General features: G+C 73.7%; 38 protein-coding genes and 2 pseudogenes. 16 read left to right on the top strand and 24 right to left on the bottom strand.

Annotation, left to right across the window (positions count from 1 at the left end):
* The first annotated feature begins 216 nt into the window (after positions 1–216).
* From ACFT41_RS22635 to ACFT41_RS22605, 7 genes and pseudogenes are all read left to right on the top strand, one after another.
* Positions 217–690, top strand: coding sequence for a BlaI/MecI/CopY family transcriptional regulator (locus ACFT41_RS22635; protein WP_377588579.1), 474 nt, complete (start codon positions 217–219; stop codon positions 688–690).
* A gap of 10 nt (positions 691–700) precedes the next feature.
* Positions 701–1,606: a M56 family metallopeptidase gene (locus ACFT41_RS22630; RefSeq protein ID WP_377588578.1), complete on the top strand. Its 906-nt coding sequence runs from the start codon at positions 701–703 to the stop codon at positions 1,604–1,606.
* Between the two features lie 22 nt (positions 1,607–1,628).
* On the top strand, positions 1,629–1,775 hold the full coding sequence (locus ACFT41_RS22625) for a hypothetical protein (RefSeq protein ID WP_377588577.1): 147 nt from the start codon (positions 1,629–1,631) through the stop codon (positions 1,773–1,775).
* Positions 1,772–3,535 carry a thiol reductant ABC exporter subunit CydD gene (gene cydD, locus ACFT41_RS22620; RefSeq protein WP_377588576.1) on the top strand — a complete coding sequence of 588 codons (1,764 nt, stop codon included), beginning with the start codon at positions 1,772–1,774 and terminating at the stop codon, positions 3,533–3,535. The genes ACFT41_RS22625 and cydD overlap by 4 nt, the downstream gene beginning before the upstream one ends.
* Positions 3,532–5,409 (top strand): thiol reductant ABC exporter subunit CydC, encoded by a 1,878-nt coding sequence (gene cydC, locus ACFT41_RS22615; protein WP_377588575.1) that lies wholly within the window; start codon positions 3,532–3,534, stop codon positions 5,407–5,409. The genes cydD and cydC overlap by 4 nt, the downstream gene beginning before the upstream one ends.
* Before the next feature lie 1,084 nt (positions 5,410–6,493).
* A pseudogene (locus tag ACFT41_RS22610) lies at positions 6,494–6,997 on the top strand (DNA primase); the annotation flags it as partial.
* A 64-nt stretch (positions 6,998–7,061) separates the two neighbouring features.
* Positions 7,062–9,572 carry a transposase gene (locus tag ACFT41_RS22605; RefSeq protein ID WP_377588574.1) on the top strand — a complete coding sequence of 837 codons (2,511 nt, stop codon included), beginning with the start codon at positions 7,062–7,064 and terminating at the stop codon, positions 9,570–9,572.
* A 201-nt stretch (positions 9,573–9,773) separates the two neighbouring features.
* On the opposite strand, the gene ACFT41_RS22600 is transcribed toward ACFT41_RS22605, so the two are convergent.
* From ACFT41_RS22600 to ACFT41_RS22585, 4 genes are all read right to left on the bottom strand, one after another.
* Positions 9,774–10,367 (bottom strand): ATP/GTP-binding protein, encoded by a 594-nt coding sequence (locus ACFT41_RS22600; protein ID WP_007074526.1) that lies wholly within the window; start codon positions 10,365–10,367, stop codon positions 9,774–9,776.
* A gap of 1 nt (position 10,368) precedes the next feature.
* Positions 10,369–10,743 carry a DUF742 domain-containing protein gene (locus ACFT41_RS22595; protein WP_007074525.1) on the bottom strand — a complete coding sequence of 125 codons (375 nt, stop codon included), beginning with the start codon at positions 10,741–10,743 and terminating at the stop codon, positions 10,369–10,371.
* A 100-nt stretch (positions 10,744–10,843) separates the two neighbouring features.
* Positions 10,844–11,248: a roadblock/LC7 domain-containing protein gene (locus tag ACFT41_RS22590; RefSeq protein ID WP_013283992.1), complete on the bottom strand. Its 405-nt coding sequence runs from the start codon at positions 11,246–11,248 to the stop codon at positions 10,844–10,846.
* Positions 11,245–14,760, bottom strand: a complete 3,516-nt coding sequence (locus ACFT41_RS22585) for a nitrate- and nitrite sensing domain-containing protein (RefSeq protein WP_377588573.1) — start codon at positions 14,758–14,760, stop codon at positions 11,245–11,247. Before ACFT41_RS22585 ends, ACFT41_RS22590 begins: the two co-directional genes overlap by 4 nt.
* A 460-nt stretch (positions 14,761–15,220) precedes the next feature.
* Between ACFT41_RS22585 and ACFT41_RS22580 the strand changes: the two genes are divergently transcribed.
* Positions 15,221–15,559 carry a hypothetical protein gene (locus tag ACFT41_RS22580; protein ID WP_377588572.1) on the top strand — a complete coding sequence of 113 codons (339 nt, stop codon included), beginning with the start codon at positions 15,221–15,223 and terminating at the stop codon, positions 15,557–15,559.
* Here ACFT41_RS22580 and ACFT41_RS22575 read toward each other — a convergent pair whose 3' ends face one another.
* Positions 15,560–16,636, bottom strand: a complete 1,077-nt coding sequence (locus tag ACFT41_RS22575) for an adenosine deaminase (RefSeq protein ID WP_377588571.1) — start codon at positions 16,634–16,636, stop codon at positions 15,560–15,562.
* A gap of 63 nt (positions 16,637–16,699) precedes the next feature.
* Between ACFT41_RS22575 and ACFT41_RS22570 the strand changes: the two genes are divergently transcribed.
* Complete coding sequence (locus ACFT41_RS22570; protein WP_377588580.1) at positions 16,700–17,788, top strand: putative RNA methyltransferase; 1,089 nt, start codon at positions 16,700–16,702, stop codon at positions 17,786–17,788.
* Between the two features lie 15 nt (positions 17,789–17,803).
* Here the strand turns inward: ACFT41_RS22570 and ACFT41_RS22565 are convergent, their stop codons facing one another.
* The 9 genes from ACFT41_RS22565 to ACFT41_RS22525 all read right to left on the bottom strand — a co-directional run bounded on the left by ACFT41_RS22565 (position 17,804) and on the right by ACFT41_RS22525 (position 27,770).
* The gene (locus tag ACFT41_RS22565) at positions 17,804–18,484 is read right to left on the bottom strand and encodes a DUF4272 domain-containing protein (RefSeq protein ID WP_377588570.1); all 681 of its coding nucleotides are present in this window, start codon (positions 18,482–18,484) and stop codon (positions 17,804–17,806) included.
* A 132-nt stretch (positions 18,485–18,616) separates the two neighbouring features.
* Positions 18,617–19,897: a thymidine phosphorylase gene (locus ACFT41_RS22560; protein WP_377588569.1), complete on the bottom strand. Its 1,281-nt coding sequence runs from the start codon at positions 19,895–19,897 to the stop codon at positions 18,617–18,619.
* 6 nt (positions 19,898–19,903) lie between these two features.
* Positions 19,904–20,611, bottom strand: a complete 708-nt coding sequence (locus ACFT41_RS22555) for a cytidine deaminase (RefSeq protein WP_377588568.1) — start codon at positions 20,609–20,611, stop codon at positions 19,904–19,906.
* Between the two features lie 66 nt (positions 20,612–20,677).
* Positions 20,678–21,958 (bottom strand): ABC transporter permease, encoded by a 1,281-nt coding sequence (locus tag ACFT41_RS22550; RefSeq protein WP_377588567.1) that lies wholly within the window; start codon positions 21,956–21,958, stop codon positions 20,678–20,680.
* A 3-nt stretch (positions 21,959–21,961) separates the two neighbouring features.
* Positions 21,962–23,293, bottom strand: coding sequence for an ABC transporter permease (locus tag ACFT41_RS22545; RefSeq protein WP_377588566.1), 1,332 nt, complete (start codon positions 23,291–23,293; stop codon positions 21,962–21,964).
* The gene (locus tag ACFT41_RS22540; protein ID WP_377613968.1) at positions 23,290–24,804 is read right to left on the bottom strand and encodes an ABC transporter ATP-binding protein; all 1,515 of its coding nucleotides are present in this window, start codon (positions 24,802–24,804) and stop codon (positions 23,290–23,292) included. Before ACFT41_RS22540 ends, ACFT41_RS22545 begins: the two co-directional genes overlap by 4 nt.
* 259 nt (positions 24,805–25,063) lie before the next feature.
* Positions 25,064–26,134, bottom strand: a complete 1,071-nt coding sequence (locus tag ACFT41_RS22535; RefSeq protein WP_377588765.1) for a BMP family protein — start codon at positions 26,132–26,134, stop codon at positions 25,064–25,066.
* A gap of 275 nt (positions 26,135–26,409) precedes the next feature.
* Complete coding sequence (locus tag ACFT41_RS22530; RefSeq protein ID WP_377588764.1) at positions 26,410–26,751, bottom strand: hypothetical protein; 342 nt, start codon at positions 26,749–26,751, stop codon at positions 26,410–26,412.
* A 56-nt stretch (positions 26,752–26,807) separates the two neighbouring features.
* Positions 26,808–27,770 (bottom strand): hypothetical protein, encoded by a 963-nt coding sequence (locus tag ACFT41_RS22525; RefSeq protein ID WP_377588763.1) that lies wholly within the window; start codon positions 27,768–27,770, stop codon positions 26,808–26,810.
* Positions 27,771–27,868: 98 nt separating this feature from the next.
* Between ACFT41_RS22525 and ACFT41_RS22520 the strand changes: the two genes are divergently transcribed.
* Positions 27,869–28,474 carry a TetR/AcrR family transcriptional regulator gene (locus tag ACFT41_RS22520; RefSeq protein WP_377588762.1) on the top strand — a complete coding sequence of 202 codons (606 nt, stop codon included), beginning with the start codon at positions 27,869–27,871 and terminating at the stop codon, positions 28,472–28,474.
* Between the two features lie 473 nt (positions 28,475–28,947).
* Here ACFT41_RS22520 and ACFT41_RS22515 read toward each other — a convergent pair whose 3' ends face one another.
* The 4 genes from ACFT41_RS22515 to ACFT41_RS22500 are packed head-to-tail and all read right to left on the bottom strand — an operon-like array spanning position 28,948 to position 34,575.
* Positions 28,948–30,759: a glycoside hydrolase family 13 protein gene (locus ACFT41_RS22515; protein ID WP_377588761.1), complete on the bottom strand. Its 1,812-nt coding sequence runs from the start codon at positions 30,757–30,759 to the stop codon at positions 28,948–28,950.
* A 23-nt stretch (positions 30,760–30,782) separates the two neighbouring features.
* The gene (locus tag ACFT41_RS22510; RefSeq protein WP_377588760.1) at positions 30,783–31,685 is read right to left on the bottom strand and encodes a sugar ABC transporter permease; all 903 of its coding nucleotides are present in this window, start codon (positions 31,683–31,685) and stop codon (positions 30,783–30,785) included.
* Positions 31,682–33,319 carry an ABC transporter permease subunit gene (locus ACFT41_RS22505; protein WP_377588759.1) on the bottom strand — a complete coding sequence of 546 codons (1,638 nt, stop codon included), beginning with the start codon at positions 33,317–33,319 and terminating at the stop codon, positions 31,682–31,684. Before ACFT41_RS22505 ends, ACFT41_RS22510 begins: the two co-directional genes overlap by 4 nt.
* Complete coding sequence (locus tag ACFT41_RS22500) at positions 33,319–34,575, bottom strand: extracellular solute-binding protein (protein WP_377588758.1); 1,257 nt, start codon at positions 34,573–34,575, stop codon at positions 33,319–33,321. Before ACFT41_RS22500 ends, ACFT41_RS22505 begins: the two co-directional genes overlap by 1 nt.
* A 199-nt stretch (positions 34,576–34,774) precedes the next feature.
* On the opposite strand from ACFT41_RS22500, the gene ACFT41_RS22495 reads away from it, so the two are divergent.
* From ACFT41_RS22495 to ACFT41_RS22480, 4 genes are all read left to right on the top strand, one after another.
* The gene (locus ACFT41_RS22495) at positions 34,775–35,860 is read left to right on the top strand and encodes a LacI family DNA-binding transcriptional regulator (protein ID WP_377588757.1); all 1,086 of its coding nucleotides are present in this window, start codon (positions 34,775–34,777) and stop codon (positions 35,858–35,860) included.
* Positions 35,861–35,963: 103 nt separating this feature from the next.
* Positions 35,964–37,601: a glycoside hydrolase family 13 protein gene (locus ACFT41_RS22490; protein WP_377588756.1), complete on the top strand. Its 1,638-nt coding sequence runs from the start codon at positions 35,964–35,966 to the stop codon at positions 37,599–37,601.
* Positions 37,602–37,874: 273 nt separating this feature from the next.
* A complete protein-coding gene (locus ACFT41_RS22485; RefSeq protein ID WP_377588755.1) occupies positions 37,875–38,951 on the top strand; it encodes an alkene reductase in 1,077 nt (358 codons plus the stop codon).
* 68 nt (positions 38,952–39,019) lie between these two features.
* Positions 39,020–39,340, top strand: a complete 321-nt coding sequence (locus ACFT41_RS22480) for a DMT family transporter (RefSeq protein ID WP_377588754.1) — start codon at positions 39,020–39,022, stop codon at positions 39,338–39,340.
* 46 nt (positions 39,341–39,386) lie between these two features.
* On the opposite strand, the gene ACFT41_RS22475 is transcribed toward ACFT41_RS22480, so the two are convergent.
* The 5 genes from ACFT41_RS22475 to ACFT41_RS22455 form a co-directional block, all read right to left on the bottom strand.
* The gene (locus tag ACFT41_RS22475) at positions 39,387–39,821 is read right to left on the bottom strand and encodes a hypothetical protein (protein WP_377588753.1); all 435 of its coding nucleotides are present in this window, start codon (positions 39,819–39,821) and stop codon (positions 39,387–39,389) included.
* Positions 39,822–39,892: 71 nt separating this feature from the next.
* Positions 39,893–40,816: a YhjD/YihY/BrkB family envelope integrity protein gene (locus ACFT41_RS22470; RefSeq protein WP_377588752.1), complete on the bottom strand. Its 924-nt coding sequence runs from the start codon at positions 40,814–40,816 to the stop codon at positions 39,893–39,895.
* 48 nt (positions 40,817–40,864) lie between these two features.
* The gene (locus tag ACFT41_RS22465) at positions 40,865–41,443 is read right to left on the bottom strand and encodes a 2'-5' RNA ligase family protein (protein WP_377588751.1); all 579 of its coding nucleotides are present in this window, start codon (positions 41,441–41,443) and stop codon (positions 40,865–40,867) included.
* 37 nt (positions 41,444–41,480) lie between these two features.
* Entirely contained in the window at positions 41,481–42,506 is a 1,026-nt protein-coding gene (gene trpS, locus ACFT41_RS22460; protein WP_377588750.1) for a tryptophan--tRNA ligase, read from the bottom strand.
* A gap of 33 nt (positions 42,507–42,539) precedes the next feature.
* Positions 42,540–43,565 (bottom strand): hemolysin family protein, encoded by a 1,026-nt coding sequence (locus tag ACFT41_RS22455; RefSeq protein WP_377588749.1) that lies wholly within the window; start codon positions 43,563–43,565, stop codon positions 42,540–42,542.
* Positions 43,566–43,758: 193 nt separating this feature from the next.
* On the opposite strand from ACFT41_RS22455, the gene galE reads away from it, so the two are divergent.
* Together galE and galK are read left to right on the top strand one after the other, a co-directional pair.
* Positions 43,759–44,742, top strand: a complete 984-nt coding sequence (gene galE / locus ACFT41_RS22450; RefSeq protein WP_377588748.1) for a UDP-glucose 4-epimerase GalE — start codon at positions 43,759–43,761, stop codon at positions 44,740–44,742.
* Entirely contained in the window at positions 44,739–45,959 is a 1,221-nt protein-coding gene (gene galK, locus ACFT41_RS22445) for a galactokinase (protein ID WP_377588747.1), read from the top strand. The genes galE and galK overlap by 4 nt, the downstream gene beginning before the upstream one ends.
* Before the next feature lie 132 nt (positions 45,960–46,091).
* On the opposite strand, the pseudogene ACFT41_RS22440 reads toward galK, so the two are convergent.
* A pseudogene (locus tag ACFT41_RS22440) lies at positions 46,092–46,433 on the bottom strand (sulfate adenylyltransferase); the annotation flags it as partial.

The raw sequence follows: 46,433 nt of genomic DNA, 5'->3' as shown, positions 1-46,433 counted from the left end.
AAAGGCACAAAGCCAGTCAGGGTTAGAGTCACATCTACTGCCACCAGGCATCAGCCCATCACCTTCCGGGCCGACACGGCTAGCCTCACAGTCAGGCTTGATCCCTGCGTGGGCGGGCTCCCCCCCGAAAACCTGTTCCGGTTGAGGTCCGCGTGAGGGGTCAGCTCACGTGTCCCGCCGCTGGGAGGGGTCTACTACGGGGGGTAGGATTGCTCCGTGACTCGGTTGGGTGATCTTGAGCGGGCGGTGATGGACGTGCTGTGGGACACCGTCCCGGGCACGTCGGACGGGGTGACCGTGCGCGAGGTCGCCGAGGCCCTCGATGGCCGCGAGCTGGCGTACACGACGGTGATGACCGTGCTGGACCGGCTCGCCGGCAAGGGCATGGTGCGCCGCCAGCGGGAGGGGCGGGCCTGGCGCTACCAGGCCGCGGCCAGCCGCGAGGCGCACATCGCCCAGCTCATGCTCGACGCGCTGGACCTCGGCGGCAGCCGGGACGCCGCGCTGGTGCGCTTCGCCCGGTCGGTGACCGGCACCGAGGCCGAGGTGCTGCGCGCCGCCCTAGGGGCCGAGGCGGGCGCCCCGCTGACCGAGCGCACCGGGGCGGGCCCGCTGACCGACCGGGTCGAGGGGCCGCGTGCCGACCGGGCCGGGCAGCCGGCCCTCGCCGACGAGGCGACGGACCGGTAGGGCCGGCGTCATGGCGTACGCCGTGCACTTCGCCGCGACGGTCCTGGCCTGCTACCTGACCGCCCAGGTCCTGGCCGCGTCGACCTGGACGTGGCGGGCCCCCCGGGTCGCGATCGTCTGCTGGCAGGCGGTCGGGCTGGCGCTCGGGCTCTCCGCGATGGGCCTGCCGATGGCGCTCGGCGTGGCCCCGTACGACCGGCCGACCGGGAGCGCGCTGCTCGCCCTGGCCGCCGACCTGGCCCACGGCACCCTGCCGGCCGGGCTCGGCGCCGTCCACCTCGGCCTCGTCGGGGTCGGGTTCGGCATCGGGGCGGTGCTGCTCGCCACGACGGTGCGCAGCGTGCACGCGACCGTCCGGGCCCAGCGGCGGCACCGGGACCTGCTCGCCCTGGTGGCCCGGCGGGATCCGGAGGTGCCGGGGGCGCTGGTGCTGGACCATCCGGGCGCGGCAGCATACTGCCTGCCGGGCGTGAAGCCCCGGGTGGTGGTCAGCGCCGGGGCCCTCAGCATGCTCGACCGGGCCGAGTTGGCGGCGGTGCTGACCCACGAGCGGGCGCACGCGCAGGAGCGCCACGACCTGGTACTGCTGCCGTTCACCGCGCTGTGCCGGGCGCTGCCCTGGTTCCGTTGGGTGCGCGACGCGCACGAGCGGGTCGCCCTGCTGGTCGAGATGCGCGCCGACGACAAGGCCCGCGAGCTGCACGCCGAGGCTCCCCTGGCGGGGGCGCTGCGCCGGTTCGCGGCGGCCGGCGACCGGATCGCCCCGGCCGGCACCCTCGGCCTCGGCGACCGGGACCTGGACGTACGGGTCCAGCGACTGCTGGTCGCCGACCGGCCGCCCCGGCTGCTCGGGGCCGCCGCGCTGGCGGTGGCGGCCACCCTCGTCGCGCTGCCGGTCTCCCTGTTCCTGAGCTGACCGGCCTGCGGATCCCTGAGACATGGCCGACGTGGCGGCCGGCGGGCCGCTCCTGGCGCTGCCGGGTTGCCTGGTGCTGCCGCTCCTGCCGGCCCTACTAGGCTTCCAGGCGATGTGCTGGTGGGTGTTCCGGGGACGGACCGACGGCAGGGCACCGGTGAACCGGTGAACCGCCGTCCCTTCGACCCGCGTCTGCTGCGCCGGGTCCCCGCGGCCCGGCGCGACCTCGCCGTGCTCGCGGTCCTCGGCGGGCTCACGGCGCTGCTGGTCGTGGGGCAGGCCACCGCGCTGGCCACGGTGCTGGCCGCCGCGCTCGACGGGCGGCTGGCCCGGCCGGCGCTCGCCGGGTTCCTGGGCGCCGTGGCGGTGCGGGCAGTGGTCGCCTGGGCGCAGGGCACGGTGGCGGCGCGGGCCGCCGCGACGGTCAAGGCGGCGCTGCGGGCCGACTTGCTCGCCGCCGTCGGCCGGCACGGGCCGGGCTGGGTCGCCGGGCAGCGGGCCGGGCAGCTCGCCACCCTGGCCGGGCGCGGGCTGGACGCCCTGGACGCCTACTTCACCGGCTACCTGCCGCAGCTCGTGCTCAGCGTCACCGTCCCGGTGGCCGTGCTGGCCCGGATCACCTTCGCCGACTGGGGCTCCGCCGTCATCATCGCGCTGACCCTGCCGCTGATCCCGGTCTTCGGTGCGCTGCTCGGCTGGCAGGCGCAGGCCACCACCGAGCGGCAGTGGCGGCGGCTGTCGACGCTGGGCGGGCACTTCCTCGACATGGTCGCCGGGCTGCCCACGCTGCGCGCGTTCGGCCGGGCCCGGGGCCAGGTCGAGGCGGTCCGCCGGATGGCCGACGGGCACCGCGCCGCGACGATGCGGACGCTGCGGATCGCGTTCCTGTCCGCGCTGGTGCTGGAGCTGGTCGCCACGCTGTCGGTGGCGCTGGTGGCGGTGCCGGTGGGCATCCGGCTGCTCGGCGGCGGGCTGACCCTGTCCACCGCGCTGCTGGTGCTGTTGCTCACCCCGGAGGCATACCTTCCCCTGCGGGCTGCCGGCAGTCGGTTCCACGCCAGCATGGAGGGGCTGACCGCGCTGGACGAGGCGCTGACGCTCTCCGCGGCCGACCCGACGGCCGCCGCCGGTCCCACGGCCGAGGGGGCACGGCCCGTCCCCGACGGGCGCGGCGAGATCCGGTTCGAGGGCGTGACCGTCGCGTACGAGCGCACCGTGGCGCTGCGGGACGTCACGCTGACGATCCGGCCCGGCGAGCGGATCGCGATCGTCGGGCCGAGCGGCGCGGGCAAGAGCACCCTGCTCAACCTGCTGCTCGGCTTCGTCGCCCCGACGGCCGGCCGGGTCACCGTGGACGGCGTCGACCTGGCTGGCGCGGACCGGGACGGCTGGCGGCGACAGGTCGCCTGGGTGCCGCAGCGGGCCCACCTCTTCGCCGCCGCGCTGGCCGACAACATCCGGCTCGGCGCCCCCGGCACGCCCGACGCCGCGCTCACCGACGCGGTCACCGCCGCCGCGCTGGACGAGGTGGTCGCCGCCCTGCCCGACGGGCTCGACACCGTGCTCGGCGAGCGCGGGCACGGCCTGTCCAGCGGCCAGCGGCAGCGGGTCGCGCTGGCCCGGGCGTTCCTGCGGGACGCGCCGGTGGTCCTGTTGGACGAGCCGACCGCGCGGCTGGACACCGCAAGCGAGGCCGGGGTGCTGGCCGCCACCCGTCGACTCGTGGCCGGGCGGACCGCCCTGCTGGTGGCCCACCGTCCGGCGCTGCTCGCCGACGCCGACCGGATCCTGCGGGTCGAAGGCGGCCGGGTCACCGAGCTGACCCCCGGCCCGGCGGCACCCGGCCCGGCGGCGGCTGCCGCCCCGGCCGCTCCCAGCCCCGGCGCGGGAGTGGCTGCCGCGCCGGCCGGAGAGGAAGCGGCCCCATGAGCACCGGCCCCACCGACGACGCCGTCGCCAACCCGCTGCCGGCCGACGCGACCCCGACCACCGGCGGGAGCACCCGGCCCGCAGGTGGGGGCGTCCGGGCCGCCGAGCGGGCCGTGCTGCGGCTGGCCCGGCCGTACCTGGGCCGGCTGGTCGGCGCGGGGCTACTCGCCGCCGCCACCGAGTTCGCCGGGCTGGCCCTGATGGCCACCGCCACCTGGCTGCTGATGAGCGCCGCCGGTCGGCCGCCGCTGGACCGGCTCACCGTGGCGATCGTCGCGGTGCGGGCGCTGGCGATCAGCCGGGGCGTGTTCCGCTACACCGAGCGCCTCGCCGGCCACGACGCCGTGCTGCGGATGATCACCGACGTCCGGGCCGGGGTCTTCGCCGCCCTGGCCGCCCGGCGCGACGCCGCCCGGCAGCGCACCGGGGACGCGCTGAGCCGGCTCGTGTCCGACGTGGAGGCCGTACAGGACCTGCTGCTGCGGGTACTCGTCCCCGGGGCCGCCGCCGCTGCGGTCAGCGTGCTGGCCGTGGCCGGGGCCGCCGTCGTCTCGCTCCCCGCCGCCGGGGTGCTGGCCCTTGGCCTGCTCGTCACCGGGGTGGCCCTGCCCCTCGCGGCCACCGCGCTGACCCGGCACGCCGCCGACCAGGTGGCCCCGCTGCGCGGCGCGCTCGCCACGGACGCCGTGGACCTCACCCACGGCGCGGCCGACCTGGCCGCGTTCGGCGCCACCGGGTACGCCCTGGACGCCGCCGCCGACCGGGCCAGCCGGCTGGCCCGGCTGGAACGGCGGCTCGCCGCGACCGGCTTCGCCGTGGACGCCGCCGGGGTTCTGGTCGCCGGGGCGACCGCTGGCGCGGTGGTGGTCGCCGCGCTGCGCGGCGGCGTCGGCGGAGTGCTGGTCGGGGTGCTGGCGGTGGGTTCCCTGGCTGCCGTCGAGGTGGCGCTCGCGCTGGTCGGTGCCGCCCGGCAGCGCACCCAGCTGCGGGCCGGGCTGGTCCGGGTGGCCGCCCTGCTGACCGCCCCGGGGGTCGACGCGCCCGCCGCCGTCGGGGCCGCCCCGGTCGCCGGGGCCGTGGCCGTCGGCGCCGCCGTCGGCTCGGCTTCGCCCGACGTGCGCTTCGACGAGGCCACCGTGCGGTACCGGGCCGGTGCCGCCCCGGCCCTCGACCGGTTCACCCTGGATCTGCCGGCCGGCCGCCGGATCGCCGTGGTCGGGCCGAGCGGCGCCGGCAAGAGCACCCTCGCCGCCGTCCTCACCGGCACGGTGCGCCCCGAGGAGGGCCGGGTCACCCTCGACGGGGCCGACCTGTCGGCGTACCCGGTCGAGGAGCTGCCACGGGCGGTCGGCGGCCTGCTCGCCGAGGCGTACGTCTTCCACGCCACGGTCCGGGAGAACCTGCTGCTCGGCCGACCCACCGCCGACGAGGCGGAGCTGACCGCCGCGACCCGGGCGGCCGGCCTGCTGGACTGGGTGCACGCCCAGCCGGCCGGCTGGGACACCGTGGTCGGCGAGGAGGGCGGTCAGCTCTCCGGCGGCCAGCGGCAGCGCCTCGCGCTGGCCCGCGCGCTGCTCGCCGCGCCCGGGGTGCTGGTGCTCGACGAGCCGACCGAGGGGCTCGACCCGGTCGCCGCCGACGCGGTGCTCGCCTCGGCGCTGGCGGCGACCCCCGCCGGGCACTCGGTGCTGCTGATCAGCCACCGGCTCAGCGGGCTCGCGGGCCTCGACGAGATCGTGGTGCTCGACGCCGGCCGGGTGGCTCAGCGCGGCCGGCACGACGAGCTGGTGGCCGCGCCGGGCTGGTACCGGGACCAGTGGCTGCTCCAGGAGGCGGCCGAGCGCGGATACCTGGCCCTGGCGCCCCGCCCCTGAGCCAGCTCCGGGATTCCTTCGGACCCGCCGCCCCACCGCCGCGTTCGTCCTCGGCGTGGCCCGTACGCCTGGTCCGTCGGGCTGTCCGCCCGGGCGGCCCGGTCCTGGCTGCTCGCGAACCGACCGGCCGGCCCTGGGACGCCCGCATGCCCGCATGCCGCGCGCGTCGTCGTGACGCAACGCAACCGGGGCGCCCGGCACCGCCACGCCCACTCCAACCCTTTGCTCTGCATCCGCATGCAACGCTTGACGTAGAGTGACCAAGCGCTGGACCACCCGCCCCGCCCGATTCCGCAGATGCACAGCCCAGCCGAGTGTTGCGCGGATGGGTGCAGAGCAAAGGGGTCGCGGGCCATCATGGGCAGGCCAGAGAATCGCTACGCCGAGTAAGGCGATCACCCTCGGCCAACAACCCCCGCCATCATCACCGAAAGTGATCGGGGCACGGCGGGGTCCAGATGCGGGCAGCGAGCGAGGTCAGGCCGGCAGGCCGCCACCGGGGTGCGGGCACCGGCCGCCCGGAGTCGCCCACTAGGGTATGTGCCCAGAGTCACTCGGCGGCCGGAGACGCCGCCGGGTGGGCAGCCCGAAGCACACGGAGGTCAGCGTGGCCCGCCAGTCGCCCCAACGGCCCGACGCCGACGAGCCCGAGCTCGACGAGACCGACGGCACCGCCGAAGAGGTCGTAGAGGTCGAGGAGGACGCCGGGCGCCCGTCGGCGCGCGACGCCGACCGCGCGCTCTGGGACGAGCTGCGGATCGACCCGGTCGAGATCGCCCTGCCCGCCGGCACCGGCTTCACGCTGCGGGCGTACCGGCCGGCGCGGGAGCTGACCCCGACCGACATCGCCGAGCGCGATCAGGACGATCCGTTCCTGGCCCGCAGGCAGGCGGTCGAGGCCGACCCCGAGGACGACGACGAGGTCGTCATCCTCGACGAGGAACTGGCCGCCGAGTTCGCCAAGGCCGACGCGGAGGAGGCGAAGGAGGCGGACGGGAAGTCCCGCCCCCACAAGTCGACCGACGACGCCGCCGACACCGACGCCGACGAACCGGAGGAGCCGGACTCCGACGACGCCGAGGACGAGGACGAGGCGGGCGACGAGGAGGTTCCGGTCTTCCTCAGCCACCGGGGCAAGTTGCTGCTGTTCAAGACGCCGGAGTCTCTCGTCAGCTTCGTCAGGTCCGGCGCACCCAATGACATGTCTCAACTGGACAGCTGGAATGAACTGTCCGAACGGGTGGAACCGGCCGACATCGTCCCGCTCGACGAGGACACCTACGAGCTCGACCTGGTCGTGGAGAACCTGCGGGGCGGGCACGACACCTGGGACTCGACCCTGCTGATCGAAGCCGGCGAGGTCGCCCGGGACGTGGCGTACGGGCTGCGGCTTCCCGCGGTGCTGGACATGCTCTCCGCCGGCTCCAGCCTCGACGACCTGGACGAGGCGCTGCGCGCCACCGCCAACGGCGGGATCGGGGGCTTCCTCGGTCGACGGCGGCTGAAGAAGATCGGCGCGCAGACGGCGAGCCTCGGGTGGCGCACCATTGTCGGCAAGATCTCTGCGGTCGTGGACTGGCGCGACTGACCCGTTCCAGGGAGCATCAGTCTCTGGCAGAGAAAGACCTCAGTCCCGGGAGGAGGACGACGCCGTGGCGCTCGTGCGCGTGTACTGCGGTCTGGCCTCGGCGGATCCGGCCGACCGACCGGCCTCGGCCGGTTCGACGCTGACGTCCGCTGTGGTCGACGACGCAGGTCGGCTGCTCCATGTCTGCGAGATCGGCGACGGCCCGGCCGGCTACGCCCAGCTGGTCGCGCTTCTCGTGGAGCGGTCGGGCGGGCCGAGCGGGGCCGCGATCGCCGCCGACAGCGACGACCACACGGTCACCTCGCTGCTGAGTGCCGCCGGGCGTCCGCTGGCCATCGCGGACGACGACTCGGTCGACGACTTCGCCGAGCGGTTCGCCGACGACGACTCGCTGGAGGAGATGCAGTCCCCGCCGGTCGAGCGGCGGGCGGTCGGGCTGGCCCGGGCCCTCCAGGCCGGCGCGTTGTCAGCCGTCACCCTCCCGGCGCCCCGGGACCTCGCCGGCTACAAGCAGGTCCTCGCGGCGCACGCCGCGCTCGCCAGCGGCCGGCACTCCGCCGCCGTGGCGCTGCGCGAGGTGCTGCGCGAGCTCTACCCGGCCGCCCTGCGCGCATACCCGGACCCAGCCGAGCCGGTCGCCCTGGCCGTGCTGGACGCCCTGCCCGAGCCCGGCATGCTGGGCGGGACGATTGCCCGGGGCCGAGAGGTGTCGGTAGCGGCGGACGCCATCGCCGCCCACCTCGCGGCCGACGGGGTGGCCAACGAGGGCAAGATCAACGATGCGGTGACCGCGCTGCGGGTCGCCATCGCCGAGACCCCCCGCCGCGCGGCGGTCAGTCGGGCGCTCACCTCCGCCGTGGCGGAGACCGTCCGCCAGGCGGTGGCCTCGGTGCGGGCGTGCGACGCGGGCTGCGAGGCACTGGTCAGTGCGCTCGATGCCCGGGTCACCACCCCCGCTCCGGCGTCGGGCCGCCGGGCTGCCGCACGCCGGGACGAGCCGATCGCCGAGCTTCCCGGCGCCGGCCTGCGCGGGCTGCGGACCGCCGAACCCGAGCCGGTCGCCGGAAGGCGCAGCCGTCCCGAGCCGCTCCCTGGCGGCGGCCTGCCCGCCCAGCCCCGCCCACTCGGCCCGCCGCCGATCGCGCCGGAGCCCGTCGCCCCGCCGCCGGTCGCCCCGCGCCCGATCGCCCCGGCCGCCTCGGCCACCCCGCCCGTCTCCGGCCAGCCATCACCCGAGCTGCGCCGCCTGACTGACGCACCGTCGCCCGAGCCGCGCCGCCTGACGGACGGACCGCCCGCGTCCTCACCCGAGCCGCGCCGCCTGGTGGACGGTCCGACCAACCGGCCGGTCTCCGCGCCGCCGCCTCCGCCGCCGGGGATCACCCCCATCGCGCCGAGCCAGCGCGAGCGCGGGTCCGTGCCTCCGGCCGAGGCCGGTGAGCCGTTCCGGCCCACGCTGACCACGGCCGCGATCCAGAACGCGCGGGCGGAGCGGCAGCGCACCATCATCCCGCCCCGTCCCAAGACGACGGGCGAGTCCACGCCGCCGCCCACCGGCGGCTTCAGCGCCACCGACCTGAGCGTCCCGGTGCCGGCCCCGCGCCCCGGCCAGGAGTCCGCTCCCCCCGGTTCCCGGGCGAACTGGCCGCTGGTCAACAACCCCGAGGACCCCGCCGACAGCTCCCCGAACAACCCGGTCGTGCGCCCCTTCGAGGAGCGGGCGAAGCGGCAGGTCGACGCGCCGACCGAGGTGGTCCCGGCGACCGAGGGCCGGGTCACCCCGCCGTGGCTCGCCGACGACCTGCCCCAGGAGCCGCCGATGCTGCGGCTGGTCGAGCCGCCACCGCTGGCCGACCGGGCGCTGCGGGAGGGGTCGAGCCCGGCCGCAGACCCGCGCCTGGAGCCCCCGCCGCTGCGGTTGGTCGACCGCAGCGAGGCGGCCCGCGCCGACCGTCCCGCCCCGGAGCACCGCCCCGAGCGGCCCGCCATGGAGCACCGCCCCGAGCGGCCCGCCATGGAGCACCGGTCCCCACTCGGACAGCGGGTCCCGATGGAGCACCGGCCCGCCATGGAGCAGCGGCCGGCCCCGCCCCAGCCGGCGCGGTCCGCGCCGATGGAGCGGCGTACCCCGCCGATGGCCGACGAGGGGGACGGCGACCTGCTGATCTTCGCCGCCGCCAAGTCGGCCTGGTTCGTCGGGCACGCCGACGAGGCCGAGCTGGACTGGTCGAGCACCGCCGACACCGGGTGGCAGGCCGCCGAGCAGGCCGCACGCCCGGCGGTGGGTGCCGAGACCAAGGCCGGGCTGCCCAAGCGGGTGCCGCAGGCCAACCTGGTTCCCGGCTCGCCCCTGCGGGAGGAACGTCCCCTGCGGATAGTCCGCGACGCGGCCAGCCTCGCCGAGAACACCACCGGCTACTTCCGGGGCTGGCGTCGCGGGCAGGAGATCGGCGGCTTCGCCGTCGGCGGTCGACCGGGCCGTGAGGCGGCCGGTGGCTGGGACTTCACGCGGGACACCGGCGACCGCGACGACGACCGGGAATACGAGTACCGGTCCGCCGGCTACCGCTCCTGACCGCCCTGCCGGGGTGGCGGCACCGCCGCCCCGGCTCTTCCTTCGTTGCAGCCGCCGGAGCGTTCCGGCATGCGCGCGCAGCGGCGCCGCCCGCCCGACCCGACGGACGACGCCGACGGCTACCGATCGCTGGTCGGCCCCGGACAGCCGGACGCGCCCGACGACCCGGCGGAGTGCCGATCGTCGGGCGCGCGTCGTCGATCAGGCCGGCGCGACCGCGCGCGAGCGACGCATCGTTAGCACATACTCGACCAGCGAGATCAGCACATGCTTCGTCGACTCCCGGTTACGGGCGTCGCAGGCCACCACCGGCACGTCGTGCGAGATCGCGAGCGCGTCCCGAACGTCCTGCGGGTCGTGGTACTGCATCCCGTCGAAGCAGTTGATGGCCACCAGGTACGGCAGCCGTCGGTGCTCGAAGAAGTCGATGGCCGCGAAGCAGTCGGCCAGCCGGCGGGTGTCGACCAGGACCACAGCGCCGATGGCGCCCCGGACCAGCTCGTCCCACATGAACCAGAACCGGGTCTGGCCGGGGGTGCCGAACAGATACAGGATCAGGTCCCGGTCGATCGAGATACGGCCGAAGTCCATCGCCACCGTGGTCGTCGTCTTGCCCGGCACCTGCCGGGTGTCGTCGACGCCCACGCCGGCGGAGGTCATGATCGCCTCGGTGGTCAGCGGCGTGATCTCCGAGACCGAGCCGACCAGCGTCGTCTTGCCGACGCCGAAACCACCGGCGATAACGATCTTCGCCGACGTCACGCGCCCGCTCGGGACGGGCGGGCGGTGCGACATGTCAGAGCCTGCGAAGTCCACTCAGCACCCTCTCCAGCAGTTCAGTGCCCACCGCGTCGTCGGAGTCGTCCAAAATGGTCGGCTCGTGGACCGCGACCAGGCCGTCCGTCGCCATGTCGGCGATGAGCACCCTAGCCACGCCGAGCGGGAGCTGCATCCGCGCCGCGATCTCGGCAAGCGACTGCACGCGTCCGTCACACAGCGCGGCGATGTACTGGTGCTCTCGGCCCTGGCCGCCATTGGAACTGGCAGCGGCCCGACCACGCACCGTCGTCTCGACGAGCGCCTCCAACGCGATGTCCAGCCGGGGGCGGGTACGACCGCGGGTCACGGCGTACGGACGGACCAACGCTCCGGTCGGTTCGTCACGATCCATGTCGCCGCTCACCTCCTTCGTCCCCGACACCGGCTGGACCCGGTGGAACCCGTCGCTTCTGTCCTTGCCGTCCCGCCTGACCCACCGGCCAGCGCGCGGGTCAGCCCATCATGCCCACAGCCGTACGCGGCTGCGGGGTCAACGCGTCGCCCACCCGGTCGACCAGAAGGGCCATCTCGTATCCGACCTGCCCGACGTCGCAGCTGCGGGCGGCGAGCACGGCGAAGGACGAGCCGTCCGAGATGGACATCAGGAACAGGAAGCCGTTGTCCATCTCGACCACCGTCTGCAGCACCGCGCCGCCCTCGAAGCAGCGAGCCGCCCCCTGCGTCAGGCTGACCAGGCCGGACGCGATCGCGGCGAGCTGGTCGGCCCGGTCACGCGGAAGGTCTCGTGACGACGCGAGGAGCAGGCCGTCCGCGGAGACGGCGACCGCGTGCGCGACACCGGGCACCCGGTCGGCGAAGTTGGCGAGCAGCCAACCGAGATCCTGCGTAGTTGTCATCCTTGTTGCTCCTTCTGCCCGCTCCCGGCCACCGGGCCTGAGCCAGACTGCGAGGATTGCTGCCCACCCGGAGCTGCCTCCGGGTTGGTCGGGTTGCCGTCGGGCTGGGTGCGCCCACGCTGCACGCCTCGATGGTATGCCGAGAGCAGACCGCGGACGCCCTCCGGCGTTCGGCGCTGGACCGACGTGGTGGGCTTCTCCACCCCGCCGGGCACGAGCTGGGCCATCGGCACCCGCTTCGGCAGGCCCTTTCGGGTGGTCTCCGCCACCGGGACCTCGGTGGCCGCCGAGGCGGCCCGCCAGCCGTCGTCCGCAGCCGTCTGCCAGGCGTTACCCTGCGACGTGGGCCGCCGGCCGGCGAAGCCATCGGCGGGACCCGGGCGGCCGCCGCCGTTGGTCGGCGATCCGTTGTCGCGCGGCACTCCTCCGGCCATCGGGGTGTCTGCCATCGGTGCGTTACCTGTCGTCCGGGGTGCTGGTGTCTGGACGGCCCGGCCGGTGGCGTCGACCGCGGAGAACTGCTGGGTCACGGCGCCGTTCGCCGAGCTTGCGGTGCCGTTGGTCGCTGCGGGCTGGGTGGGTCCCGCCGTCTCCTCCGGACCCGAACGGCGGGTGCGGAACCAGGCCGACTCGAGCTCCCGGAAGATCGGCAGCTCCATCGTCTCGTCCGCGTACCGCTGCTGTCGGTTCTGCGCCTGTGGGGGCGTCGGCCGTACGGTCGGCGCAGAGGCCGGCTGGACGGCCGGCACGCTCGGCACCTCGGTGCGCGGCACCCGGGGCAGCTCCGTGGTCATGTCCAGGGCGGCGGCGAGGCGCTCCGGCACCGGCGGGGTGGCCGGCTCCGGGGCGGCCACCGGCGGCCAGGCCGGCGGCGCAACTGGCGCCTGGGCCGACGGGACCGGCCGGCTGGGCAGCGGCTGCGCCGAGTACGGCTGACCGGAGACGGGTGTACCGGCCGGCTGACCGGAGACCGGGGCGGCCGAGACGGGCTGACCCGACACCGGGAAGGCGGAGACGGGCGGTGCCGAGACCGGCGGAATCGGGGGCGCGGAGACCGGCGGCACCGGCGGCGCGGAGACCGGCGGCGGGGTCCAGCCCCGGGCCTCCGGGCTGCTCGGCAGCTGCCGGGGGATGGCCGGTTGCTGGCCGCTGCTGGCGGGGTCGCCGTCGCCGGCAGCCCGCCGTTGCGGCAGCGGGTCGATCTGCTGGCCGTTCGAGGGGCGGGGGGCGGGGGCACCGCCCGCGGCACCACCGGCACCGGTCAGGTCCGACCAGGCCGGCATCGAGCGTGTGGGACCGGTCGACGCGGGCGTGCCGTGGCCGTTGCGCGAGGCCGGGTCGAAGGACCGGCCGCCCAGGGTGACCTGATTGCCCGAGTGCCCCGGCCGCTGGTGGGGCGCGGGCGCCGCAGGGCCGTTGCCGAAGGCCGCGAATGCACCCAGGGTCGGGGTGGCCCCGCCCGACTGCGCGCCGGTGAGCTGCGCGGGCGGGGCCGGCAGCGCGCCGGGCTGCTGCACCCGGCCGGAGAGCGCACGGGGCACCAGTACGGTGGTGGGCAGGGTCACGTCGGCGACGGTGCCCCGGTCGGTCCCGGGGCGCAACTCGACCTTGACCCCGTGCCGGGAGGCCAGCCGGGCGACCACGACCAGACCCATCATCCGGGAGACGGCCACGTCCACCTGCGGCGGCGTGGCGAGACGCTCGTTGAGCTCGTGGAGCTGCTCGACGCTGATGCCGATGCCCCGGTCCTCGACGTAGAGGCTGGCACGGTCGCCGACCCGGCGGGCCTCCACCATCACCTGGGAGTCGGGCGGCGAGAAGGCGGTCGCGTTGTCGAACAGCTCGGCGACCAGGTGGACCAGGTCGTTGACCGCGTGCGCGGCGACCTCGATGTCCCGGTCGATCACCCCGAACTCGATGCGGGTGTAGTGCTCGACCTCGGACTGGGCGGCCCGCAGCACGTCGATCAGCGCCGCCGGCTCGCGCTGCACGCGGGTGGAGTCGGCGCCGGCGAGCACCAGCAGGTTCTCGTCGTTGCGGCGCATCCGGGTCGCCAGGTGGTCGAGCTGGAACAGCTCGGCCAGCCGGTCCGGGTCCTCCTCGCCGCGTTCCAGCCGGTCGAGATGGCCGATCAGCCGGTCGACCAGGATCTGCGAGCGGCGGGCCAGGTTGACGAACATGGTCGCGACGGAGGCGCGCAGCGCGGCCTGCTCGGCCGCCGTCCGCACGGCCTCAAGGTGGACCGCGTTGAACGCCTCGGTCACCTGACCGAACTCGTCCTTGCTGCGCACCGGCAGCGGCTCGGCGATCTGGTTGGCCGCCTGGACCGGGGAGAGCTGGCTGGACAGCTGCGGGTCGCGCAGCCGGGCGACAGCCTGGGGCAGGCCGTACTGGGCGATGTTGAGCGCGCCCTGCCGCAGTTCGCGCAGCGAGCGGGCCATCGACCGGGCGACCAGGTACGCGAACAGGATGGCCAGCAGCAGCATGCCGAGCAGCAGGCCGGTCTGGAGGAACACCGTGCGCTGCACGTCGGAGCGAAGCGCGTCGGCCTGCTTGACCACGTCGCCGTCCAGCGTCGCCTCGACCGTACGGATCAGCTTGGCGTTGGCGACCATGGCCGCGTCCCACTGGTCCGGCCCGAACGGGGCGTCGGCCATGCTGCCGTTGATGTTGCCGTCGAGCCAGCCGGTGTAGTTCTGCGCCTCGCGCCGGTCGCCACCGGCGACGGTCTGGTCGTGCAGGTCCGCCTCGGCCTGGCTGGCCACCGCCTTGAAGCTCTGCAGCGCCTGCTGCTGGCCGGTGCCGCTGGCGATGTAGTCGGTGCGCAGGATGGGGGTCAGCTCACGCTGGATGAGCGCCCGGTGCACCACGACCCGGCGGACCGAGAGGTATTCCTTCTCCCGGGCGACGGCAGCCGCGGCGCGCATCCGGTCGCTCAGGTCGTTGTCACCGGCGAGCTGGGTGGCGGAGTCGCGGATGGAGAGCAGGTCGTTGATCAGACCCTCGTACGCCTGCATGGCGTCGATGATCTTCAGCTTGCCGTTGAAGACCTGGCTGCGGGTGCCGGGCAGGTCCTTCAGGTTCTGGTCGATGCCGTCGAGGAGGTTCTCCAGGCTGGTCGGCAGGTCCTCGACCTTGGCCCGCTGCCCCAGGTACGGCGCCTTGGCCTGGTCGACCCGGTTGTTGACCCGGTTGTACGCCTCCTGGTACTGCGCCTTGGCCTGGTCGCCGCTCGCGCCGAGCAGCAGCACCGCGGAGGTGCGCTCGTCCTGCAGGCTGTTGACCAGGTCGCCCGAGTAGCCCACCAGGTTGGCCAGGTCGCCGGAGCGGTTGGCGTTGTTCAGCGTCTCCAGGTTGTCGACGAGGCCACTGGTGCCGACGACGACCGTGGCGATGGTCGGCACGATCATGATGAGACCGAGCTTGGACCAGATCGGCATGTCGCGGAGCCGGCCGGCCGGCCGACGCAGTCGCGACAGGAAGGAACCTGCCGTCTTCGGTCGTTTGCTCACGTCACCGCCCTCGCGATCACAGCGTCCGCGCGTTGCCCCGGGCAACGCCCAGCGACCGACCCGGCGGGTCGGACCTCCGAGATTCCATCACGCCGTGTTCCAAAGAGAAAGCCCAGGCTGGCCGTCGCCGGAGGTGTGATGAGATGTTGATGCAATTTGCTCGCAATCCGTCTGGCCGGAGTGACTGAGAGTAATGAACCACCCCCACCGCGTCATCCTTCTCGCCGGCCCCTCTGGCTCCGGAAAGTCGTACATAGCCCAGCGAACCGGACTTCCCGTCCTCTGCCTGGACGACTTCTACAAGGACGGTGATGACCCTACGTTGCCGCGCCACAACAGCCTTGTGGACTGGGACTCACCCCGCTCGTGGGACGCCGGGGCGGCCGTGGAAACGATTGCCCGACTGGCGCGCGACGGCAAGGCCGAAGTGCCGGTTTATGCGATCGGCGCGGACCGGCAAGTGGCCACCCGGACATTCGAGGTGGCCGAATCGCCACTTTTCGTCGCTGAAGGGATATTCGCCGCCGAGATCGTCGAGGAATGCCGGCGGCGAGGGCTGCTCGCCGGGGCGTACGCGCTGCGCCGCCCGCGTGGCACCACCTTCCTCCGGCGACTCACCCGCGACCTGGCCGAGCAGCGCAAGGCCCCCCGGGTGCTGCTGCGGCGCGGGCTGGCCCTGTTGCGCGCGGAGCCGGCGGTGCTGCGCCGCCAGGCGGGGCTCGGTGCCCGGCCGGCCCCGGCCCGCGAGGTGCTGCGCCGGGTGGCCGACCTGCTCGCTGGCCACCCGCACCATCCCTGATCAGCCCAGCAACTTCCCGTACGCCGGCTTGATCACCTCGTCGATGATGGCCAGCCGCTCGTCGAACGGGATGAACGCGCTCTTCATCGCGTTGATGGTGAACCACTGGAGTTCCTTCCAGCCGTAGCCGAAGGCCTCCACCAGCAGCGCCATCTCCCGCGACATCGAGGTGCCGCTCATCAGCCGGTTGTCGGTGTTCACCGTGACCCGGAACCGCAGGTCGCGCAGCAGCCCGATCGGGTGCTCGGCGATCGACGCCGCCGCGCCGGTCTGCACGTTCGACGACGGGCACAGCTCCAGCGGGATCCGCTTGTCCCGCACGTACGCGGCCAGCCGGCCGAGCACCGGCGGGTCACCGAGGGTGATGTCGTCGACGATCCGCACCCCGTGACCGAGGCGGTCCGCGCCGCACCACTGGATGGCCTGCCAGATCGACGGCAGCCCGAACGCCTCGCCCGCGTGGATGGTGAAGTGGAAGTTCTCCCGCTGGAGGTATTCGAAGGCGTCCAGGTGCCGGGTGGGCGGGAAGCCCGCCTCCGCCCCGGCGATGTCGAAGCCCACCACCCCGGCGTCACGGTGCCGTACGGCCAGCTCGGCGATCTCCTGCGACCGGGCGGCGTGCCGCATGGCGGTGAGCAGGGTGCCCACGCGGATCGGGCGGCCGGCGTCGGCGGCGAGCGCAGCGCCCTCGGCGAACCCGGCGACCACCGCCTCGACCACCTCGTCCAGGGTCAGGTCCCGCTCCAGGTGCTGCTCGGGGGCGAACCGCACCTCCGCGTAGACGACTCCGTCGGCGGCCAGGTCCAGGGCGCACTCCCGGGCCACCCGACGCAGCGCGGTCGCGGTCTGCATGACGGCCACGGTGTGGGCGAACGTCTCCAGGTAGCGCTCCAGCGAGCCGGAGTCCGCCGCAGCGACGAACCAGCGGCCGAGCGCCTCCGGGTCGGTGGTGGGCAGCTCGTGGCCGACCTCGGCGGCCAGCTCGACGATCGTCGCCGGCCGCAGGCCGCCGTCGAGGTGGTCGTGCAGCAGCGCCTTGGGAACCTTGACGATGTCCTCGTATGAGATTGCGACCATGCTGAGACCCTAGTGGCCACCGGACGGGCCGCCGACGCGACCGGCTGGGAGGATGGCGCGGTGATGGACCCCCGCATCGTCGGCCGGCTGCGCTGCCCGGTCTGCGCGGAACCGCTCACCGAGGCCGCCACCGGGACCGCCCGGGCGCTGCGCTGTCCGCGCCGGCACAGCTTCGACGTGGCCCGCCAGGGGTACGTCGACCTGCTCGCCGGCCGGGCCCCGCACGCGGGCGACACCGCCGAGATGGTGGCCGCCCGGACCGACTTCCTCGCCGCCGGGCACTACGACACCGTCTCCGCCGCGCTCGCCGCCGCCGCGCTCGCCGCACTGCACGACGCGTCGGCGGCTGGCGCCCCCACCCCCGCCCCGCAGGCCCTTTGCTCTGCACCCACGGGCGCAACGGTGACGGACAGTGAGCGCTGCGTATGTGGGTGCAGAGCAAAGGGGACGCAAGCAGTCAGTCGTCCGCGCCCGGAGCCCGGCGGACCGGACACGCCCGCCCGCCCACCAGCCGCCCGCCCACCAGCCGCCGGGCCGACGGAGGGAGCGGGCCCCACATGCGGGACGGGCGTCGGGGCGTACCCGCTGGTGGTGGACGCCGGAGCGGGCACGGGCCGGCACCTCGCCGCAGTGCTGGCGGCGCTGCCCGACGCCGTGGGCCTGGCCCTGGACGTCTCCAAGCCGGCGCTGCGCCGGGCGGCGCGGGCCCACCCGCGCGCGGCGGCGGCGCTCGCCGACACCTGGCGGCGGCTCCCGCTGGCCGACGGCAGCGTCGCCGTGCTGCTCGACGTCTTCGCCCCGCGCAACGGCGCGGAGTTCCGCCGGGTGCTCCACCCGGCCGGCGCGCTGCTCGTGGTCACCCCGGCCGAGGACCACCTCGCCGAACTGGTCGACGCGCTCGGCCTGCTGAAGGTCGACCCGGACAAGGCCGACCGGGTCGCCGGGAGCCTGGCCGGCCACTTCGACCAGGCCGCCGAGAGCGTGCTGCGGGCCCGGCTGGAACTCACCGCTGGGGAGGTGGCCATCCTGGTCGGGATGGGGCCCAGCGCCCGGCACACGGACCCGGCCGTCCTCGCCGCCCGGATCGCCGCCCTGCCCGAGCCGGTCGGGGTGACCCTCGCGGTCCGGCTCGGCGTCTACCGCCCCCGCTGACCCAGGGCCCGCCGGTCAGGTGGACAGGTCGACCTCTTCCCAGCCCGGCGGTTCGTCGTGGTAAGGCCCGCGCAGGACCACGGCCCACTCCAGCGCCCACCGGCGCTGACCGATCGCGTTGGCGTCGACCAGGCCGGGCCGCGACCGCCCGTCCCGCTCCAGCTCCAGGTACGCCCAGTCGAGGCAGTAGTGCAGGTCGAGCAGGGCCGCCGCGTCGGCCGGGTGCTGGGGCGCGGCCAGGATACGGGAGCGCCAGCGTGCGAAGGTCTCCCCGCCCGCGATGTGCGGCAGCCGCTCCACCAGCCGTTCGTCGACCGGCAGCGTCGGATCGAGCTGCTTGGTCAGGCCGAGCACCCAGGCCAGCGAGAACAGCGCGTCGTGGTGCAGCACGAACGACCGGTGGTCGCCCCGGCCCCCCATCACGAACTGCCATTCCGGCGGGGTGACCATGTCGACCAGGTGGGAGTTGAGCAGCCAGCTCATCGCCGCCTGCGCGGGCATGCCGAAGCACCGGGCCAGGATCACGTGCAGCACGGCGATGCGCGCCTCGATCTCGACGGTCGGCCGCAGCTCGATCTCGTCGCCCGGCTCCCACACCAGCGGGAACTGCTCCGGTGGCAGCGGCAGCCCCAGCCGGGACAGCTCGTCCAGGCTGGCGTCACGGACCTCGCGCGGGTCGGGAGCGGGTACGCGCACGGCTCAGACCCCTGTCAGTCGCATCGGCTCACCGCCGGTCGTCCCCCTGGCCTGGGAGAATAGCGGTTCGCGGCGGTCGGCACCACGGCACCCGGAGGCAGCGCGGGCGCGGGGGCCGGGCGCGGGGGCGGGTCAGCCGATCCGCTCGATGACCAGAGGCTTCGGGGCCGGGGCGGTCGGCGAGATCCGTACCGCCCGGGCCGCCTCGGCCAGCGCCGCCGGGATCCGGGTCGCGTGTTCGGCGCGCAGCTCGTACAGCGGCTCGCCGGCCCGTACGGGGTCGCCGGGGCGCTTGTGCAGCACCACCCCCGACGGGACGCTCACCGGGTCCTCCTTGCGGGCCCGGCCCGCGCCGAGCCGCCAGGCGGCCACCCCGATCGCGTACGCGTCGACCGACGCCACGAAGCCGTCGGAGTCGGCGCGGACCACCTCCACCTCGGGTGCGGTGGGCATGGGTGCGTCCGGGTCGCCGCCCTGGGCGCGGATCATCGCCCGCCAGGCGTCCATCGCGCGGCCGTCGCGCAGCGCCGCCCCGGGGTCGGCGTCGGGCAGCCCTGCCGCGGCGAGCATCTCCCGGGCCAGGGCCAGGGTCAGCTCCACCACGTCGGCGGGCCCGCCACCGGCCAGCACCTCGACCGACTCGGTGACCTCGACGGCGTTGCCGACGGCCAGCCCGAGCGGGGTGGACATGTCGGTGAGCAGGGCGACCGTCCGCACGCCGTGCACGCCGCCGAGGTCGACCATCGTGCGGGCCAGCTCGCGGGCGTCGTCGACGGACTTCATGAACGCCCCCGAGCCGACCTTCACGTCGAGCACCAGCGCGCCGGTGCCCTCGGCGATCTTCTTGCTCATGATGGAGCTGGCGATCAGGGGGATCGCCTCCACGGTGCCGGTGACGTCGCGCAGCGCGTACAGCTTGCGGTCGGCCGGGGCGAGGCCGGCGCCCGCCGCGCAGATCACCGCGCCCACCTCGCGGAGCTGGCGGATGAACTCGTCGTTGGTCAGCGCGGCCCGCCAGCCCGGGATCGACTCCAGCTTGTCCAGCGTGCCGCCGGTGTGGCCGAGCCCGCGCCCGGACAGCTGCGGCACCGCGCCGCCGCAGGCCGCGACCAGCGGGGTCAGCGGAAGGGTGATCTTGTCACCGACGCCGCCGGTGGAGTGCTTGTCGACGGTCGGCCGGTCGACGGCGGAGAGGTCCAGCCGCTCGCCGCTGGCGATCATCGCGGCCGTCCACCGGGCGATCTCCGGCGCGGTCATCCCGCGCAGCAGGATCGCCATGGCCAACGCCGACATCTGCTCGTCGGCGACCAGACCCTTCGTGTACGCGTCGACGACCCAGTCGATCTGGGCGTCGCCCAGCACGCCGCCGTCCCGCTTGGCGCGGATGACGTCCACCGCCGTGAAGGCACTCATCAGTTCTCAACCACCCCACCGAATCGGGATCTCCTGCGGCGGCTCCCCCTCGCCGGCCCAGAAGATGGTGCCGGTCGCGTCCACCACCACGACGCGCGGGGTGCGGGCGAGCCCCCAGGCGACCGCCTCGGCCGCCTCGTCCCAGCTCGGGCCCTCCTCCAGCACGCCGGTCTCGGCGCCCTCGGTGTCCCCGGCCGACCGCTCCCAGTACGCCGTCCACACCTGCTGCCCCGCCGACAGGTCTGCGTGCACGAAGACGGTGCCCCGCCCCCGCCAGGCGGCCAGCCGGTCCGGCACCACGGGCACCGGCCGTTCGCCGGTCACCGCCTCCAGGTCGGCCACGTCGAACGCGTGCGGCAGCAGCTCGGCCATGGTCAGCGGGCCGCCCTTGGCCTCGATCAGGCAGGTCGGGCCGCCCTGCTCCCAGAGCAGTTGCCGGCACCGGCCGCACGGCATCAGCGGCTCGCCGGTGGCGTCGACGCAGGACAGGGCGACGATCCGGCCGCCGCCGGTGGCGTGCAGCGAGGAGACGACCCCGCACTCGGCGCAGAGCACCACCCCGTACGCGGCGTTCTCCACGTTGCAGCCGACCACGATCCGGCCGTCGTCGACGAGGGCGGCGGCCCCGACGGGGAACTTCGAGTACGGCACGTACGCGTGCCTCATCACCTCGGTGGCGGCGGCCCGCAGGCGCTCCCAGTCGATCTCGGTCATTTCACCATTCTGCCCAATTCACGCCGGTCGGCCCGCCAAGGGTGCCGCCGGACGGGGGTGTCGGCGTCAGCCCTTGATGTACGGCTTGCCGTCGGCGGCCGGCGCCCGGACCCGGCCGACGAGCCCGGCCACGGCCAGCATGGTCGCGAGGTACGGCAGCATCGCCAGGAACTGGCTCGGGATGCTGCTGCCGATCGCGCCGAGGTACGTGCCCAACTGGTCGGCGAAGCCGAAGAAGAGCGCCGCGAGCAGGGCGCCGGTCGGGCTCCACCGGCCGAAGATCAGTGCGGCGAGGGCGATGAAGCCCTTGCCGCCGATCATGTTCTTGGTGAACGAGTAGAGCGCGAGCGTGTACGACGCCCCGCCGATCCCGGCGACCACCCCGGCCAGCAGCACGTTGCGGTAGCGCACCCGCAGCACCTTCACGCCGAGGGTGTCGGCGGCGGTCGGGTGCTCGCCGACGGCCCGCGTACGCAGGCCCCACCGGGTCCGGAACAACGCGATGTGGATGACCAGCACCAGCAGCAGGCCGACGTAGAGGAAGAGGTTGCTGCGGAACAGCGCCGGCCCGAGCACCGGGATGTCGGAGAGCAGCGGGATCTCCCAGGCACCGAACCGGGGGGCGAAGTTGTACTTCTGCGCGTCGGTCTGCATCAGCCGCTCGTAGAGGAAGCCGGTGACGCCGACGGCCAGCAGGTTCAGCACGATGCCCATGACGACCTGGTCGACCAGGTAGCGGATGGCGAACACGGCGAGCAGCAGCGAGATGAACGCGCCGCCGATCGCGGCGGCGACCAGCCCCACCCACACACTGCCGGAGAGGCTGCCGAACAGGGCGCCGCTGAACGCCCCCATCAGCAGCTGGCCCTCGATGGCGACGTTGACCACGCCGGACCGCTCGCAGAGCACCCCGGCGAGGGCGCCGAAGATCAGCGGCAGGGCCAGGATGAAGGTGCCGCGCACCATGTTGACCATCGGCATAAAGTTGCGCCCCTCGGGGGCGGCCGAGACCTGCCAGCACAGGAACGACAGCACGAAGGCGACGATCCCGACCCCGAGCAGCGTGGTGAGCCAGCGCTTGCGCACCCCGGCGAGCAGGGCCACGCCGGCCGCGGCGGCGACGACGCCGAACAGGATCGCGCCGACCGTGCCGTTGATCTCCAGCGCCGCGCCGCCGTCGGTCTCACTGAGGGTGAAGCGGGCCTGCCGGTCGGTGGCGAGGGCCCCGAAGACCACCGTCGAGACGACCCCGAGCGCCAGCAGCACTGCGCCGATCTTGCGGGTACGGGTCCAGAAGCCCTCGTCGACCGGGGCCACCGCGACATCCTGGACAGCCAGGGTCTTCATGCCTTACCAGCCCTTCGCCAGGCTCGTCTGCAACCGGGCGGCGCGGGCGGCCCGGAGCTGGAAGATCGCCTTCACCAGGGCCGGCGCGGCGATGAAGATGACGATCAGCGCCTGGAGCACGGTGACCAGCTCCAGCGAGATGCCCGCGTACCCCTGCATCCGGTTGCCGCCGGCCTGAAGCGCGCCGAACAGCAGCGCGGCCAGCAGCACGCCCCACGGCTTCACCCGACCCAGCAGGGCCACCAGGATGCCGTCGAACCCGATCTGCGCGACCACCAGCGGGGTGAGCGCGTTCGCCGTGGAGCCGAGCACCATCTGACTGCCGCCGAGGCCGGCGAGCAGGCCGGCGATGGCCATCATCAGCACGTACGTGCGGGGGACGCTGATGCCGGCGGTGCGGGCCGCGTCGGGGTTGGCGCCGACCGCGCGCAGCTCGAAGCCGAACGTGGAGCGGTTGAGCAGCCAGGCGACGAACCAGGTGGCCAGGACGGCGAGCAGGATGCCGGCGTGCACCCGCAGGTTGTCGCCGAGCAGCCGGGGCAGCTGGGCGGAGGAGTCGACGGGCCGGCTGATGGCGTCGGCCCGGTCCGGGTTCTGCACGCCGCTCTGGATGATGATCCAGGACAGGAAGTACACCGCGACGTAGTTGAGCATGATCGTGTTGATCACCTCGTGGGCGCCGGTGCGCGCCTTGAGGATGCCCGGGATGAACCCCCACAGCGCACCGCCGGCCGCGCCGGCGATCACGGCGACGAGCAGGTGCAGCACCGGGGGCAGCGGCAGCAGGAAGCCGGCCAGCGCGGCGAGGATGACGCCGATCGTGGCCTGGCCCTGCGCGCCGATGTTGAACAGGCCGCCGCGGAAGGCGAGCGCCACCGACAGGCCGGTGAACACCAGCGGGGCCGTGTAGGTGAGCGTCTCCGAGATCGGGCTGAGCGCGGCGGTGAAGCCGGCCGCCTCCGGGTCGAAGATCGCACCCTTGAACAGGTTCGCGTACGCCTCGCTGACCACCGTCCAGCTGGCGTTCAGCGCGTCGGACGGGCGGGCGGTCACGTAGCCGTAGGTGGCCAGCACGTCCGGGTCCGAGACGATGATCAGCACGGCGCCGACGAGCATCGCCAGCAGCACCGCGAGCACCGTGACGGTCACCGTGTTGGCCGCCCACAGGTTGTCCAGGAACAGCCGGCCCAGGGAAGGCCGGTCCGGTTCCGGCTGCGGCTTCGGCGTGGTCGCCGTCGCGGCGCGGTCGACGCCGCCGACCGCCACCTGCGCGGCCTGCGCCTCGGTCGCCGGCTCCTTGTCGGGCGAGCCCGACACCGGGTTGGGGTTGCTCATGCCTCGTCCTCGCTACCGGGGCCGTCGGGGGCCGGGGTCGCCGTGTCGGCTTCCGGGGTCGCCGCGTCGGGGGTGATGCCGGCCATCAGCAGGCCGATCACCTCGCGGGGGGTGTCCGGGCCGACGATGCCGATGACCCGGCCGCGGTACATGACCGCGATCCGGTCGGCCAGGCCGATCACCTCGTCCAGCTCGCTGGAGACGACCAGGACGGCGGTGCCCACGTCCCGTTCCCGGATCACCCGGGAGTGGATGAACTCGATGGAGCCGACGTCGACGCCGCGGGTCGGCTGGGCGGCGATGAAGAGCTTCAGCGGCCGGGACAGCTCCCGCGCCACGATCACCTTCTGCTGGTTGCCGCCGGAGAGGGTGCCGACCGGCGCGTCCGCCGAGGGGGTACGGACGTCGAACTGCTCGATCCGTTCCCGCGCCGAGGACGCGATGGCGTCGGGTTGCAGGGACAGGCCCCGGCCGAAGGGCGGCCGGTCGTAGATGTCCAGCACCAGGTTCTCGGCGACGCTGAACTCCTTGACCAGGCCGTCGACGCTGCGGTCCTCGGGGACGTAACCGACCCCGGCGCGCAGCACCTTCTTCGTCGACCAGCCGTGCACGTGCTTGCCGTCGAGGGTGACCGTGCCGGCGAGGACGGGCCGCAGTCCCATGATCGCCTCGATCAGCTCGGTCTGCCCGTTGCCCTGCACGCCGGCCACGCCGAGCACCTCGCCCGCGTGCACGGTCAGGTCGACCCCGTCGACCGCGCGGATCTGCCGGTCGTCGTCGACGACCAGGCCGGCGACCTCCAGGATCGGCCTGCCGGGGGTGGCGGGCTGCTTGTCCACGGTCAGCCGGACGCTGCGGCCCACCATCAGGGCGGCCAGCTCGTCCCGGCTGGCGCTCGGCGAGGCGGTGCCGACGGTCTTCCCGCGCCGGATCACGGTGATCCGGTCGGCGATGGCCTTGACCTCGCCGAGCTTGTGGGTGATGAAGACGATCGACTTGCCGGCGGCCTTGAGCGACCGCATGACCGTGAGCAGTTCCTCGGTCTCCTGCGGGGTGAGCACGGCGGTCGGCTCGTCGAGGATCAGCAGGTCGACGTCCCGGGTGAGGGCCTTGACGATCTCCACCCGCTGCTGGATGCCGACCGGCAGGTCCTCGATCACCGCGTCCGGGTCGACGCGCAGGTGGTAGCGCTGCGAGACCTCGGCGACCTCGCGCCGGGCCCGCCGCCGGTCGAGGAACCCGGCGAGGCCGCCCTTGACCTGCTCGGCGCCGAGCATGACGTTCTCGGCCACGGTGAAGACCGGCACCAGCATGAAGTGCTGGTGCACCATGCCGATCCCGGCCGCGATCGCGTCGGACGGGCCCTTCAGCTTCAGCGGCGCGCCGTCGACCAGGATCTCGCCCTCGTCGGGCTGGTAGAGCCCGTAGAGCACGTTCATCAGGGTCGACTTGCCGGCGCCGTTCTCGCCGAGCAGGGCGTGGATCTCTCCAGGCTCCACCGTCAGGTCGATGTGGTCGTTGGCGACCAGCTCACCGAACCGCTTGGTGATGCCGCGCAGTTCGAGTCTCAGCGCAACCTCCTGGAGTGCGAGCGATGGTGCAGCGTAGCCGCTGCCGAGCCGTCGGTCACCGGGTCCGCCCGGGCGTCGGGTGGTGCGGACCGGCCGCCCCGACCACGCGGGTGGTGTGCCCGCGTACGTCGAGGCGGCCGGTCGTCGTGCCAGGGGTCCGCCGGCCCCGCCGCCGGGATCGCGGCGGGGTGGCGGGCGGTCACTTGGCCGGCTGGGCCTTCGAGGTGACCGTGATGGTGCCGGCGGCGATGTCGGCCTTGATCTTCTCGACCTCGGCCTTCAGGTCCGCCGGGACCTTGCTGTCGAACTCGTGGTACGGGGCGATCGACACGCCGTTGTTGGCGAGCGTGCCTACGAAGCCCGGCTCGGCCTGGAGCTTCTCCCCGCCGGCGGCCTTGACCACGGCGTCCTTGACGGCGTCGGCGATGTTCTTGACCACGGTGGTCAGCAGCGCCGGGCAGTTCGGGGTGCTCTCACAGCCGTCGGCGTCGACCCAGATGACCGAGTACTTGCCGCCGGAGGCCTGCGCCGCCGCGGTGGTGCCGAGGCCCGCGCCGCCGGCGACCGGCATGATGATGTCGGCGTTCTGGGCGACCAGGGTGTCGGAGACCTTCTTGCCCTCGTCCTGCTTGACGAAGTCGTTGGTGAAGGAGCCCTTCTGGGTGGCCTTGTCCCAGCCCAGGACCTGGACGTTCTTGCTCTTGGTCTTGTTGTAGTACGCCACGCCGTCGACGAAGCCGTCCATGAAGATCGTCACGGGCGGGATCGGCAGGCCGCCGTAGGTGCCGACCTTGCCGGTCTTGCTCATCCCGGCGGCCAGGTAGCCGGCCTGGAACGCGGCCTGCGCGGTGTCGAACTGCATCGGGTAGACGTTCGTCTCCGGCAGCTTCGAGTCGACGATCCCGAACTGCTGGTTGGGGTTCGCCTTCGCGATCTTCGAGGTCGCGTCGCTCATCAGGCCACCGACGGCCAGGATGAAGTCGCACTTCTGGTTGACGAACTGGGTCAGGTTGACCTCGTAGTCCGCCTCGGCCTTCGACGCGACGTACTTGATGTCGATGTTGCTGTTGGCCTTCTGGGCCTCCTGCAGGCCCTTCCAGGCGGAGGTGTTGAACGACTTGTCGTCGATGCCGCCGACGTCGGTCACCATGCAGGCGCTGTACTTCTTGGCGCCGGCGTCACCAGTGCCGGTGTCGTCCTTGGGGGCCTCGCCACACGCGGCGGCGCCCAGCACGAGCCCACCCGCCACGAAGGCGGAGGCGATCCGCATCCCACGCACAGAGCGCAAGACGTCTCCTTCCCATTGCACACCGCTCTGCGCGGTGGCAGCCCTTGAGCCGGCCTGCTTTGTCGCCGCCGGCGTCCCACGTTACGGACGGGAGCGTACGCCCGCGCCCACCCACCGGCCGACAATCGTGCACGACTGTTGAGTGCCTGTTACCCCTACGTAACCCTTGGGTGGGGCACATCACTTCTCGTGCCGGTAATGGACCGGTCGGGCGTCACGAACGTCCGGTTCCCGCAGTCTCTCCCCTGGCCAGGACGTTACCGCCAGAAGACCGCCACCGCCGCGTTGACCAGGGTCAAACCGACGATGGCGAGGAAGTGGCCGCGGTTGACCGACTCCCGCTTATGGGAGAAGAAGACCATGACAAAGATCAGCAGCGCGAGCACCAACTTGGTAACAAGTTTGGCGGGGGCCGGTTCGTCGCCGTCGCGCAACGGGGCGGACAGCCCGATTCCGGTCAGCAGGCCGATGACCGACCCCCAGAGCATGGCCGCGTTGATCCGCAGCCGACCGCCGACGTACTGGGCGATCGCGCCGCCGAGGAGCAGCGCGAACCCGATCAGGTGGACGTAGAGGAGTACCAGGCGAAGAGGTTCCATCCGGCCATCCTCCCCCATCAACGACATCCTGTAGTAGGGGCCCGCCGGGGCGCGGGTCAGGGAGTTCCTGGTGCGGCTGCGCCACGTCGGCGGGCCGCCGCCACCAGGGCGAGGCCGGTCAGGGCGTAGCCGGCGAGCACCGCGAGCGACCGGCCGGAGCCGGCCCCGCCGAAGAAGGCGACCGAGCGCAGCAGCGTGCCGCCCGCACCCACCGGCAGCCACTGCCCGACCGTCCCCCACGGCTGGGGCAGCAGCTCCGGGGCTACGCCGACCGCCGAGAGCGGGTTGCCGACCAGGAAGACCAGCAGCGCGCCGAGCCCGATGCCGGGGCGGCCGAGCACCGCGCCGAGGCCGGCCACCGCCCCGCCTGCGGCCAGCGCGAACAGGCCGATCGCGGCCGCCTCGGCCCACGGGTCTCCGCCGAGGACCCCGAGCCAGCCGTGCAGCACCGCCACGCCGGCGAGGCCGGCCAGCACCGCGTACCCGACCAGGCCGGCGAGCCGCGCCGCCCGGCCGGGGACCAGCAGGGTCAGCAGCGCCCCGGCGAGCATGCCGCTCAGCGCGAGCGGCAGGAACCCGGCGGCGAACCCCGCGCCCCGCGGGTCGTCCGGGTCGGCGGGCACGACCTCGGTCACCGGCACCGGCCGGCCGTCGGCGAGCCGCGCGGACGCCTCGGTGAGCAGGACGGCGACGGTGGGGCTGGCGGCGGGGGCGGTGTGCAGGGAGACGCCGCCGGGGCCGACGACCCAGGCGGCGTACACCTCACGGTTTCGCAGCGCCCGGTCTGCCGCTGCGGCGTCGGGCAACGTGGTCACCGCGAACGCGCCGGGGCCGGTGGCGGCGAGCCGGCCGGCGAGGTCGACGGCGGCCGGCGCGGGGCCCGCGACGGCGACCGGCAGGTCGCGCGGCGCGAGGTGCGTCGCCGGGGCCGCGAACAGGGGTACGAGCAGCGCCTGCGCCACCACCGCGAGCGCGGCGACGCCGAGGGCGAGCAGCAGCGGCGACCGGAGTCTGGCCATCTCCACTCCTTAAAACGAATGTTCGTTCTCTTAAGGATGAGAGTGCGCCCGAGGCGGTCACGGCGTCAAGAACGAGCGTTCGTTTTACACTGAGAGGCGTGCCACGCGTCTCCGACGAACACCTCGCCGCCCGCCGCCAGCAGATCCTCGACGCCGCCCGCCGCTGCTTCCTGCGCGACGGCTTCCACCGCACCACCATGCAGGACGTGATCGCCGAGGCCGGGCTGTCGGTCGGCGCGGTCTACCGCTACTTCCCCAGCAAGAACGACCTGATCACCGCGATCGCCCAGTCCGTGGTCGGCGGCGCGGACCAGGTCTTCGCCGGGCTCACCGCCGCCGACCCGCCGCTGCCGCTGGTCGAGGCGCTCGACCGTGCCCTCACCTACGTCGACGGGCAGGCCGGCCCCGACGGCATCCTGCCCCTGGCCCTACAGGTGTGGAGCGAGGCGCAGCGCGACCCGGCCCTCGCCGAGTTCGTCCGGGCCACGTACGACCGGCTGCGCGGGCACTTCGCGGCGCTCGCCGCGCGCGCCCGGGACGCCGGCGAACTACCCCCCGACGCCGACCCGGAGGCCGTCGGGGCGGCCCTGTTCGGCCTGGTCCCCGGCTACTTCACGCAGAAGCTGCTCACCGGCGCCCCGGACCGGGCCACCTACCTGGCCGGCGTCCACACCCTCCTACGGCAGAAGGAAGGCCCCTATTAACGCTTTCGGTAGAGAAGGGAACCTCTCTCACGCCGAGTGTCAATAGCGGGCCCTTCCCAGGGGCTCGTCAGGGTCGCGGCTTGCCGAAGCCCTGACTCGCGCCGGAGTCCGATTGCGACGGCCTGACCGATGCTGTCGGCTCCGCCCCAGGCGACATGCCCTTCGGCTCCTACGGAGCTGCCCCGTCCACGCTCCCACCCCACACCCCCACACCCCCGCACGCGCCGGTAGCACAAACGGGGCAGCTCCGTAGGAGCCACAGCAAGGCAGGCCACCCGGCGAAAGACGCCCTACAGAAGCCCGCCCGTCGCACCGGCCCCCACCGCCAGCCTTGCCGACCCCGACCCCGACCCCGAACGCCGCCGCCCCGGCTACGCCACGCCCGCCCGGATCAGCGACGATGGCCCCTCCCCACCAGTTCACGCTCGGAGACCAGCACGACTATGCCGAGGCCCCGGGGGCCCTTCCTTCAACTACAGGCGCCAGAGTTGGAAGGTGGGGCCGTCGGCGGGGAGGGTCACCATGCCGTCGGCGTCCGGGCGCAGCGCCGGGGCGCCTCCGTAGGCGTTCTCCCCTGCCGGCAGGCCGGCGATCCGGAGCGGGGTGCCGGTCGAGCGCCGGGCCAGCACCAGCACGCCGCCGGTGGGCGTCTCGCGCAAGAAGACCAGCGTGTCCGCGTCGACGTGCACCCAGCGCAGGCCGCCGTGGCGCAGCGCCGGCTCGGCGCGGCGCAGCCCGATCAGCCTCCGGTACGCGGCGAACGTGCCCGCGTCCCAGCTGCCCGGCCGGTGCCACGGCATCGGGGTACGCGAGCCCTCCCCGTTCGCCCCGGTCAGCCCCAGCTCGTCCCCGGCGAAGATCACCGGGGTGCCCGGCAGGGTGGCGAGCAGCCCGGCGGCCACCTCCTGCCGGGCGGCGTCGCCGACCACGGTGCGGATCCGGGCCGAGTCGTGCGAACCGAGCAGCTGCCACGAGTGCACGTACGACCGCCAGGAGACCAGCGACCGGTAGGTGTCCATGGTGGCGCGAATCGCGTGGGCGTCGCGTCGCCGCACCCCGCCGGGGGTGCCGAGGAAGTTCGGCACCGGCTCGGACCGGTGGCGCAGCCAGGACCAGACCGGGTCGGTGAAGCCGACGTAGTTCATCGTGCCGTGCCAGCCGTCACGGTCCAGGTCGCCGGTGTGGTCGTGGCCGTGCTCGGCGAGCAGCAGCCCGTCGGGGCGCGTCTGCGTGACCACCTCGCGCAGCAGCCGCGCCACCTCGTGGGTGTACGCGTCCGCGCCGCGCCGCCCGGTCATGTTCGCCACGTCGACCCGCCACCCGTCGAGGGAGTACGGCGGGCGCAGCCAGCGGCGCAGCAGTGAGTCGCCGACGGTGGCGAAGCGGCGGCGCAGCTCGGCGCTGCCCCAGTTGAGCTTCGGCAGCGACTTCACCCCGTTCCACGACTCGTAGTCCCCACGGTCGGGGTCGAAGTAGTACAGCTCCCGTTCCGGAGCGGTCGCGTCGGCGACGGCGGCGGTGAACCAGTGGTGGGCGTCGCCGGTGTGGTTGCTGGTGATGTCGCCGAGCAGCCGCCAGCCCCGGCGGTGCACCGCCTCGGCGAGCCGGGCGAGCGCGGCGTCCCCGCCGAGCAGCGGGTCGACGGTGTCGAAGCTGGCCGCGTCGTAGCGGTGGTTGGAGCGGGCCGGGAAGATCGGGGTGAGGTAGACGGTGTTGACGCCGAGTCGGTCGAGGTGGTCGAGCCGCTCGGCGATGCCGTCGAGGTCGCCGCCGTAGAACTGGCGGGGGGTCTGCGGGCCACGCCCGATCACCGGGGTGTCCCAGTCGCAGGGGATGGCCCAGTCGGGGGCGGTGCGGCCGTCGGCGGCGGCGGAGCGGGCGAACCGGTCGGGGAATATCTGGTAGATCACCGCGTCCCGGGCCCAGGCGGGCGGCGGGGCGTGGCTGACCAGCGTGAAGTCGCCGTTGTCGGGCACGTCGTGGTCGGCGAGGCCGGCAGCGGTGAGCCACCGGTAGTCGCCGCGCGCGTCGGTGAGCATGAACCGGTAGTTGCTGACCGGGTTGCGTACCTCGACGTCGGCGCGCCACCAGACGTCGGAGCCGGTGCGGCGGTCGACGACAGCCTCGGCGAAGCGCGGCTCGCCGTCGGGCGTGCTGCGCACGTGCACGGTGCGCACGTCGGCCCCGGCGGGGACCCGGACGAAGACCGGGACCCGCTGTCCGAGGGCGGGTTCCTGCTCGGGGACGTAGGTGGCGGAGCCGTCGTGGTGTGGTGGCAGATGCATGGTTCCCTCGGAGCCGAGGAGGCTCAGCCCTTGACCGCCCCGGCGGTGAGGCCGGAGACGATGTACCGCTGGAGGAGCTGGAAGACCAGCACGGTGGGGATGGCGGTGAGCAGGGTGCCCGCCGCGAACATCCCGAAGTTGTTGTTGCGTTCGCCGGCGACCAGCCCGAACATGCCGACCGCGAGGGTCTTCGACTCGGTGTTGGTCAGGAACACGTTGGCGATCATGAACTCGTTGATCGTGCCGATGAACGACAGCAGGGCGGTCACCGCCAGGATCGGCGCCACCAGGGGCAGCATGATCCGGAAGAAGACCTGGGCGTGCGACGCGCCGTCCATCGTGGCGGACTCGTCCAGTTCCCGGGGCAGCGTGTCGAAGAAGCCCTTCATCAGCCAGGTGTTCACGCCCAGCGCGCCGCCCATGTAGAGCAGGAACAGGCCCCACGGGGTGTTGAAGCCGATCGCCGGCCACAGGTCGGTGACCGTGGTGAAGATCAGGAAGATCGCCACGATCGCCAGGAACTGCGGGAACATCTGGATCAGCAGCAGGGTGAGCAGCCCGACCCGGCGGCCGGCGAAGCGCATCCGGGAGAACGCGTACGCCGCCAGCGAGGACAGGAAGATGGACACGAGGCTGGCCAGCCCGGCGATCAGCAGCGAGTTGACGAACCAGTGCCCGAACGCCGTGTCGGCGAACAGGTTGGCGAAGTTCTCGCCCGACACCCCGCCGGTCGGCACGAGCGCGGTCGAGGAGAGGGTGCCGAGCGGGTTGAGCGCCGCCGAGAGCACGAACAGGATCGGGAAGAGGCTGAACGCCACGGCCAGCACCCCGACGACGTGCCGCCAGCCGACCTGGGCCAGCCAGCGGTTGCGCCGCCGGGCGGCGGCGGTGCGGTGGGCGGCCGGGGTGTGCGCGTAGGTGGTCACGAGTAGACCTCCTCCTGCTTGCGGGTGTTGCGGAAGCTGATCGCCGACACCGTCGCCACGATCGCGAAGATGAAGATCGACACCGCCGCCGCCGTGCCGAACTCCGCGCCCTGCGCGCCGAAGGCCAGCCGGTACGTGTAGGTGATCAGCAGGTCGGTCGCTCCGTTGCGCGGGTTGTCCGCCGGGAACGGGCCGCCCTCGGTGGTCAGCCAGATCGCGTTGATGTTGTTGAAGTTGAACGCGAACGACGCGATCAGCAGCGGGGAGAGCGCGACGAGCAGCAGCGGCAGGGTGACCGCGCGGAACGACTGCCAGGGCGACGCCCCGTCGACGGAGGTGGCCTCGGTCAGCTCCTTGGGGATGGCCTGGAGGGCGCCGGTGGCGACCAGGAACATGTACGGGTAGCCCAGCCAGAGCTGCACCAGCAGCACCGCCGCCCGCGCCGACCAGTCCTGGCCGAACCAGTCGACGCCGAGGCCGAACAGGTTGTTGATCAGGCCGAAGTCGGTGTTGAACATATCCCGCCAGACCAGCAGCATCGCGAACGACGGCATGGCGTACGGGAGGATCAGCAGCACCCGGTAGAGGTTGGTGCCGCGCATCCGGGGCGAGTGCAGGGCCAGCGCGATGGCCATGCCGAGCAGGAAGGTGAACCCGGTGGAGCCGATCGCGAAGGCGAAGTTCCACAGCAGGGTGCCGAAGAACGGCCCGGAGATGTTCGGGTCGGTGAGCACCCGGGTGAAGTTCTCCAGCCCGACGTTGACCTTCCAGCCCTGGGCGAGGCGCTCGCCGTCGGCGGCGACGAACGATCCGGTCGCCTCGTCGGCCGTCCAGGTCCGGCCGCTCTCGCTGTCGGTGACGCAGTCGCATCCGGCGTCGTACACCCGGATCGCCCGGCCCTCGTAGGCGCGGGACAGGCCGGAGGAGCGCAGCGCGCCCCCGGCGGTCGGCACCACCAGGTCGGTGATCTCCTGGCTGCGGGCGCTGGCCTGGCCGAAGTTGAGCACGGTGTAGCCGTCGGCGGCCGTCACCTTGCCGCCCGGGGCGACGGTGACGTCGGCGGCGTCGAGCCGGCGCAGCCCGTCGGCGTCCCCGGCGGAGACGGTGCCGGTGGCCGGGTCGGTGACCAGGAAGACCAGCGCCCCGGTGGCGGGGTCGCCCGCGGTGGCGATCGACAGGGCGTACTCGGTGGAGCCTGGGACCTGCTGCACCGAGGAGCTCTGGATCGCCACGATGGCGTCGTCCTTGCTGCCCCGGTGGCCGTCGCCGAAGTTCGTGAAGGCGGTGCTGGCGGTGTAGAGCACCGGGAAGACCTGGAAGGCGAGCAGGAAGAGCGTGCCGGGGACCAGGTACTTGGCGGGGATGTGCCGGGGGGTGAGGTAGAGGTAGAACAGGCCGGCGGTGGTTGCCGCGAGCAGGGTCAGCCCGACCCACTTCCCGGCCTCGACGAGCGGGAAGGCCGCCCAGATCGCGATCCCGGCCACGAGGCCGAGCAGGATCACCTTGACGACGAGGCCGGTCGCGGTGATCGGCGCGTGGTGCCGCGCGGTGCGGGCGGTGCCCGGGAGCCCGGGGCCGACGGGCCCCCGGCCCGGGGTCCGCGTGGACCCCGGGCCGGACAGCTTCGTGCTCATTACTTGATCTGGCCGGAGATCGTCTTGCCGGCCGCGGTGATCGTCTTGGCCGGGTCGGCGCCGCCGATGATCGCGGCCTCGGCCTTGCCGAACGGGTCCCAGATCGCGGCCATGGCCGGGATCGCGGGGAGCACCTGGCCGTTCTTGCCGGCCTCGGTGAACTTGGCCAGGTCCGGATCGCTGCCCTTGACCTGGTCGAGGGCGGCGGTCAGCGCCGGCGGGCGCGGCTCGGCGTTGTACAGGGCCACGGCCAGTTCCGGCTTGGTGGTGTAGTTCGCCACGAACTCCTGGGCCAGGGCCTTGTTCTTGCCCTTGGCGGCCACGTAGAACGCCTGGACGCCCACGAACGGCTGCGCTTCCTTGCCGCCGGCGAAGCCGGGGACCGGGGAGATGTCGTACGCGATGTTGGCCTTCTTGGCGTCGGCGATGGCCCACGGCCCGGAGACGAGGTAGGCGCACTTCTTGCCGGTGAAGGTGGCGATCGAGTTCTCGCCGGTGATGGAACGCTTGAGCGCCCCCTCGCCCTTCTCGCCGAGCTTGGCGATCTTCTGGAACGCGGCGATCGACTCCGGCTTGCCCACGCCCAGGTCCTTCGGGTCGTAGTCGCCGTTGGCGGTGGTGCCGAAGAGGTAGCCGCCGGCCGAGGTGTACAGCGGGTAGATGTGGTACGCGTCGCCGTTCTGGCCGGACTGGAGGCAGAGGATCTCGCTGGCCTTCTTGTCGGCCTTGAGCTTCTTGCCGGAGGCGACCAGTTCCTCGATCGTCTTCGGGGCCTCGGGGGCCAGCTCGGTGTTGCGGATCAGCGCCAGGTTCTCCATGGCGTACGGCACGCCGTAGAGCTGCCCGTTGAAGGTGACGGCCTTGACGGCGGTCTCGTTGAAGCCGCTCTTCTGGTCGGCGGCGAGCTGCACCGGGTCGATGGCGCCGTTCTGGACGAGGTTGCCGATCCAGTCGTGCGCGCCGACGACGACGTCGGGGCCGCTGCCCTGCTGGGAGGCGGTGACGAAGGTGGTCTGCAGGTCCTTGGAGACGGCCTGGACCTCGACGGTCACGCCGTTCTCCTGGCCGAACTTGTCGGCGAACGGCTTCAGGGCGGCGGTGCGCTTGTCGTCGGCCCAGATCACCAGCTTCCCGCCGGTGGCGCCGGCGGACTCCTTCGCGGCCGGCGTGCTGCTGTCGTCGTCGCTGCCACCGCAGCCGGAGGCGGCCAGCGCCAGGCCGAGGACGGCGACCACACCCGCGGTACGGATGCGCATCGGTACTCCTGTCGTCATGGCGATCCGCCGGGGGAAGGGCGGCCCGCCAGTGGGAACCTCTGTAAGTTCTTGCCAACCGGCGCCGAGGGTGCTGCGCCGCTGCTCTCGCATGTTGCGGGGACGTTAGCAAGAGGTTGCAGACAATGGAAGGGCTTGCAGAAAGGTACGCAAGAACTTGCCCGTGAGCTAAAGTGCCGCCATGCGCGCTCGACTGTCCGACATCGCCCAACAGGCCGAAGTCAGCGAGGCCACGGTGTCGCGGGTGCTCAACGACCGCCCCGGCGTGGCCCCGGAGACCCGGCAGGCCGTCCTGACCGCCCTCGACGTCCTCGGCTACGAGCGCCCGGCCCGGCTGCGCAAACGCAGCGCCGGCCTGGTCGGCCTGGTGGTGCCGGAGCTGGACAACCCGATCTTCCCCGCGTTCGCCCAGGTGATCGAGTCGACTCTGGCCCAGAGCGGGTTCACCCCGGTGCTGTGCACCCAGACCCCGGGCGGGGTCACCGAGGACGAGTACGTCGAGATGCTGCTCGACCGCCAGGTCTCCGGGATCGTCTTCGTCTCCGGCCTGCACGCCGACACCGCCGCCAACCACGACCGGTACCGCGCGCTGATCGCCCGGCCGCTGCCCGTCGTCATGATCAACGGGTACGTCCCCGGGATCGCCGCGCCCTTCGTCTCCTGCGACGACCGCGAGGCGACCGAGCTGGCCGTCGCCCACCTGGTCGCCCTCGGGCACCGGCGGATCGGGCTGATCACCGGCCCGGACCGGTTCGTCCCCGTGCGGCGGCGGGTGGCCGGCTGGCGGGCCGCCATGGAGCGCCTGGCGGGCCTGCCCGAGGCCGAGCTGGGCGAGCTGGCCGAGCTGACCCTGTTCGGCGTGGAGGGCGGCGAGGCCGCCGCGGGGCGGCTGCTGGAGCGCGGGGTGACCGGCGTGGTCTGCGGCTCCGACCTGATGGCCCTCGGCGCGATCCGGGCCGCCCGCCAGCGCGGCCTGTCCGTCCCCGGCGACCTGTCGGTGGTCGGGTACGACGACTCGCCGCTGATGGCCTTCACCGACCCGCCGCTGACCACCATGCGCCAGCCGGTGGCCGCCATGGCGGTGGCCGCCGTCCGGGCCCTGGTCGACGAGATCAACGGGCACGCCGCCCCGCACTCGGAATACCTGTTCCAGCCCGAGCTGGTGGTGCGCGGCTCCACCGCGGTCGTCCGGCCGCCGGCCGCCGGCCGCCGCCTTGGCCAGGAGCCCCGGGTAGCCACCGGCATTTCTTGCGCAAGTCCTGCTTGACTCTTGCAGCTGCGGGGCGGCATTCTGCTCTGACCACCCGGTGACACACCGCCGTGCCACGCACCCCACGCCGTCCCGCGCCAGAGAACGGGGATCGCCACCCATGACCGTCAGCACCCCCACGCCGCTGACCTCCGACGACGACTGGTGGCGCTCCGCGGTCGTCTACCAGGTCTACGTCCGCAGCTTCGCCGACTCCGACGGCGACGGCGTCGGCGACCTGCGGGGCATCCGCGAGCGGCTGCCGTACCTGCGCGACCTCGGGGTCGACGCGCTCTGGCTGACCCCCTTCTACACCTCGCCGATGGTCGACGGCGGCTACGACGTGGCCGATTACCGCGACGTCGACCCCATGTTCGGCGCCCTCACCGACTTCGACCGCATGATCGCCGATGCGCACGCGCTCGGCCTGCGGATCATCGTCGACATCGTGCCCAACCACACCTCCAGCGCGCACCCGTGGTTCGTCGCCGCGCTCGCCGCCGCCCCCGGCTCCCCGGAGCGGGCCCGCTACCTGTTCGCCGAGGGCCGGGGCGAACACGGCGAGCTGCCGCCGAACGACTGGGAGAGCATCTTCGGCGGGCCGGCCTGGACCCGGGTCCCCGACGGCCAGTGGTATCTGCACCTGTTCGATCCGGCCCAGCCCGACCTCAACTGGCGGCACCCCGAGGTCCGCGCCGAGTTCGAGGGCGTGCTGCGCTTCTGGCTCGACCGGGGCGTCGACGGGTTCCGCATCGACGTGGCCCACGGCATGATCAAGGCAGAGGGGCTGCCGGACGTCGGCTTCAGCAGCATGACCACCGGCCGTCGCCAGGTGGAACTGCTCGGCAAGGGCCGGCTGCCGTACTTCGACCAGGACGAGGTCCACGAGATCTACCGGGCCTGGCGGCCGATCCTGGACAGCTACCCCGGCGGTCGGATGGCCGTGGCCGAGGCGTGGGCCGAGACGCCGCAGCGGCTGGCCCGCTACATCGGGCCCGACGAGTTGCACCAGGCGTTCAGCTTCGACTTCCTCGACGCCACCTGGTCGGCCGACTCGTTCCGCAAGGTGATCGACACCGCGCTGGCCGAGGCGACCATCGTCGGCGCGCCGACCACCTGGGTGCTGTCCAACCACGACAAGCAGCGGCACGTCACCCGCTACGGCGACGGCGAGGTCGGCCTGCGCCGGGCCCGCGCGGCCAGCCTGCTGATGCTCGCCCTGCCCGGCTGCGCCTACCTCTACCAGGGCGAGGAGCTGGGCCTGCCGGAGGTGCTCGACCTGCCCGACGAGCTGCGCCAGGACCCGTCGTTCCTGCGCACCGGCGAGAGCCGGGACGGCTGCCGGGTGCCGATCCCGTGGAGCGGCGAGCTGGCCCCGTACGGTTTCGGGCCGGCCGGCAGCGAGCTGAGCTGGCTGCCGGCCCCCGCGACCTGGGCCGCCCTCTCGGTCGCCGCCCAGGCCGGCGCGCCCGGCTCGACCCTGGAGCTCTACCGCGCGGCGCTGCGGGCCCGGCGCACCCACCCGGCGCTCGCCCGCGACGCCGACGGCGTGACCTGGCTGGAGACGACCGGCCCCGGCGTGCTGGCGTTCCGCCGCACCGGCGGCGGCGCGGAGCTGACCTGCGTGGTCAACCTCAGCGACGCGCCGGTCCTGATCGACGGGTACGGCCAGCCGGTCGTGGCCAGCGCGGACCTGACCGGGCAGGGCGCCGGGCACGTCCTGCCGGTCGACGCCGCCGCCTGGTTCGACCGGCGCTGAGCCGGGGTACGGCCCGCTGTGGACCCCTGGTCGTCCGTCGTGCCCCGCGCCGACGGGCGGCCGGGCAGTCGGCCCCTTGTGGTGGGGGGTGTTCGGCCCCTTGTGGTGGGGGGTGAGGTGGCATCGGCGCCCCGTGGAGTTCGCTCCGCGGGGCGCCGACGTCCATCCGGACGTCGGTAGGTGTCCTCGATCACCGTCCACCCGGGAAGTTCCGGGGCCCTGGGCGACTTCCTGCATCCAGAAGCACCAATCACAGGGACAGGAGCCGGAACAATGGACACCGCATTCGACGCCGTCACCGTCGGCCGCCACACCCTCCGCAACCGGGTGGTCATGGCGCCCATGACGCGCAGCCGGGCGCACGGGCCGGCGGCCACCCCGACGGAGCTGATGGCCACCTACTACGCCCAGCGCGCCGGCGCCGGGCTGATCGTCACGGAGGGCGTGCAGCCCTCGGCGGTCGGCCAGGGCTACCTGAACACCCCCGGCCTGCACAGCGCCGATCAGGTCACCGGCTGGCGGCAGGTGACCGACGCGGTGCACGCGCGGGGCGGCGTGATCTTCGCGCAGCTCATGCACGTCGGGCGGATCGCCCACCCGGACAACGCCGCCCACGGCTTGGCCCCGGTCGGCGCGTCCGCCGTGCCGGCGGCCGGGACGATCTTCACCCCGACCGGACCGCAGGAGTTCCCGACCCCGCAGCCGCTGGACGCCGAGGGAGTCCGGGCCACCGTCGCGGACTTCGTGGCGGCGGCCCGCAACGCCGTCGACGCGGGCTTCGACGGGGTGGAACTGCACGGGGCGAACGGCTATCTGCTGCACCAGTTCCTGTCCACCAACGCCAACCGCCGCGACGACGAATACGGCGGCGACACGGCCGGGCGCATCCGGCTCGTGGTCGAGGTGGCCACCGCCGTGGCGGAGGCGATCGGCGCCGACCGGGTCGGGCTGCGGATCTCGCCGGCCAACCCGTTCAACGACATCGTCGAGGACGGCCACCGCGAGACGTACCTGGCCCTGGTCGACGCGCTGAACCCCCTCGGGCTGGTGTACCTGCACGTGGCCGAGGGGGCGGACACCGAGTTCACGCCCGTGCTGCGCGAGCGGTGGTCCGGGGCGCTGATCCTCAACCCGTACACCCCGGGGGCCTGGACCGGGCCGGAGGCGCTGAAGCTGGTCGAGAGCGGCGGGGCCGACCTGATCTCGTACGGCGCGCTGTTCCTCGCCAACCCGGACCTGCCCCGGCGGCTGGCCGAAGGCGGCCCGTTCAACACCCCCGACTACACCACCGCGTACGGCGGGGGGCACGCGGGTTACACCGACTACCCGGCGCTGCCCGAGCAGGGCTGACCCGGCACCCGGGCGCGTCACCGGCCCAACGGGGACGCGCCCGGGACCGGCCCGGGGAGAATCGCGGCATGGCCTATCTGTTCCTGGTGCTCGCGATCGCGTCCGAGGTGGTCGGGACGAGCCTGCTCAAGTCGACGCAGGGATTCACCCGGCTGTGGCCGACGCTCGGGCTGGCGGTGGCGTACCTGGCGGCGTTCGGGCTGCTCTCGCTCGCGGTGCGGGACATCCCGGTCGGCGTCGCGTACGCGATGTGGTCCGGGCTGGGCACGGCGGCGATCGTCGCGGTCGGGGCGGCCTTCCTCGGCGAGCCGCTCAGCGTGGCCAAGGTCGTCGGCGTGGCGCTCGTCATCGCCGGGGTGGTCGTGCTCAACCTGGGCGGTACGCACTGAGCGGCGGGTCTGCGGGTGGGCCGCCGGACCGGGACGGCGGCCGGGGTCAGCGGCCCTTCTCGGTGAGCAGGGTGGCGATGCGGGCGAAGCCGGCGCGCAGCTCGGCCTCGGCGGGGGCGGGGCGGGGCCCGGTCGGCTCGGCGGCGGCCTCCAGCTCGTCGTCGATGACGTCGTCGAAGTCGCCGTAGAGGTCGGACGCCTCGATCCGGGCCGCCTCGTCGGAGGCGGCGATCCGGGCGGCGGCGATCTCGCCGCGGATCTCGTCGGGCGACAGGGCGGGCACCAGGGGCTCCACCACGGCCATGAGCTGCTCCTCGGCCACCACCGACTCGGCGAGGGCCAGCGCGTGCGGGCGCTCGTAGGGGCCGCAGACCACCGGCTCCCACTCGTCGGCGTCGTCGAGCGGGCCGAACGTGATGATCCACGGCAGGCCGAGCATCGGCGAGTCGTCCGGCAGGTCCAACGTCACGAGTGCGCCCACGCGCTCATCATGGCCGGTCCTCACGTTCACGCGTGAGGCATTTGCCCCAATTAGCCCGCTGTTCGCGTTGGTCATCCCGCTCCCCCGGGCGTGCCCGGACCGGTGTCGGCGTCGAGGTCGGCCGGCGCCGCCCCCTCGGCCAGGTCCACCACCCGGCCGTACGGGCTGGTGGCGGCGAGCGCCGCGCCGAACAGGACGAGCTGGTTGAGCAGGTAGAGGTAGAGCAGCAGGCCGACCGCGCCCGCCACCACCGTGTACGCCGGGTTCCGCTCGGTGCGCACCACGTAGAACCGCCCGACCGTGTTCAGCAGGGTGATGCCCACCGCGACGGCGAACACCACCGGGCGCAGCCGGCGGCGGCTCATCCGCAGCCGGGGCACCGCGACCAGCAGGGCGGCGGCCAGCACCGCGTTGACCAGCACGCTGAGCACCGCGCTGACCACGGTCAGCCCCACCGAGCCGGTGCTGCGCAGCAGGAAGCGCAGCAGCGACTCCAGCGCGTCCACGGCGGCCACCGACACGCCGAGCAGGACGAACACCCCCACCAGCACGCCCAGGTCGACCAGCCGGCGCACCACCAGGTTGCCGGGCTGCTGGTTGAGCCCGTACATCAGCCGCTGCGACGAGCGGATCGCCTCCACCCAGCCGATCCCGGTGAAGACCAGGATGACCAGGCCCACCACCCCGACGGTGTTGCTGCTCTGGGCGATCTGCGCCGGATCGAGAAAGGGCAGGTTCTCCTTGAGGAAGCCCGCCGCCGCGTCGCTGACCTCGTCGCTCTCCTCCAGGATCGCCCCGAAGATCGAGTACGCGACCAGGGCGAGCGCGAAGACCGCGAAGAAGCCGTAGTAGGCGATCGCCGCCGCCAGCCGCCCGCCGAGCACCTCGGCGTAGAGGTTGCCGGCCCGCCACAGGTGGTCGAAGGTCCGCGACCGGCGGCGCGCGGCGCTCACCCGCCGGTCGATGCCGGCCTCGATCCGCCCGAAGACCTCCACGCCGTCATCCTCGCCGATCCGTCGCCCGCACGGGAGAGCGTCGCCGGCTCAGGACACGCCGAGCAGGAAGTCCCGGCGCGGCTGCCACCGGGTCTGGCCGCTGTGCGAGAAGAGGGTGAACGAGTCGACCTCGAACATCGCCGAGAAGTCGGCCAGGTCCTCGTACGCCCGGTCCAGCGCCTCCGGCGCGACGTCCTGCGCCACCGTGACGTGCGGGTGGTAGGGGAAGCGTAACTCCCGGTGCAGCTCGGGGGCCGAGTTGATGGCGGCGGCGAGCAGCTCGCACTCGCTGATCCCGGCGGCCACCGCCACGAACACCACCTGCGTCACCGGGCGGAACGTGCCGGTGCCCCGCAGGTGCAGGGTGAACGGCAGGTGCGTGGCGGCCACCCCGGCGAGGTGCCGCTCGACCGCCGGCAGCGCCGCCGCCGGGATCTCGGTGGGCCCGAGCAGCGTCACGTGCGCGGGGACCACGAGGGGGTCGCCGGCCTCGACCCGCCGCCGGGTGAGCATGCCGCCCCACGGCTCCGGGATGTCCACCGCGATCCCGATCTGGATGGTGTCGCCGGCCTGCGGCGCCCCGTCCCTGCGATCCACGCTCCGCGCCACCCCTCCGGCCACCGACATCTGCCCGTCCCCACCCGCACCCGTCGCGCCGGGGCTGTCAGCCGAAGCGGACCGGCGGGAGGAACCCGACCCGCTCGTACGTCTCGCGCAGCGTCACCGAGGCGACCGCGCGGGCCTTCTCCGCGCCGGCCGCGAGCAGCTTGTCGAGCTGCGCCGGGTCGTCGAGGAAGGCCCGGGTGCGCTCCTGGATCGGCGTGACGAACTCCCGGACCACCTCGCCCAGGTCCTTCTTCAGGTCGCCGTAGCCCCGGCCCGCGTACGCGGCCACCAGGTCGTCGATGCTCCGGCCGGTCAGCGCGGAGTAGATGGTGAGGAGGTTGGACACGCCCGGCTTGGTCCCGGCGTCGAAGACGATCTCCCGGCCGGTGTCGGTGACCGCCGAGCGGATCTTCTTGGCCGAGCGGGCCGGATCCTCCAGCAGGTCGATGATGCCGGTCGGCGAGGACGACGACTTCGACATCTTGGCCGTCGGGTCCTGGAGGTCGGTGATCTTCGCGGTGTCCTTGACGATGTGCGGCGCGGGGACGACGAACGTCTTGCCGAACTGCGAGTTGAACCGCTGCGCCAGGTCGCGGGAGAGCTCCAGGTGCTGGCGCTGGTCCTCGCCGACCGGGACGGCGTGCGCCTGGTAGAGCAGGATGTCGGCGGCCTGGAGGATCGGGTACGTGAACAGGCCGACGCTGGAGCGGTCGCTGCCCTGCTTCTGCGACTTGTCCTTGAACTGGGTCATCCGGCTGGCCTCGCCGAAGCCGGTGAGGCAGCCGAGCACCCAGGCCAGCTGCGGGTGCTCGGGCACCTGCGACTGGACGAACAGCGTGCTGCGCTCCGGGTCCAGGCCGACGGCGAAGAGCTGCGCGGCGGCCACCCGGGTGCGCTGCCGCAGCACCTTCGGGTCGTGCCCGGCCGTGATGGCGTGCAGGTCGACCACGCAGTAGAAGGCGTCGTGGGTGTCCTGCAACGCCACCCAGTGCCGCACCGCGCCCAGGTAGTTGCCGAGGTGGAACGAGTCGGCCGTCGGCTGGATGCCGGAGAACACTCGGGGGCGGGCGGGTACGTCGGACATGCCGGCAATTCTGTCAGCAACCCCCGGCGTACGTCATGACGGGCCGGCGGGTCGGCTCTCCGCCGCCGCCAGCGGGCCGGTGACCTCGCGTCGCGGCTCGGGCAGGCGCACCGCGGCGACCGCGAGCCGGGACACCCGGCGGCCCTCCAGCGCGAGCACCCGCAGCAGCCATCCGCCGGGCGGGTCGTCCGGGTCCCGGCCCCCGCCGTCCGCCGTCGGCGGCGGCACCGGCACCTCGTCGCCGACCGCCGGCAGCCGGCCCAGCGCGGCCATCACGTACCCGCCGGCCGTCTCGTACGGGCCGGCGGCCAGCCGCACCCCGGTGCGCTCGGCGAAGTCGGCGAGGTTGAGCCGGCCGTCGACCACGGCGGGCAGCCCGGTCGGCGCCGGCTCGGGGTCGCCGTCGTGCTCGTCGTGGATCTCGCCGACCAGCTCCTCGATCAGGTCCTCGCAGGTGACGATGCCGGCGGTGCCGCCGTACTCGTCGACCACCACCGCCAGGTGGTGCCCCTCGCGGCGCATCTCGGTCAGCGCGGCGAGCACCCGCTTGCTGCCGGGCAGCCGCTTGACCTCCCGGGCCAGCTCGCCGACGGTGGTGCCCGGGTCGAGGTCGGGGCGCAGCAGCACGTCGCGCAGGTGCACGAAGCCGACCACGTCGTCGTGGGTGCCGTCGACGACCGGGTACCGGCGGTGCGTCTCGGCCCGCACCAGCCGCTCCGCCTCGGCGACGGTCGTCCCGACCGACAGGAACACGACCTCGGTGCGGGGCATCATCACCTCGCGGACCAGGCTCGCCCCGGCGACCAGCACCTCGTCGATGATCCGCCGCTCGTCGGCGTCGAGGACGGTGCTGGCGGCGACCAGGTCGCGCAGCTCGGCCTCGCTGATCCGTTCCCGGCCGGCGGCGGGGCTGGCCCCGAGCAGGTCGGTGACCAGCCGGGTCGCGCCGTCGGCGGCCCGGACCACCAGCCGGGCGACGGCGCAGGCCAGGGGCCCCGGTTCGCGTCGGGCCCGCCCCGCCGGTCGCCGGCGGAGCCCGGGACCGCCCGCTTCCCGCATGACAACTCATCGTAGGGCCCGGAACGGATTGGCACAGGGCCGTCCACCCAGAGCGACGGTGTGCGTATCTGTTCATTCGTGAGAGGTTGTGGTGGAATAGCGGCTAGGCGACGCGGAGCGCGGCCACAGCCGGCCGCCGTAGGGTGAGCGCGGACGGCCGCGGCGAGGCGCGGCCAGGCAGGAGGACCCCGACGTGAAACTGCTCGTCACCGGCGGCGCCGGCTACATCGGCAGCGTGGTGACCCGGATGCTGCTCGACGCCGGCCACGAGGTGGTCGTCCTCGACGACCTGCGCACCGGGCACCGCGAGGCGCTCGCCCCGGACGCCACCTGGGTCGACGCGCCGATCCACGACGCGGCCCGGGTGCTCACCTCCGAGGCGGGCTTCGACGGGGTGCTGCACTTCGCCGCCCTCATCGCCGCCGGCGAGTCCATGGTCAGGCCGGAGCTCTACTGGCAGACCAACACCGTCGGCTCACTCGCCCTGATCGACGCCGTCCGGGCCGCCCGGGTGCCCCGGATGGTCTTCTCCTCCACCGCCGCCGTCTACGGCAACCCGACCGAGCTACCCATCCCGGAGACCGCCGTCAAGGCCCCCACCAACACGTACGGGGCCACGAAGCTGGCCGTGGACATGGCGCTCACCTCCGAGGCGATCGGGCACGAGCTGGCCGCCGTGTCCCTGCGCTACTTCAACGTCGCCGGGGCGTACCTGCGCGGCGACGTCGCCATCGGCGAACGGCACGACCCGGAGACCCACCTCATCCCGATCGCCCTCGACGTCGCCGCCGGCCGGCGGGAGAAGCTCCAGCTCTTCGGCGACGACTACCCCACTGTCGACGGCACCTGCGTGCGCGACTACATCCACGTCGAGGACCTGGCCCGCGCCCACCTGCTGGCCCTCACCGCCGCCGTGCCCGGCCGGCACCGCGTCTACAACCTCGGCAACGGCGCCGGGTTCACCAACCGGCAGGTCGTCGACGTGGTCCGCGAGGTCACCGGCCGGCCGCTGCCGGTCGAGGTGGCCCCGCGCCGCGAGGGCGACCCGGCCGAGCTGGTCGCCTCCTCCGCCCTGGCCCGCGCCGAGCTGGGCTGGGTGCCCGAGAAGCCGACCCTGCACGACATGGTCGGCGACGCCTGGGCCTTCTACCGCACGCACATCCTGGAGCGTCCGTGACCGACCCCGTGCCCGCCGGCCCCGCCTCTCCCCCGCCGGCCGGTGCCGCTTCTGCCGCGCCGGCCGGGGAGGTCGCCGACCGGGCCTCCGCCGGCTTCCGTCGCCGCTACGGCACCCCCGCCGCCGGCCGCTGGGCGGCACCCGGCCGGGTCAACCTGATCGGCGAGCACACCGACTACAACGACGGCTTCGTGCTGCCGTTCGCGCTGCCGCTGCGTACCGTCGTCGCCGCCGCCCCCCGCGACGGCGACCGCTGGACGGTCTGGTCGGAGCTCACCGACGACGAGGTCGAGTTCGGGGCCGACGAGGTGGCCGCGCCCGGCCGGGTCACCGGCTGGGCCGCGTACGTCGCCGGGGTGGTGTGGGCGCTGCGCGAGGCCGGCCACCCCGTGCCCGGCGCACGGCTCGCCATCGCCTCCGACGTGCCGCTCGGCTCCGGGCTGTCCTCCTCGGCCGCGCTGGAGGCCGCCGTGCTGGCCGCCCTCGTCGACCTCGGCGGGCTGGACCTGCCGGCCGAGGCTCGGCCCCGGCTCGCCCAGCGCGCCGAGAACGCCTACGTCGGAGCGCCCACCGGGATCATGGACCAGTCCGCGGCGATCCGCTGCCGCGCCGGCCACGCCCTCTTCCTCGACTGCCGCACCGAGGCCGTCGAGCACATCCCGTTCGACCTGGCCCCCGCCGGGCTGGCCGTGTTGGTGATCGACAGCCGGGCCCCACACCGACACGCCGACGGCGAGTACGCCTCCCGCCGCGCCGCCTGCGAGAAGGCCGCCGGGCTGCTCGGGGTGCCCGCCCTGCGCGACGTGGCCGCCGACGACCTCGCCGACGCCCTCGCCCGGCTCGACGACGACGAGACCCGCCGCCGGGTCCGGCACGTCGTCACCGAGGACCAGCGGGTGCTCGACGCCGTGGCGCTGCTGCGCGCCGGCCGGGTCCGCGACATCGGGCCGCTGCTGACCGCCTCGCACGCGTCGATGCGCGACGACTTCGAGATCACCGTGCCGGAGGTCGACACGGCGGTCGAGGCGGCGCTCGCCGCCGGGGCGTACGGGGCCCGGATGACCGGCGGCGGCTTCGGCGGCTGCGTCCTCGCCCTGGTCGACGCCGACCGCGCCGACGCGGTGGCCGACGCCGTCACGGCCCGGTACGCCGAGCGCGGCTTCCGCGCCCCCGGCTTCCACCTGGCCACCCCGGCCCCCGGTGCCCACCGCTTGTAGGGAAGGGCCCCTTGTTAACGCTTTCTGTATAGCAAGGGGCCCCTGTCAACAACGCTGGGCGGGCGTGCGGCGGATCCCGGTGAGGGGGCCGCAGGAGGCAGGGGGCGCCGGAGGCAGGGGGGCGCCGGAGCGTCAGGCGGCCTCGACGATCATGCCCGCGCCGACGGTGCGGTTGGTGGCCTCGTCGATGATCACGAAGCCGCCCGTGGTGCGGTTGCGCCGGTATTCGTCCGCCAGCAGCGGGATCGTCGTGCGCAGCCGCACCCGGCCGATCTCGTTGAGCTTCAGCTCGGTGGCGGTTTCGTCGCGGTGTAGGGAGTTGATGTCGAGGCGGTAGTGCAGGCCCCGCACGATCGCCCGCGCCGAGCGGGTGGTGTGCTTGATGGCGTAACGGCCGCCGACGGTCAGGGGGCGGGTCTCGTCCATCCAGCAGACCATCGCCTCGATGTCCTGCGCCACGGTCGGGGCGTTGTG

Source organism: Micromonospora sp. NPDC057141 (assembly GCF_042670805.1).
Taxonomy (GTDB): domain Bacteria; phylum Actinomycetota; class Actinomycetes; order Mycobacteriales; family Micromonosporaceae; genus Micromonospora.
Note: the sequence above shows the minus strand (reverse complement) of the source record. Positions and strands in the feature narration are given on the sequence as shown.

Bases quoted from the DNA above. Each gene is read 5' to 3' on its own strand.
- ACFT41_RS22630 (WP_377588578.1), top strand. From the start codon at position 701: ATGGCGTACGCCGTGCACTTCGCCGCGACGGTCCTGGCCTGCTACCTG.
- ACFT41_RS22625 (WP_377588577.1), top strand. From the start codon at position 1,629: ATGGCCGACGTGGCGGCCGGCGGGCCGCTCCTGGCGCTGCCGGGTTGC.
- cydC (WP_377588575.1), top strand. From the start codon at position 3,532: ATGAGCACCGGCCCCACCGACGACGCCGTCGCCAACCCGCTGCCGGCC.
- ACFT41_RS22600 (WP_007074526.1), bottom strand. From the start codon at position 10,367: ATGTCGCACCGCCCGCCCGTCCCGAGCGGGCGCGTGACGTCGGCGAAG.
- ACFT41_RS22595 (WP_007074525.1), bottom strand. From the start codon at position 10,743: ATGGATCGTGACGAACCGACCGGAGCGTTGGTCCGTCCGTACGCCGTG.
- ACFT41_RS22590 (WP_013283992.1), bottom strand. From the start codon at position 11,248: ATGACAACTACGCAGGATCTCGGTTGGCTGCTCGCCAACTTCGCCGAC.
- ACFT41_RS22575 (WP_377588571.1), bottom strand. From the start codon at position 16,636: ATGGTCGCAATCTCATACGAGGACATCGTCAAGGTTCCCAAGGCGCTG.
- ACFT41_RS22570 (WP_377588580.1), top strand. From the start codon at position 16,700: ATGGACCCCCGCATCGTCGGCCGGCTGCGCTGCCCGGTCTGCGCGGAA.
- ACFT41_RS22560 (WP_377588569.1), bottom strand. From the start codon at position 19,897: ATGAGTGCCTTCACGGCGGTGGACGTCATCCGCGCCAAGCGGGACGGC.
- ACFT41_RS22555 (WP_377588568.1), bottom strand. From the start codon at position 20,611: ATGACCGAGATCGACTGGGAGCGCCTGCGGGCCGCCGCCACCGAGGTG.
- ACFT41_RS22550 (WP_377588567.1), bottom strand. From the start codon at position 21,958: ATGAAGACCCTGGCTGTCCAGGATGTCGCGGTGGCCCCGGTCGACGAG.
- ACFT41_RS22545 (WP_377588566.1), bottom strand. From the start codon at position 23,293: ATGAGCAACCCCAACCCGGTGTCGGGCTCGCCCGACAAGGAGCCGGCG.
- ACFT41_RS22535 (WP_377588765.1), bottom strand. From the start codon at position 26,134: ATGCGGATCGCCTCCGCCTTCGTGGCGGGTGGGCTCGTGCTGGGCGCC.
- ACFT41_RS22530 (WP_377588764.1), bottom strand. From the start codon at position 26,751: ATGGAACCTCTTCGCCTGGTACTCCTCTACGTCCACCTGATCGGGTTC.
- ACFT41_RS22525 (WP_377588763.1), bottom strand. From the start codon at position 27,770: ATGGCCAGACTCCGGTCGCCGCTGCTGCTCGCCCTCGGCGTCGCCGCG.
- ACFT41_RS22515 (WP_377588761.1), bottom strand. From the start codon at position 30,759: ATGCATCTGCCACCACACCACGACGGCTCCGCCACCTACGTCCCCGAG.
- ACFT41_RS22505 (WP_377588759.1), bottom strand. From the start codon at position 33,319: ATGAGCACGAAGCTGTCCGGCCCGGGGTCCACGCGGACCCCGGGCCGG.
- ACFT41_RS22500 (WP_377588758.1), bottom strand. From the start codon at position 34,575: ATGCGCATCCGTACCGCGGGTGTGGTCGCCGTCCTCGGCCTGGCGCTG.
- ACFT41_RS22495 (WP_377588757.1), top strand. From the start codon at position 34,775: ATGCGCGCTCGACTGTCCGACATCGCCCAACAGGCCGAAGTCAGCGAG.
- ACFT41_RS22490 (WP_377588756.1), top strand. From the start codon at position 35,964: ATGACCGTCAGCACCCCCACGCCGCTGACCTCCGACGACGACTGGTGG.
- ACFT41_RS22485 (WP_377588755.1), top strand. From the start codon at position 37,875: ATGGACACCGCATTCGACGCCGTCACCGTCGGCCGCCACACCCTCCGC.
- ACFT41_RS22480 (WP_377588754.1), top strand. From the start codon at position 39,020: ATGGCCTATCTGTTCCTGGTGCTCGCGATCGCGTCCGAGGTGGTCGGG.
- ACFT41_RS22465 (WP_377588751.1), bottom strand. From the start codon at position 41,443: ATGTCGGTGGCCGGAGGGGTGGCGCGGAGCGTGGATCGCAGGGACGGG.
- trpS (WP_377588750.1), bottom strand. From the start codon at position 42,506: ATGTCCGACGTACCCGCCCGCCCCCGAGTGTTCTCCGGCATCCAGCCG.
- ACFT41_RS22455 (WP_377588749.1), bottom strand. From the start codon at position 43,565: ATGCGGGAAGCGGGCGGTCCCGGGCTCCGCCGGCGACCGGCGGGGCGG.